Source organism: Nocardia otitidiscaviarum NBRC 14405 (genome assembly GCF_000308635.1).
GTDB lineage: Bacteria > Actinomycetota > Actinomycetes > Mycobacteriales > Mycobacteriaceae > Nocardia > Nocardia otitidiscaviarum.
The window spans coordinates 1-57,671 of record NZ_BAGD01000116.1 but is presented as its reverse complement, the minus strand read 5'-3'; the positions used below and the strand labels follow the sequence as shown (position 1 = coordinate 57,671).

The window sequence follows — 57,671 nt, the reverse complement described above, 5'->3', positions numbered from 1 at the left end:
GTGACCGCGCGGGTGGCCCTGGTCGGGCTGCTGGTCGCCGCGGTCCTGGGCGTCGCCATCGGGGTGCTGATGAGCCAGGCCCGGGCGATCGAGCGCGTGGTGTACCCGTACGCCGTTGTGCTCCAGGCCATTCCGGTGCTGGCCGTGGTGCCGCTCATCGGCCTGTGGTTCGGCTACGGCATGTCCGCCCGGACCATCGTCTGCGTACTCATCGCCGTGCACCCGATCATCGCCATGACCCTGTTCGGCATCCAGTCCGTGGACGCCAACCTGCGCGAACTGTTCACCCTCGGCCGGGCCACTCGGCTGCGCCGCCTGCTGTCGCTGGAACTGCCCGCCGCGCTGCCCTCCATCCTCACCAGCCTGCGCACCGCCGCCGGACTCGCGGTGACCGGCGCGATCATCGGCGACATGTTCTTCGCCAAGGGGCAGCCGGGCATCGGCACCCTGCTCGACACCTATCGGGCGCGGCTGCAATCGGAGGACCTGCTCGCCGCACTGCTGCTCGCCGCCCTCTTCGGCGTCGCCGTCTTCGCCCTCTGCACCGCCGCGCAACGTCTCACGGTCGGCCGCTGGCACGCCTCCGGTCGCTGAATTCCATCCTCACCTGTGGAGAACCCATGCACACCTGTCTTCGCCGTGCCCGCGTGGCCGCGCTGACCGCCCTCGCGGTTGTGACCCTCGCCGCCTGCTCCGGCACCGAAATCGACACTACCGCCGTCGAATTGCCCTCGGCCCCAGCCGAACAGCGGTTGGCCGGAACCTGCCCCGACACCGTCGTCGTCCAACTCCAGTGGGAACCCGAAACCGATTCCGGCCCCATCTTCGGCCTGCTCGGACCCGGCTACCGCGTGGACTCCGACAACAACAGGGTCACCGGCCCGCTGGTGGTGTACGGCAAGGACACCGGCGTGGACCTGGAGATCCGCGCGGGCGGCCCGGCCATCGGCTTCCAGACCGTGCCCTCCCAGATGTACGTCGACGACTCCATCACCCTGGGCCTGGCGCACTCCGAACACGCCATCGCCGCGGCCGGACAGCAGCCGCTGATCGGTGTCGCCACCCTGCTGCGCTACAGCCCGCAGCTGCTCATGTGGGATCCGGCGACGCACCCGGACTGGCGGGGCATCGCCGATATCGGCGCATCCGGTGCGCCCATCGTGGTTTCGCAGGGACAGCTGTACCCGGACTGGCTGGTGGCGCGCGGGCTGGTGCGGGCCGAGCAGATCGACGCCTCCTACGACAATTCGCCGTCGCGCTTCGTCGCCGATCCGTCCTTCGCCCAGCAGGGCTTCGCCAATTCCGAACCCTACGTCTACGAGCACGAGGTGCGGGCCTGGAACAAGCCGGTGGCCTACCAGCTGTTGCGCGACGTCGGCTACGAGGGCTACGCCCGCACCGTGAACGTGCGCGCCGACAAACTCGACGAACTGCGCCCCTGCCTGCGCCGCCTGGTTCCCATGATCCAAAGGGCCACAGCCGATTTCCGCGCCGATCCCAGCCACGTGAACGAGGTGGTCGTCGATGTGGTCGACAAGAGCGCCAATTTCGGTCCCTACAGCGCCGAACTCGCCGCCTTCGGTTCCCGGGCGCTCATCGACAACGGACTGATCGGCAATGACACCGACGGCGTCGTCGGCAGTTTCGATCCCGCGCGGGTGCAGCGGGTCATCGACGAATTCGCCCCCATCCTGCGCCGCGGCGGCGCGAACGTGCCCACCACCCTGACCGCCGCCGACCTGATCACCACCGAATTCCTGGACCGCGGCATCGCGGCCACCGACTGAGCTGATCGAAAGGGCAACCATGACAACCGGATACGACCTGTCCGAAGTCGACCGCGAGAAGCGCATGGGCGGACTGGGCGCGGAGACCGCCCGCGAGATCCGCGTCATCGACCTCACCGACTTCGAGAACCGTCGCGCCGAGATCACCGAACAGCTGTGGACCGCCGCCACCGAGATCGGCTTCTTCCAGCTCTCCGGGCACGGTATCCCGCAGTGGCAGCTGGACGACGCCTTCGCTCGCGCCGCGGCCTTCTTCGCGCTGCCGGAATCGGTGAAGGCGCGGTACCCGCTGGTCAAGGCCGACAATGCGGGCTGGGAGAGCCTGAGCCAGGTGCGGCCCTCCATCGGCGTGCCCGACCAGAAGGAGTCCTATCAGATCACTCGACCGCATATGGCGAGCTTGTGGCCGAGCGAGGCCGAACTGCCCGGATTCGTCTCCGCCATCCTGGATTTCGAGCATCGGTGCTGGAGCGTGGCCATGCGGGTGCTGTCCTGTTTCGCCGATCGACTCGGGCTGCCGCGCGACCACTTCACCGCAGCGCACGATCCGGAATCGGAGCAGTACCAGAGCACCCTGCGGCTGCTGCACTACTTCGCCGTCTCCGAGGAACTGCGCGATGTGCCCGGTCGCTGGCGGGCGGGCGCGCACACCGACTTCGACTGCCTGACCCTGCTGTTCCAGCGCGACGGGCAGGGCGGGCTCCAGGTCTGCCCCGGCAAGGAGATGGGCGAACAGGCATGGACCTCCATCACGCCCTCGTCCTCGCTGATCACCTGCAATATCGGCGATATGCTCACCCGCTGGAGCGATGATCTGTTGCCCTCCAACTTCCATCGGGTGCGCAGTCCGGGCCGCGACGAGTACCAGGGTGAGCGCTACAGCATCGCCTATTTCGCGCAGGCCGACCGCGACGCTGTCATCCAGGGTCCGCGCGGCGTCTACCCGCCCGTCACCGCCGCCGACTTCCTCGCCGAGCGGGTGCGGGCCAACTACCGGCCGCGGATGTAGTTTCGAGCCAGCGAGAAAGGACACCCATGGCCGACGACACCAGCGCCGCCCTGCTCGGCCCCTCGGTACACCGGCAACTGCGGCAGCTGGTGCTCTCCGGTGAACTGGAACCGGGCGCGCCGCTGAGCGTGCTCGCCCTGTCCGGTCGCCTCGGAGTCAGCCGCAGCCCGGTCCGCGAGGCCGTGCAGCAGCTCATCTACGAGGGTCTGGCCGTGAACGTCCCGCACGCGGGGGCGCGGGTGGCCGTGGTGGACGACGCTCGGATTCGCGATGTGCTGGCCGTGCGCGCGGTGCTCGACGGTCTCGCCGCCGCCGAGGCCGCCTCCCGCCTGACCGAAGCCGACCTGGTGAAACTCACCGGCATGCTCGACGCCCAGGCGGACAACCTGCGCGGTGACGCCGACCCGGCCCGCGACACCGCCCTGGACCTGGAATTCCACACCTTCATCCGGGACCGCGCCGGAAACCCCACCCTCGCCGAGGAACTCGCCCGCCTCGAATCCCAGGCCCACCTCTACCGCGGCGACCTGTGGAGCCACGACCGCAACCGCAGTACCGCCCTGCGCGAGCACCGCCGCATCCTCGAGGCCCTCGAATCCGGCGACACCGCGCAGGCCCGCACCGCCGCCGAGGCCCATGTGCGCGGCCTCATCACCCGCCTGCACCGCCGCTGACCAGCCGCCCCGGCAATGCCGCGCCGCCCACGCGGAGACGGTGCGTGATCAGTGTCCACGACCGGGGAGCCGGAGTCGCTGTGCTGCCGGAGGCGAGGCATGGATCAGGTGGCCGCGCTCGACGCGCAGCCGCTCAGTGCGCGTTGCGGTAGGCGGGGGCCTTGCTGGTGGCGGTGGGGGTGAGGGTGCGCAGCAGCGGCAGGGTGCGGCGCGGCACCACCGTGGACAGCACGATCACGCTGTGCGACCGCACCACCGAGGTGGTGCGGTCGATACTCAGCAGCACCGTTTGCAGACCGGCGTGGGAGTCCGCGCCGATACGGCACAGCACATCGCTGGAACCGGTGGTGGCGTACGCCTCCAGCACGCCGGGAATGGCGGCCAGATCGGCGGCCACCGCCTCCAGCGCACCCTGCGCGATCTCCAGGGTGACGAAGGCTTCCACATCGAAACCGGCTGCGCTGACATCGATCTGGGGGTCGTAGGAGGCGATGACCCCGGCCTCCTCCATCCGGGCGATGCGTGACTGCACGGTCGCGCGGGCCACTCGAGTACGGCGGGACAACTCGAGGATGCCCGCCTTCTGATGCTCGTGCATGGCGGTGAGGATGGCCAGGTCCAGCTCGTCCAGCTTGGCGGGAGTGCGTGCCATGGCGGATCTCCGTTCGCAGGGTGTTCTATTCAAATTGTCCAGCACCAACGGCAAGATGGTGACGCAATTCACCAGGGTGTCTACTGAAAATCGGCGATATTGCCCATCAGCGGCCGTCGGCCTTTCCTGGATTCATGAGCATCGAGGCAACCGCCGCACCTGTTCAACCGCCGAATCGGCCCACGGCCACCGACTCACCGCCCGAGGACGAATTGCGTCGCCTCGTCGGTCTGGTGGACCACGACGCGGCCGCCGACCCGTTCCCGGTGCTGGGCTGGGACGCGCTCGTGTGGGTGGTGGGCAACGCCACCCAGGCCGCGCACTATCTGGAATCCGCCTTCGGGCTGCGGTTGGAGGCGTACTCGGGTCCCGAGACCGGCAACCGCGACCACAAGGCGTACGTACTGCGCAGCGGTGGCGTCCGATTCGTCGTCAAGGGGGCGGTGGATCCGGCGAGTTCCCTGGTGGCACACCATGATCGGCACGGGGACGGAATCGTCGACATCGCGCTCGAGGTCCCGGACGTGGACCGCTGCATCGCCCACGCCCGCGCCCAGGGCGCGACCGTGCTGGTCGAACCGCACGACGAGACAGACGAATTCGGCACGGTGCGCGCCGCTGCCATCGCCACCTACGGCGAGACCCGGCACACCCTGATCGACCGTTCCCGCTACACCGGCCCCTATCTGCCCGGCTATATCGCGCGCACCTCCGGTTACGAACCGCGCCCCGGCGCGCCGCGCCGCCTCTTCCAGGCCATCGACCACGTGGTCGGCAACGTGGAGCTCGGACGCATGGACGAGTGGGTCGAGTTCTACCGCCGCGTCATGGGTTTCGAGAACATGGCCGAATTCGTGGGCGACGATATCGCCACCGACTACTCGGCGCTCATGTCCAAGGTCGTCGCCAACGGCAACCACCGCGTCAAGTTCCCCCTCAACGAACCCGCCGACGGCCCCAAGCGCTCCCAGATCGACGAATACCTGGAGTTCTACCAGGGCCCGGGCGTCCAGCACATCGCCCTGGCCACCAATGACATCCTCACCGCCGTGGACTGCCTGCGCCGCGAGGGCATCGAATTCCTCGCCACGCCCGACACCTACTACGAGGACCCGGAACTGCGCGCCCGCATCGGTCACGTCCGCGTCCCCGTGGAGGAACTCCAGCGTCGCGGCATCCTGGTCGACCGCGACGAGGACGGCTACCTGCTCCAGATCTTCTGCAAACCCGTCACCGACCGCCCCACCGTCTTCTTCGAACTCATCGAACGCCACGGCTCCCTCGGCTTCGGCAAGGGCAACTTCAAGGCCCTCTTCCAGGCCATCGAGCGCGAACAGGAGGCCCGCGGCAACCTCTGAACGGATGCGGCAACGCCGTGGCGAACCGCTCGGACGAGCCGAATCCCGCGATGTCGGTAGAGTTCGTGCCATGCGGATGACGTCGGCGATTGTCACGGGGATGACCTTCGCTCTGCTGCTGTCGGCGTGCGGGGGGAAGCAGGAATCCGATGCACCGACCGGGCTGCGCCCACCGCCCAGGGTGGCCACACTGGGCCCGTTCGTGGGCGAATGCGGCCATGTCACCGACGACGAGGTGCGCGATATCGGCGCCCTCGGCGCGGTGACCCGGGTGTTCAAGAACTCCGTCGGCTGCAACTGGCAGGGCGGCGGGGTCGGCGGCGCGAGCGTCACCTTCGCCTCCTATCGCGGCAGTCCCATCGACCGCGAGAAGGCGTGGGTGGCCAGCGTCGGTCGCGATCCGGAGACCATCGAGGTCGGCGGCAAGACCGGCTTCCAGGCCCTGGACCCCAGCAACCGGGTGTGCGACCTGGCGGTGCAGCTGGACGACGACTTCTTCGAATGGTCCATCTCCTACGGCCTGTTCGGCGGCGAGGGGCTCGGCAATCCGTGCGATCGCAGCCGCCGACTGGCCGAACTGACCGTGCAGCGACTCGGATGAGGGGCAACGGCATGACGGACGGCGGCACGGCGCTCCCGCGCGGGCGGCGCGGCATCCGGCTCACCGGTGCGGCGCTGGCCGCCCTGGCGCTCACCGCGACCCTCGCCGGCTGCGGCCGGACCATCGAGGGCACCGCCCTTCCGGCGGGCGGCACCACCGATGACGGCGGCGGGCGCATCAACACCAACTTCGACAAGCTGCTGCGCGAATGCGAGGTGGTCTCGCTGGAGGACATCGGCAAGACCGTCGGCGAGGGCACCTATGTGAACCCGTCCTTCAACGGCGCGGTCTGCATGTGGGATCTGGACGGCGGCTCCTCGGGCAGCGGCATGGTGACGCTCAGCTGGTACGAACTCGGGTCGCTGGCCAACGAGAAGAAGAACAACGATCGCCTCGGCTATGTGACCAACGACATCACCGTGCAGGGGCGTCGCTCGCTGGAGACCCGGCGGCCGAACGACCCCGATTCGTGCGGTGTCTTCGCCCCGGCCGCCGATGCCGGAATCGTGGGCTGGTGGGTGAACTACCGTGCGGGAGGGTCACATCCGGATCCCTGCGAGGCCGCGCGCAAGCTGGTGGAGCTCACCTTGAACCTGGCCCGCTAGTCGATCTACCTGCCCGCTTCCATACCACTCCGGGACCCCGTTTTTGCCCCCGGAAACGCCGACGGGTATCGTGGATCGCTGTGCCCGGAAGCATGCGGGCAGGTTCGTGCGCAGTACGTAGGCCAGCGAGAGCGGCTGACCGTTTCAGCGTGCCCTGAACAGGGCGTGTAAGCTGCGCACGACACGCCCGACCTCGTGACAACGAAATGTCGCGGGAACTGGGCGGAAAGCTCGAATGACACAGACATGAAGTTCCAGACACCTGGTTACTAATAAGGAAAGCCGGTCTATGCCAACCATCAACCAGCTGGTCCGCAAGGGTCGCCGCGACAAGGTCGCCAAGACCAAGACTGCGGCCCTCAAGGGGAGCCCGCAGCGTCGTGGCGTGTGCACCCGCGTGTACACCACGACCCCGAAGAAGCCGAACTCGGCGCTCCGCAAGGTCGCCCGTGTTCGCCTGACCAGCCAGGTCGAGGTCACGGCTTACATCCCCGGTGAGGGTCACAACCTGCAGGAGCACTCGATGGTGCTCGTTCGCGGCGGTCGTGTGAAGGACCTCCCGGGTGTGCGCTACAAGATCATCCGCGGTTCCCTCGACACCCAGGGTGTGAAGAACCGCAAGCAGGCCCGCAGCCGCTACGGCGCCAAGAAGGAGAAGAGCTGATATGCCGCGCAAGGGCCCCGCTCCCAAGCGTCCGCTGATCAACGACCCGGTCTACGGCTCCCCGCTGGTGACCCAGCTGGTCAACAAGATCCTCCTGGACGGCAAGAAGTCGACCGCCGAGCGCATCGTCTACGGTGCCCTCGAGCAGGCTCGCGAGAAGACCGGCACCGATCCGGTCGTGACCCTCAAGCGCGCGCTGGACAACGTCAAGCCGTCGCTCGAGGTCAAGCCCCGCCGCGTCGGTGGCGCCACCTACCAGGTGCCGGTCGAGGTCCGTCCGGGCCGCGCCAACACCCTGGCGCTGCGCTGGCTGGTCAACTTCTCGCGCGCCCGTCGCGAGAAGACCATGGTCGAGCGTCTGGCGAACGAGCTCCTCGACGCCAGCAACGGCCTGGGCGCTTCGGTGAAGCGTCGCGAGGACACCCACAAGATGGCCGAGTCCAACCGGGCCTTCGCGCACTACCGCTGGTGATTCGGTGCCCGGCGATGCCCGGGCGTCGAGTCACGGTCCGGCGCGGCACCTCATGGTCGCGCCGGACGTTGAGACAGAGATGACCCGGAGCAAAGCCAGGGTCGTACCCGAAGATCCCACTAGCTAAGAGCGGGGAAGATTTCCGTGGCACAGGACGTGCTCACCGACCTGAACAAGGTCCGCAACATCGGCATCATGGCCCACATCGATGCCGGTAAGACGACGACCACCGAACGCATCCTCTTCTACACCGGTATCACCTACAAGATCGGTGAGGTGCACGACGGCGCCGCCACCATGGACTGGATGGCGCAGGAGCAGGAACGCGGCATCACCATCACGTCGGCCGCGACGACCTGTTTCTGGAAAGACAACCAGATCAACATCATCGACACCCCGGGTCACGTCGACTTCACCGTCGAGGTGGAGCGCTCGCTGCGCGTGCTCGACGGTGCCGTCGCCGTCTTCGACGGCAAGGAGGGTGTCGAGCCCCAGTCCGAGCAGGTGTGGCGGCAGGCGGACAAGTACGACGTGCCGCGCATCTGCTTCGTGAACAAGATGGACAAGCTGGGCGCGGACTTCTACTTCACCGTCCAGACCATCAAGGACCGCCTGGGCGCCAAGCCGCTGGTCCTGCAGCTGCCGATCGGCGCCGAGGACACCTTCGAGGGCGTCGTCGACCTGGTCGAGATGAACGCCAAGGTCTGGAAGGGCGAGACCAAGCTCGGCGAGCAGTACGAGGTCGTCGAGATCCCGGCCGACCTGGCAGAGAAGGCCGAGCAGTACCGCCAGGAGCTGCTGGAGACGGTCGCCGAGTCCGATGAGGCGCTGCTGGAGAAGTTCTTCGGCGGCGAGGAGCTCAGCATCGAGGAGATCAAGGGCGCGATTCGCAAGATGACCGTCAACTCCGAGCTCTACCCGGTGCTGTGCGGTTCGGCGTTCAAGAACAAGGGCGTGCAGCCCATGCTCGACGCCGTGATCGACTACCTGCCGAACCCGCTGGACGACGGCGGCACCGACGGCCACGTCCCGGGCAAGGAAGAGGAGATCCTGCACCGCGACGCGAGCGTCACCGAGCCGTTCGCCGCGCTGGCGTTCAAGGTCGCCACCCACCCGTTCTTCGGCAAGCTGACCTACGTCCGGGTGTACTCGGGCAAGGTCGACTCCGGCGCCCAGGTCATCAACTCGACCAAGGGCAAGAAGGAGCGTCTGGGCAAGCTGTTCCAGATGCACTCCAACAAGGAGAACCCGGTCACCGAGGCCCAGGCCGGCCACATCTACGCGGTCATCGGCCTGAAGGACACCACGACCGGCGACACCCTGTGCGATCCGCAGAACCAGATCGTGCTGGAGTCCATGACCTTCCCGGATCCGGTCATCGAGGTGGCCATCGAGCCGAAGACCAAGGCCGACCAGGAGAAGCTGGGCACCGCCATCCAGAAGTTCGCGGAGGAGGACCCCACCTTCAACGTGAAGCTGGATCAGGAGACCGGCCAGACCGTCATCGGCGGCATGGGCGAGCTCCAGCTCGATATCTACGTCGACCGCATGAAGCGCGAATTCAAGGTCGAGGCGAATATCGGCAAGCCGCAGGTGGCCTACCGCGAGACCATCACCAAGCCGGTCGAGAAGCACGAGTACACCCACAAGAAGCAGACCGGTGGTTCGGGTCAGTTCGCCCGGGTCATCATCGGCCTGGAGCCCTTCACGGGTGAGGACGGCGCGACCTACGAGTTCGAGAACAAGGTCACCGGTGGCCGCGTTCCGCGCGAGTACATCCCGTCGGTCGACGCCGGTATCCAGGACGCCATGCAGTACGGTGTGCTCGCCGGCTTCCCGCTGGTCAACGTCAAGGCCCTGCTGCTGGACGGCGCTTACCACGAGGTCGACTCGTCGGAAATGGCATTCAAGATCGCGGGTGCGCAGGCCCTCAAGGAAGCGGCCCGCAAGGCCGGTCCGGTGATCCTCGAGCCCATGATGGCTGTCGAGGTCACCACGCCCGAGGACTACATGGGCGAAGTGATCGGCGACCTGAACTCCCGCCGTGGCCAGATCCAGGCCATGGAGGAACGCAGTGGTGCCCGTGTCGTCAAGGCGCTGGTTCCGCTCTCGGAGATGTTCGGCTACATCGGTGACCTGCGGTCGAAGACCCAGGGCCGGGCCAACTTCTCCATGGTGTTCGATTCGTACGCGGAGGTTCCGGCCAACGTGTCGAAGGAGATCATCGCCAAGGCGACCGGCGAGTAGTTCGCTGCTGGGGCGGATTCGCGAGTATCCGCCCCGAGTCGGTCGGCTGAACGACCCCCTGTAAGAAAAACAACGCACTGCTGCAAAGCAACGCACTACTAGTCCAGGAGGACAACAGTGGCGAAGGCGAAGTTCGAGCGGACGAAGCCCCACGTCAACATCGGCACCATCGGTCACGTCGACCACGGCAAGACCACGCTGACGGCGGCCATCACCAAGGTGCTGCACGACAAGTACCCGGACCTGAACCAGAGCTTCGCGTTCGACCAGATCGACAAGGCTCCGGAGGAGAAGGCTCGTGGTATCACGATCAACATCTCCCACGTCGAGTACCAGACCGAGAAGCGGCACTACGCCCACGTGGACGCCCCCGGTCACGCCGACTACATCAAGAACATGATCACCGGTGCCGCCCAGATGGACGGCGCGATCCTGGTCGTGGCGGCCACCGACGGCCCGATGCCGCAGACCCGTGAGCACGTGCTGCTCGCCCGTCAGGTCGGCGTGCCCTACATCCTGGTCGCGCTGAACAAGGCCGACATGGTCGACGACGAGGAAATCCTCGAGCTCGTCGAGATGGAGGTCCGCGAGCTGCTGGCCTCGCAGGAGTTCGACGAGGACGCCCCGGTCGTCCGCGTCTCGGGCCTGAAGGCGCTCGAGGGCGACGAGAAGTGGGCGCAGTCCGTCATGGACCTGATGAACGCTGTCGACGAGTCGATCCCGGACCCGGTCCGTGAGACCGACAAGCCGTTCCTCATGCCGATCGAGGACGTCTTCACCATCACCGGTCGTGGCACCGTGGTGACCGGTCGCGTCGAGCGCGGCATCATCAACGTGAACGAGGAAGTCGAGATCGTCGGCATCCGCGAGAAGTCGACCAAGACCACCATCACGGGCATCGAGATGTTCCGCAAGCTGCTCGACCAGGGCCAGGCGGGCGACAACGTCGGTCTGCTGGTCCGCGGTATCAAGCGCGAGGACGTGGAGCGCGGCCAGGTCGTCATCAAGCCGGGCACCACCACCCCGCACACCGAGTTCGAGGGCCAGGCGTACATCCTGTCGAAGGACGAGGGCGGCCGCCACACCCCGTTCTTCAACAACTACCGCCCGCAGTTCTACTTCCGCACCACCGACGTGACCGGCGTCGTGACCCTCCCCGAGGGCACCGAGATGGTCATGCCGGGCGACAACACCGAGATGAGCGTCAAGCTCATCCAGCCGATCGCCATGGAAGAGGGCCTGCGCTTCGCGATCCGTGAGGGTGGCCGCACCGTCGGTGCCGGTCGCGTCACCAAGATCATCAAGTGATTCGCTGAATCACCGGTAGACGGCGTCGCTCCGAAAGGGGCGGCGCCGTTTGCGTTTTCGGTCCTGTCGTCGGGCGTTCAGGGGCGGTCGTCCTCGTCCACCCAGTCGGAGACGACGGTGCCCGAGACCATGCCGTCGGAGCCGGGTAGCACGGTGGTGGGTCGGTCGTCCTCGTAGGCTTCCGCGATCTCGGCGGCCCGTTGCCGGTGTTTGTCCTCGACCTCCGGCTCCGGAATGATCGGCCGCTCGTCCTGTTGCGCGGATTCCTCCCGAATCCGCCGTTCCTCTTCGGTGCTCATGCCGCAGATCTGCCCGCTGCCGGGCCGGTCAAACGGTGTGCGGTACCGAGTAAGGGACTCGGGTGGCTAACTCGGCAGCGGAGCGTGGACCGCGCCGAGGATGCGACCGGAGTCGAAAGTCGCTGCGGCGGGCGGGAGTTCGCCGGGGCGGCCGCTGGTGAGGACGCGGACGGCGCCGGTGCCCGCGGTGGGGCGGCCGAGGGCGTCCATGCGGCGCAGGGTTTGGCCCGCGACGGCCTCGGCGCTGTCGAAGATGCGCACACCGCGGGGGAGGGCGGCGAGGATGGCGTCGAGGACGAGCGGGTAGTGGGTGCAGCCGAGCACGATGCCCTCGGTGCCGGCCGGGGTGCGTTCGGCGGCGCTCGCGATGGCGCGTTCGATGGCGGGCAGGTCGCCGCGGTCGATGGCGTCGGCAAGCCCGTGGCAGGCCACGCCCATTACCTCGGCGTTCCCGCCGAAGCGGGCGATGAGATCGGCCTGGTAGGCGCTGGCCGTGGTGGCGGCGGTCGCCCAGACCGCCACCTTCGAACAGACCGCGGCGGCGGGTTTGATGGCCGGGACGGTGCCGATCACCGGCACCTCGGGGCCGACTTCGGCGCGCACGTGTTCCAGCGCCGTCACGCTGGCCGTATTACAGGGCAGCACAATGACTTCCGCGCCCTCGCGCAAGGAGGTACGCGCGGTGTCGAGCACCCGGTCGATGACCCACTGTTCGGGTTTCGGACCCCACGGGGCACCGTCGGGATCCATCTGCAGCAGCAGATCCAGGTCGGGCCGCAGCTTCCGCAACCACGCACCCGTGGGCAGCATGCCCAGGCCCGAATCGATGAGCGCGACGATCACCCCTGCCACGGTAATGAATGCGGTGCGGGCGGTGCGAATCGCGTCCGGCGAACAGGACGAATCCGGTACTCAGCCCACGGGCTGGGTGTCGGCGAGCCGTGCGCGCATCTTCATGACCTTGCCGGTCATGCCCGCCCCGACCACGGCTACCAGGTCGCCGTTCCGGAAGTAGTGCGCGAGGAATTTGCGGCCCTGATCCTCGACGATCCGGACCTCGTCGGCCAGTGCGGGTAGACCGAGCACCTGAATTTTCAGGTCGTACTGATCGCTCCACACATACGGCACCTGTGGACCGGGCGGTTCGGCACCCAGCAGTGCGCAGGCCAGTGTCTTGGCCTGCTCTCCGGCATTGGTCCAGTGCTCGACGCGCCGGTTGCGCCCGCTCCGGTGCGGCCAGGCGGCCACGTCGCCCACGGCCCAGACCCCGTCCACGGCGGTCCGGCCGGTCTCGTCGCAGACGATGCCGCCACCCACGGCGGGTTCGGCGAGCGGGATACCGGACTCGGCGAGCCAGTCGGTCGCCGGAATCGAGCCGACGCCGATGACCACCAGATCGGCGTCGATGGCGGTCCCGTCGCTGAGCCGTACGCCGCGTACGGTCTCGCCGGCGACGTTCAGACCCTCGACTCCGATTCCGCAGCGCACGTCCACACCCTCGGCCCGATGCGTCCGCGCCACCAGCGCGCCGACCTCGGTGCCGAGTGCGGCGGCCAGTGGTGTGGGCTGCGGTTCCACCAGCGTGACCGGCACGCCGTGGGCGCGGAAGCTGGCGGCCAGTTCGCACCCGATGAACCCGCCGCCCACCACCACGGCCTGGCGCGCGTCGGCGAGGTGGGCGCGCAGTCGGACCGCGTCGGCGTGCGATCGCAGTACGTGCACCCCCGTCGCCCCGGGCAGTCCCGGAATCCGCCGGGGACGCAGGCCGGTGGCGATGACGAGCTGGTCGTAGCCGAGGGTCGAGCCGTCGGCCAGCCGCACCTGCCGCGCCGCGGTGTCCACTCCGGTCACGGCGGTGCCCAGGCGCAGGTCGATGCGCTGTTCGGCGTAGAACTCGGCGGGCCGCAGCGCGGTGTCGTCGGTCTGGCCGCGCACGAACTGTTTGGACAGTGGCGGCCGGTCGTAGGGTGCGCGATCCTCGTCGCCGACGAGGGTGAGTGCACCCGCGAAGCCCGCTCGGCGCAGTTCTTCGGCCGTCCGGAGCCCGGCCAGCCCCGCGCCAACGATTAGAACGTGTTCCACCGAGTGCGACATAGAGGCAACCCTAACCTTTTCGGGTCACGTCGGGGGATCGGTTGTGCCGTGCACCACAGTCATATCGCTCCCGAATCGTAGCCCCCTATTTATTGATCGGGCGGTCAATCAGGAATAGAACGAAAGAAGGATAAACCGAAGCCTTGAAGGAGGCACACCATGTTCACCGACAGCCGTGCACAGGACGCGGTAGCCGTCGTCCTCGGCGCCATCGCCGCTCTGTCGCCCATCTGGGTGGATACCAGCAACCGGGCGATGTGGACGTTGATCGTCCTCGGCGTCCTGATCGCCGCCACCGGCCTGGCGCAGCTCGCCAAGGTCGCCGGCGCCACCGCCGACTACGCCATGGCCGTGCTGGGCGCGCTGCTGTTCCTCTCCCCGTGGGTGATGAACTTCAGCTCCTACACCAACGCGTCGTGGACAGCGTGGATCGTGGGCGTATTGACCGTCGTGGTCGCCTTGGCGGCGCTTCCACAGGTCGCGGGACGCATGCATACGGCACACTGATATACATGCCTGAACCGCGAGCGGGGCGTCGCCGCAGCCGCAAGGTCGACGGCGACGCCCGTCAGCTCATCCTGGATGCCGCCGAAAAGCTGTTCGCGGCACAGGGCTTCGACGCGACCCCCACCGCCGCCATCGCCGCGGCCGCGGGTGTACCCAAGGGTCTCGTCTTCTACTACTTCCCCACGAAGGAAGCGATACTCACCGCCTTGATGACCGAACGGGTGCCCGCTCGGCCGATCGAGGACATCGCCGCGGTCATCGCCCCCGGCGATCCGGCCACCAGCCTGGTGAACCTGGATGCCGCGCTGAACCTGCGCGACCACCACTCCTCTGTGCTCCGCGTGATCATGTGGCGCGAGGCCGATACCCATCCGGACGTCCGTAAGCAGTTGCGCTCCATGCGCGATCAGCTGTTGGACGTGACCGCCCGGGTATTGCAGGCCAGCGCGCCCGGGCCGGTCAAACCCGGAACGCTGCGCGCCTGCGCGGCGGCCTGGGTGTCGGCCATGTTCGCCATCGCCAGTACCGACCGCCTGCACGCGCTGGACGGTATGACGCTGCCGACCGCCGAGGAAGTGCTCAATGTGGCACAGGTGGTGGCGGCGGGCATGACCCAGTTGGGCTGAACTGGCGATATCCATTCCATCCCCAAAATTGTTGTTCGCAAAACGGATTCGTATCAGCCCCGGAGCGCGGGGTTCACGACGGCCCGGTAAGAATGTCGGCCATGGATGCCGACTACACCTCCGACCTGGGGCACACGCTGACCTCCCGGTCCGAGAACTACCGCCTGACCAACCCCGATACCTCGGACTCACGGTATGCGGCGAATTCGACGCTGACCGGCGTGGACACCGGCGGACACGCCGCGCTCGGACGCCTGAGCCCGCCCGAGGCCCCCGCGCAGTGGAGCAACTCCGGCAGCCACCGCACCGCCGAACCCGAATCCGCCCAGCAGAATTCGCGCCCCGCCGACTTCCGCTCGGAGTTCGCGCCGATCAACGGCAGCGCCTCCGCATCCGCGCGCACGGATTTCGGCAACGGCACGCCCGACACCGCACAGTCGGCGCACAGCGGCAGCGCACCTGCCACCGGTGATTCGGCGTTCGGCGGTGGTTCGCCCGCCACCGGGCATTCGGCGTTCAGCGGTAGCACTCCGGGTTCCGAGGGCTCGGCGTTCACCGCGGGTACCGGCAGGGGCGCGGCATCCGGCAAGGTGCCGACGGCCGCCGCCCCGGGGGCCTGGGATACGTCCACCTCCGGTGGTTCCCACTCCGCGCCGCCGCCGGCCGACCGGCCCACTCGTGCGCGAGAACGTCAGGCAGCCGCGGCTTCCGGCGCGACCGTGGAGCCACAGCACGTCATGCGGCTACTGCTGGCCAGCCATGAACTCGACACCGCTGCGACCAAGGCCGAGTCCGGTGAGATCACCGTCGCCGAACTGGCTCGCGCCGCCCACCGCACCCGCGCGGCCGCCGTGGAACTCGTCTCCGCCTGGTACGGAGGGGCGGAGGAGATGCGAAATTTCGCTGAGGCGCTGTTACAGGCCGCGTCGGAGGGTACCGGCAGGCACTAGCGCAGGTCGACCCGCCGCCCACGGCACGTCGCCGGGACGACGGTGCACGCCGGTTCGGGAGGTCGCCACCACCGCGCTTCGGTCGCCGGGGGCCGCCGCTGTCGGGCGCAGCAGGTCGATGCGTCTTGCGCCGACCGGCAAGAGTGCCGACACCCGCAACGCCACCGATGCCGAAATCCCGGGGGCAGATACTGCGTGCATGCCGCCTGAGCACACGCGCCGCCTGGTCCATGTGCCCGCATGGCGCGACGAGGGCCGGATCCGATGGTCGTACCATCCGGATATGGGCGAGTTGACGGCGGAAGCGGTGCGGACAGCGCTGGCCGAGCTGGCCGATCCCGCGGATGCGGCGCACCTGCGGCGGTTCTTCAAGTGCGGGCCGGGGGAGTACGGGGAGGGTGACGTCTTCATCGGGGTGCGGGTGCCGCAGACCCGCAAGGTCGCGAAACAGTTCGGGGGACTGCCACTTTCGGAGGTCGACCGGCTGCTGGACAGCGAGGTGCACGAGCACCGACTGGCGGCCCTGGTGATCCTGAACGCGCGGATGGCGACAGCATCGCGGGTGCGCACGGGCAGTGCCGAGGAGCAGTGCGCGATCGTCGAACTGTATCTGGCCGCGATGCGGCGGGGGCGGATCAACAATTGGGATCTGGTCGACGTGTCGGCCGAGCACATCCTCGGCCCGTGGTTGTTGGAGCAGCCCCGCGATCCGCTGTACGAACTGGCGGCGTCGGATTCGCTGTGGGAGCGGCGGATCGCGCTGCTGACCACCTTCGCCTTCATCAAGGCGGGTGATGCGAGCACGACGCTGGCGCTGTGTGAGCGCGTGCTGTCCGACCGCCGCGACCTGATCCAGAAGGCCGCGGGGTGGATGCTGCGGGAGGTCGGCAAGCGGGTGGACCCGACCGCCCTCATCGACTTCCTGGAGGCGCACGCCGCCGACATGGGCCGCACCGCACTGAGTTACGCCACCGAACACCTCACCGCCGAACAGCGCGCGCACTACCGAGCACAGCGCTGACGGCCGCCCGCCTCGAACTCACCCCCCGGCCGCCGAACCTCCCGATGGTCGCGTGTGGCTGGGCGCGCTGTGCCCAGACCCCGCGCGGATGCCGCGACCGGGCCGTCGAGGGCACACCGCCCGCGAGCGGGCGGGTCGCACCCCGGGGCTGATCAGAACTGGATCTTGAGGTGGTCGGTGACCGGGCGGGCCTGGCAGCCGAGGATGTAGCCGTTGGCGATGTCCTCGGGATCGAGGATCTCCGCGTTCTCCATCTCCACGGTGCCCTCGAGCACGGTGCAGGCGCACGATCCGCATTCGCCCTCGAGGCAGGAGTAGGGCACGTCCAGGCCCTTGGCGAGCATGATGTCCACCAGGGTCTGGCTGCGCGGCCAGTTCATCTCGTGGGTCTCGCCGTCGAGTTCCACCTCCACGCTGGCGGCGTCGGCGGCCTCCTCCGCACTGATCTCGGCGCGGGCGACATCGGCGAACGGATCGCCCGACAGCGAGTTGAAGACCTCCGCGTGGGTGCGGTTGCGCGGCACTCCGAGTTGGGCGAGGGCGTCGTGCACCCGGTCCATGAACGGCTTGGGACCGCACATGAAGGCGCTGAACTCGGTGTAGGGCCGGGTCAGGGTGGCGAGCGCGTCGGCGGTGGGCAGACCCTGCAGCTGTTCCAGCCAGTGCACGACCACCAGCCGCTGCGGGTTCTTGTCGGCGAGTTCGCGCAGTTCGTCGGCGAAGATCACATTGTCGTGGTCGCGGTTGGCGTACACCAGCACGACGCGCGAATTACCCCGTGCCAGAGCCGATTTCAGGATCGACATGACCGGCGTGATGCCGGACCCGGCGGCGAAGAGCAGTAGATCCTCGTCGAGGTTCTTGGGCGTGAAAACGCCTGAGGGCGGCAGTACTTCGAGGGTGTCGCCCGCTTTCACGTTGTCGCACACCCAGTTCGAAGCGTATCCGTCCGCGGTGCGCTTGACGGTCACCTTGGGTGCGTCGTCGGTGTGCGGTGAACTCGCCAGCGAGTAGCAGCGCGCCACCGACCCGGTGAGGTCGCTGGGAATGCGCAGTGTCAGGAACTGCCCCGGCTGGTAGGTGAAACGTTCGCGCAGTTCGGCGGGAACGTCGAAGACCAGCGAGCAGGAATCGGCCGTCTCCTGGATGACCGCGGAGACCCGCAGCACGGCCGATCGCGAGCTGTGCGGTACGTCGACGGTGGTCATAGTGTCCTCTCGAACCCGGCGCTGTGTGGCCAAACTAGAACGTGTTCTAGTTTCATACTACGTGGCCGTCCCGCTGCCGGACAAGCTGGGCCTCGAGCCCGGCGATCAGTACGTCCATTCCGAAGTCGTAGGAGTACTTCCCACGCAGGTCCGATAAATGCTTGGTGGCCCGTTCCACCGCCTCCGGCAGCGCCCGGTCGTCGTGCAGCGCCGAGCGGTCGCGCGGATTCACCCGACCCCGGCCGAACAGGTAGGTGTGGATGGTCGCGTAGCCGGAGAGCACATTGCGATCGCTGAACCCGGCCTCGAACAGGATCTCCATCAGCGCCGCGATGAGATCGAGCTGCTTGCCCAGCATCTGTTCGATCAGCACGTCGCCGAGGCCGGGATGTTTGCGCAGCTTCTCGTCGATCTGGTCGATGAGATCGCGCAGCCGTCGCTGCCACGGCCCGGCGTCGGGCGGCGGCTTGCGCACGCCGGTGAGGGCGGCGGTGGCGACCAGGTCGAGTAGCTCGCGCTTGTCCGCCACGTAATAGTACGGAGCCATCGGGGACACCCCGAGTTCGCGGGACAGGCGGCGCATGGAGAGCTTCTCCACGCCGTCCTGCCGGACCACCCGAAGGGCGGCCTCGACGATCTCGGACTCCGACAGAGTGTTGCCGCCCCCACTCGACTGCATACGTCCGACTCCCATGCCACCTCGACCATTGCGGGTACGGCGACGGCCGTCCCTACTACCTGCGCTGCTGTTGTTCCACGCAGTCTAGAGCGCGCGCTCCGCCGGTGGTCCCGCCACGTTCCGGTCCGGGCACGGGTCTTCGGGAGCGGCGTGCCGATCCCGTTTGCCGCCTATGTGCTGACCTAGCATCTCTGGAATGCGCCATGATCGACTTCCCGATGGTTTCGGGGTGCGAATCGATCCCAGGGTGCGCACTTACTCCGGTGGACGTTTCCTGGTCGGTGGCTCGCCGACCGGGTTGCTGCGGCTCGCGCCGGAGGCTGCGGCCCGGATCGGCGACGGCTACCTCGAGGTGACCGATCCGCTCTCGGCCCGGGTGGCCAGACGCCTGCTCGATTCCGGGGTCGGTAATCCGCGTCCGCGATTGCTGCCCTCGCCGGAGGACGTCACCGTGATCGTGCCGCTGCACAACGACGCCGCCGGGTTGGAGCGGCTGCTCTCGGCGCTGCGCGGGCATTCGGTGATCGTGGTGGACGACGGCTCGGATCGCCCGGTCCGCATTCCGCCCGCACGCGGCACCCGCCGTCGGGTGACGGTGCTGCGCTCGGATCGCCGCCGCGGCGCCGCCGCCGCGCGCAATCTGGGATTGCGGGCCGCCACAACCGAATTCGTGGCGTTCCTGGAGTCGGACGTGGTGCCGCGCAGCGGCTGGCTGGAGGTCATGCTGGGTCACTTCAGCGATCCCAAGGTGGCCCTGGTCGCCCCGCGCCTGCTGGCCATGGACCCGGATTCCACGGTGCTGGCCCGCTACGAGCACATGCGCGCGTCGCTGGAGCGTGGCCGCCGCGAGTCCGCGGTGCGCTCGCGCGGCCCGGTGCCCTATGTCCCGGGCACCGCACTGCTGGTGCGCCGTGACGCCCTGACGCGTGCGGGCGGATTCGACGAGACCATGACCGCGGGCGCGGATATCGACCTGTGCTGGCGGCTGGAGCGCGCGGGCTGGCGGCTGCGCTACGAGCCCGCCGCGCGAGTGGCGCACGAGTGCCCGGTATCGTTGCGAAAGTGGTTCGCGCACAAGGTCTCCGAAGGTGCCGGTGTGGCTCCGCTGGGGCAGCGCCATCCCGGGATGGCGGCGCCGCTGGCGGTGCCGCTGTGGACCGCGGTGGCCGCCCTGCTGTTCGCCACCCTCACCCGTTCGGGCGTGTTCTGCGGTCTGCTCACCCTGTGCGCCACCCTGGCCCGGCTGCGCCGCGTCTTCGCCGAACTCGACAATCCCACCCGGGTCTCGGCCATCTATCTGGCGCGCGGTTTCTCCGCGGGGCTGTGGCGGCTGGCGTCGGCGCTGTGCCGCCACTACTGGCCCGTCACCGTGCTGAGCATGGTGCTGTCGCGTCGCATTCGCCGCATCGCGTTCACCATGGCGATGGCCGACGGCCTGGCGGACTGGTTCACCCATCGCGAACCGGGCGGCCTGGACCCGGTGCGCTACCTGGCCTGCAAACGTCTGGACGACGTCGCCCACGGCACCGGCCTGTGGTGGGGAGCGGCCCGCGCGCGGTCCGCGGTGACCCTGCGCCCGACGCTGCCGCCGCACTGAACCGGCGTCCTTCCCGCAACCTCGCGCCGGGGCGTCGGCCACGAAGAACAAACCCGAATTAAAGATAAATAGACACATCTCACATTTTGTGAGGGTGCTGTCACGGTGTGACCTGCCGGACAAAGAACCTGCTTCCGGGTTGTATCCACTCCTTCGTCGGTACAGTTTGTGCCCGAAGGGAAAGGCAAATGGTCAGCAACATCGCAGGTGGGAGCCCCTCCCAGCACGGCGCCGAATCGGGCTCACAGCTGGGTGCGCTCGAAGCCTATGCCGCACAGGCCCACGGCTATCTGAGCGTCGGCCCCGAACAACTGGGTCAGTTGGCGGGTCTGCTGCGGCCGATGGTCCTGGAATCCTGGCTGCGCAGCCTGCGCGGCGGCGTCGATCCCATGGACGATGGTGACGGGCGCGGCCTGAGAGGCGCTGACCTGCAACGGTATCGGGACAATCACGCGATCGCCGCGGTGATGCCGCTGGTGGACAAACTGCTGCTGCGCGACGCCACCGGCACCGGGCTCATCGTGGTGGTGGCCGACCAGTTCGGCCGGGTGCTGTCGGTGCACGGCACGCCCGATCGGGTGAGCGCCGCGGCCGAGGCCGGATTGCGGGAGGGCAACGACCTGTCCGAGCGCCGGGTCGGCACCAACGCGGTGGGCCTGGTGGTGCGCACCGGCCGCGCGGCCTGGATCCACGGGCCCGAACACTTCCTGCACCGCATGCATCAGATCACCGGAGCCGCCGCGCCCGTTCACGATCCGGACGGCCGCCTGGTCGGCGTGCTCATGATCGCGGGCGGGGTGCGGGTGGCGCGCCCGGAGATCCTCGCGCTGGTGAAGGCCGCCGCCACCGCCGCGGAAATGGATCTGCTGCTGGCGGCGGTGCGCTCCGGCCGGGATCAGCAGGTGCGCCATCCCGCCGATGCACTGCACCCGCCCGCGCCGGAACGCCTCGGTCTGGAGGTGCTCGGGCTCGGGCAGCCGCAGCTGACCGTGGCGGGGGAGCGAGTTCCGTTGTCGCAGCGGCATGCCGAGATCCTGCTGCTGCTCGCCGAACACACCGAGGGGCTGAGCGCGGACCATCTCGCGCTGTTGCTGGACGACGCCGATCTGGACAACGCCACCATCCGCGCCGCGGTGTCGCGACTGCGTTCGGTGGTGGGTTCCAAGGTCTTCGGTTCGCGTCCCTATCGATTGCTGGTGCCTATCGCCACGGATGTGGAGGCGCTGCGCGCCGCGCTGGATTCCGGTGATGTGGAGGCCGCCGTTCGGCTCTATTCGGGGCCGGTTCTGCCGCGTTCGACCGCCCCGGGAGTCATAGACATTCGCGATGAGTTGCGCGTGCGGTTGCGCACCGCTGTGCTGCGTTCCGGGGATACGACCGTGCTCAGCAGATGGACCGCGGGCGCGGAGGGGCGTGACGACGCGGCGGCCTGGGTCGCCTATCGCGCTACCGTTGACCGGGACTCTCCCTTGTATTCGCAGATAGAAGCCAAGATTCGCGTTCTCGATCGGCGTATGGGCGCCGATGCAACGCAGATGCAACGTTTCGGCTCCTAGTCTCCACATCCGAAAGCGCGGTCAGTCACATCTGACGACCGCAGTGTGGCGACACCCACATTCGCGGTGGCCGCCGCGTTCTCCCGTGAGCCAACTAGACGCTCGTCCAACTTTTTTTCCGGAAAAAGTTCCGTTTTATTCTGTAAACGCCTAGTCTTCGCCATACATGGACCGCATCCATGTGACGCAGGTGACAGTGCGGCCACTTTTGGACAGTGTCCACCAGTGGTCGCGTGAGTTGGAGGAAGAGCTAGAGCAGTAGATCCAGATGCGGGAAGCGCCCGGGCTCCACATGGTTTCGGCCCGCCTCGCACCCGCGTTCCGGCCGCCGATCCGAGGGCAGAGGATCTCTTTCGGTGCGGCTGGGAAGTCCGCAGCAGATCACGCGTGTGGCACCCCGTGGGCGGGGTGGCGCGCATTCGTCGAATTCCCGTGGTGGTTCCGCGGCACGGGCATCGCGCAGACGGTGCTCGGGCCTGATTTGTGCTGCCTGAAAAGCGTTTCGCCGCTTGTTGATTCGTCATATCGAGGAGGCTCTGGTGCAGGGTACGGAGTTGGATGGTGTCGGAGTGGCCCGGCGGGTCGAGCCGGTGGTGACGGATCCCGTGCCGTTCCCGCTGGCTCCGGCGCAGCTGGGCGTCTGGTACGCGCAGCTCCTCGATCCGGAGGTGCCGATCAATGTGGCGCAGTACGTGGACGTCGCCGGCGAGCTGGACCCCGCGCTGCTGAACCAGGTGCTGGTCGGCGCGGCTCGCGAATTCGGTTCCGCCCTGGTGCGTTTCGTGGAGATCGACGGGCAACCCCAGCAGGTTGTGGACCCTTCGCTGTCGGTGGAACACCAGATCGTCGACCTGCGCGCCGCCGCCGATCCGATCGCCGCCGCCCACGAATGGATGCGCGCCGATGCCACCGCGCCGGTCGATCTGCTCACCGATCGCCTGTTCGCCGGAGCCGTCCTGCGCGTCGCCGATCGGCGCTGGTTCTGGTACATGCGAGCGCACCACATCGTGCTCGACGGTTTCGGCGCGCTCACCAACACCATGCGGGTGGCCGAGCGCTACACCGCGCGCGTGCGCGGCACCGAACCCGGCCCGGTCCGGTCCGGAACGCTGGAGTCGCTGGTGGCGGGCGAACTGTCGTATCGCGACAGCGACCGCTTCGCAACCGACCGCGCCTACTGGAGCGAGCGGATCCGCGGGCTGGAGCCCACCACCCTGTCGCGGCGCGTGGCCGCGCCCGCCGCCGGAAATCGTCGGTACGGCCGAGCACTGCCGCCGCGGTTGACAGAGGCCATGAATTCCCTTGCGGCCACGCATGATTCATCGGCGGCGGTGGTGCTGCTGGCGGCCTTCGCCGCCTACCTGGCACGCCTGACCGACCGCCCGGAGGCCGTGCTGTCCATGCCGGTGACGGCCCGCACCACGGCGGTCATGCGGCGTTCGGCGGGCATGCTGTCCAATATCGTGCCGCTGCGGCTGCCACTCGACGCCGACGCCACCTGGGCGCAGCTGCTGCGCACCACCCGGCTGGAGGTGTCGGGCGCACTGCGGCACCAGCGCTATCGGCTCGAGGATATGCACCGCGACACCGATCGCGACGGCGGACCCGGCGGGCGGACGCTGTACGGGCCGCTGGCCAACATCATGCTGTTCCCCGCCGACCTCACCCTTGGCGACGCCCCCGGCCGGTATCACGTGCTCACCAGCGGTCCGGTGGAGGACCTGAGCATGCAGGTCTACTACGGCGACAGCGACCGGGTGCACCTGGAGTTCGAGGCCAATCCGAACCTCTACACCCACGACGAGATCGCCAGACACCACGGCCGTTTCGTCGCCTTCCTGGAGCGGCTGCTCGGGGCCGATCCGGGGACGCCGCTCGGTGCCGTGCCGGTGACCACCGAGCTGGAACGCACGGTGAGCCTGCGCACCTGGAACGACACCGGCCGCCCGGTGGGACGCGACGCCACGCTGGTCTCCCTGTTCGCCGCGCAGGTGCGGCGGACGCCCGACGCCGTGGCACTGCGCTGCCCGGGCGCACCGGGGTGCGAGCTCAGCTACGGCGAACTCGACGCACGTGTGAATCGGCTGGCCCGGCATCTGATCTCGCTCGGCGTCGGACCGGAGTCGCTCGTGGGTCTGCACCTGCGGCGCTCACCCGAACTGGTGATCGCCATGTACGCGATCCAGGCGGCGGGCGGTGCGTACGTACCGCTGGACCCGGATCATCCGGCCGAACGCCTCGGCCACATTCTCGATACCGCGCGGCCGGTGTGCGTGCTCACCCGGACCGCGGACCGGCCCACGGCCCTGGACGCCCCCGTGATCAGCGTGGACACCCTCGAGCTCGACGGCTACCAGAGCGCGCCGCTGATCGATGCCGAGCGCCTCGCGCCGCTGCGGCCCGCGAACACCGCCTACGTCATCTTCACCTCGGGTTCCACCGGCCGCCCCAAGGGTGTGGCGGTCAGCCACCGCTCGATCGTCAACCGGCTGCTCTGGATGCAGACCGGCTATGTGGCGCTGACCGATTCCGACCGCGTCCTCCAGAAGACGCCGTTCACCTTCGACGTCTCGGTACCGGAATTCTTCTGGCCGCTGCAGGTGGGCGCGCGGTTGGTGCTGGCGCGCCCGGACGGCCACACCGATCCCGACTACATCGCGGACCTGATTCGCCGCGAGGGCATCACCTCGGCGCATTTCGTGCCGTCCATGCTGACGGCCTTCGTGACCGCGCTGGAGACGCCGGACGCACACGCGGCGTCCGGGGGACGCAACGCAGTTCGAACGTTGCGCCACGTATGGTGCTCGGGCGAGGCGCTGCCGGTGAGTCCGGCACTGCGCGTCGCCGCTTTGACCGGGGCTCGCGTACACAACCTGTACGGCCCCACCGAAGCCGCCGTAGAGGTCACCTGCCACGAGGTGACCGGCGGGGACGCCGAATTCGCGCCGATCGGCGCGCCGGTGTTCAACACCCGGTTGTACGTGCTCGATTCACGTCTGCGACCGGTTCCCGTAGGGATCCCGGGTGAGCTGTATCTGTCGGGGGTTCAGCTCGCCCGGGGCTACGTGGCGCGCCCTGGCCTGACGGCCGAGCGCTTCGTGGCCGATCCGTTCGCGGCCCCCGGCGAACTCATGTACCGCACCGGCGATCTGGTGTGCTGGAACACCCGCGGCGAGGTGGAGTACCTGGGCCGCACCGACTTCCAGGTGAAGCTGCGTGGGCTGCGCATCGAACTCGGCGAGATCGAGACGGTGTTGGCCGCGGTGGAGCGGGTGGCGCACGCCGTGGTGCTGGTGCGCGACGACCAACTCGTCGCGTATGTGGTGCCGTCGGCTTCGGGCGCGGTGAGCGAGGAGCGGCTGCGGGCCGCCGCGGCGCGCGCCCTGCCCGCCTATATGGTGCCGACCAGTTACCTGCTGCTGGACGACCTGCCGCTCAACAGTTCCGGCAAATTGGATCGCAAGGCGCTGCCCGCGCCGCGCCGCACCGCCGCGGCCTACACCGCCCCCGCTTCCCCGGTCGAGGCGACGGTGGCGCGGGTGCTGGGCGAGGTGCTCGGCCACGAGCGGGTCGGGCGCGACGACGACTTCTTCGCGCTCGGCGGCAACAGCCTGGTGGCCACGCGGGTGTCGGCGCGGCTGGCCGCCGAGCTCGGCTGCCGGATCGGCCTGCGAGAGCTGTTCAGCGCCACCACCGTCGCGGCGCTGGCCGCCGTGATCGAGCAGCATTTCGTGGATGCCGACGCGGAGGTCGGTGCAGCGGTCCCGGTGCCGCGTGAGCGTCCGGAGGTACTGCCGCTGTCCCCGGCGCAGCAGCGCATCTGGTTCCTGAACCGGCTCGACAGCACCGGCGCCGACTACAACATGCCGTTCGTGGTGCGGCTGCGCGGCGACGCGGATATCGCGGCGCTGCGGGCGGCGGTCGCGGATGTGGTGGCCCGGCACGAGGTGCTGCGCACGATCTTCCCACGCACCGATGCCGGCGCATGCCAGCGCGTGCTGCCGGCCGACGCGGTATCGCCGTTCGTGGACCCCCGCTGGCCGAACGGCATGGACTGCGGACTCTTCGGCGGCAGTGCGCCGCTCGCGGATTACGCACGGCCGACCCCCGCCGCCACCGCTCTTCCCGTGCCGGGCACGGCCGAAGTCTCGGGTGCAGCCGATTCAGTCACGGCGGCGGCCGACTCCGCGGCGGGCGTGGTCGACCCGGTGGCGGGTGCGCAGGCTGCCGTCGGCGGTGCGATGGGGGCGGACGTCGAGCCGATCAGCGCTGCGGAGCTGGATGCCGAATTGCGTCGCTTCGCGGCCGAGGGCTTCGATCTGGAGCATGAGATCCCCTTCCGTGCACGGCTTTTCCTGATCGCCGAGCGGGATCTGGCACTGGCGGTGGTGTTGCACCACATCGCCGCCGACGGACTGTCGCTGCCCGTCCTGGCGCGCGATGTGGCCACCGCCTACGCGGCGCGGCGTGCGGGGCACGCGCCGGGCTGGGCTCCGCTGCCGTTGCAGTACGCGGATTACACGCTGTGGCAGCGGGAACGGCTCGGTGATCCCGCCGACGAACACTCGCTCGCGGCACGGCAGCTGCGCTTCTGGACCGAGGCCCTGGCGGGCGCGCCGGAGCAGTTGGACCTGCCGTCGGATCGGCCGCGTCCCGCGGTGGCGAGCGGAGCCGGAGCCACCTACCTGCTGGAAGTACCTACCGGTCTGCATGTGCGCCTGGCGGAAACCGCTCAGGAACACGGTGTTTCGACCTTCATGCTGGTGCACGCCGCGCTCGCGGTGCTGCTGGCCCGGCTGTCCGGAGGCGACGACATCGTCATCGGCACCCCGGTGGGCGGTCGCGGAGAGCGCGAACTGGACGAACTGATCGGCATGTTCGTCCAGACGCTGCCGCTGCGCACACCGGTCGACGGACGAATCCCGTTCTCCGCGCTGCTGGACCGGGTACGCGAAGTCGATCTTGCCGCCTTCGCGCACGCCGATGTGCCGTTCGAGCAGCTGGTCGAGGTGCTGAACCCGGCACGCTCGCGAGCCCGGCATCCGTTGTTCCAGGTGATGCTGTCCTGGACGGGCGCCGGGGGTATCGGTGTCGAACTGCCCGGATTGCTTGCCACGGCGGGTACCCTGGACACCGGAGTGACCAAATTCGATCTTTCGATCGCGGTCACCGAAAGCTTCGCCGGTGCCGGTCCCGGGGAAGGTCCGGCACCGGCGGGGATCCAGGCGGAGTTCACCTTCGCCACGGATCTATTCGATTCCACCACCATCGCCGAGTACGCGCGCTATCTGCTGCGCCTGCTCGACACCATCACCCGCACCCCCGGCACCCCGGTGGCCGACCTGCCCCTCCTGGACGCGAACGAAGCCCGCGAAGTTCTCGAGCTGGGCACGGCCACAACGGAATCCGCCCGTGCCGCGGGTGGTGCGGGCGCTCAGGTGGCCGCGACCGCCGTGACCGCTGAGCTCGCCGAAACGGTGATCGCGGCATTCGAACGCCAGGTTCGGGCCACCCCCGCCGCCGTCGCGCTCATCGACGGCCCCTGGGTGCTCACGTACGCGGAGATGTCGGCGCAGGTCAATCGGCTTGCCCGGCTGCTCGTTTCGCTCGGCGTCGGACCCGACGCCCCGGTGGTGCTGGGGATGCGGCGCTCGGCCGAATTCGTGCTGGCGGCCTACGCGGTGCTCACCGCGGGCGGCGCGTACGTGCCGGTCGATCCGGACCAGCCCGCGGCCCGGGTGCGCCGGGTGGTCGAGACCGCGCGACCGGTCTGTGTGCTGACCACCTCGGACGACGGCTGGGAAGCCGAGACCGATGTGGCGGTGGTGGTCGTCGACACCGCCGGACTGTCCGCCTTCGCCGCCGACCCGGTGACCGATCTGGACCGCCGGGGGCCGCTGCGGGCGGCGAACCTGGCCTACGTCATCTTCACCTCCGGCTCCACCGGAGTCCCCAAAGGCGTTGCCGTCCAGCATGCTTCGGTCGCGAACCAAATCTCCTGGATCGCCGCCGAGTACGACGTCGCCCGCACCGACGTGGTGCTGTTCAAGACCCCCGCCACCTTCGACGTCTCGGTGTGGGAACTGTTCGCCCCGTTGGTGCGCGGCGCGACCCTGGTGGTCGCCGCCCACGACGGGCATCGAGACCCCGCCTACCTCGCGGAGACCATCGCGCTCTACGGGGTCACCATGACCTCGTTCGTGCCCGCCATGCTGGCGGTCTTCGCGCAGTCCGTCGCACCGGCCGAAATCGCCTCGCTGCGAACGGTGCTGGTGGCCGGTGAGGCATTCGGCGGCGAGATCGCCGCCGCCTTCGCCCGGGTGAGCAATGCCGCCCTGCACAACCTGTACGGCCCGACCGAGTTCACGGTGCACGCCACCCACGCCCCCGCCGACTCGGCCGCGTCCGGCCCGGTGCCCATCGGCCGCGCGGTATCCGGCGCGCACGCCTACGTCCTCGACGCCCGCCTGCGACCGGTGCCGCCCACGGTGCCCGGCGAACTGTACCTGTCCGGCGTACAGCTGGCGCGCGGCTACCACGGCCGCGCCGATCTCACCGCCGACCGCTTCGTCCCGGACCCGTTCGGCCCCGGCGGCTCTCGCATGTACCGCACCGGCGACCTGGTGCGCTGGAACCGCGCGGGCGCACTCGAATACCTGGGCCGCCGCGACTTCCAGGTGAAGCTGCGCGGCCAGCGCATCGAACTCGGCGAGATCGAGTCCGCCCTGCTGGCCGCCCACGACGTGCGCGCGGCGGCGGTGACGGTGCACCACCACTCCGCCGGCGAGCTGCTGGCGGCCTACGTGGTCACCGATCTCCCCGAATCCGAACTGGCCGAGGTGCTGAGCGAGCGCCTGCGCGGGATCCTGCCCTCCTACATGGTGCCGACCGCCTACACGCGGTTGACCGAGATGCCGCTCACCGCCTCCGGCAAGCTGAACCGCACGGCGCTGCCGGAACCTCAGGTGCGCACCACGGCCTACCGCGCCCCGGTGACTCCCGCGCAGCGTGCGGTCGCGGAGATCTTCGCCGAGGTACTGGGCGCGCGCCGGGTCGGCCTCGACGACGACTTCTTCGCACTCGGTGGTAACTCCCTGGTCGCAACCCGTATTTCGGCGCGGCTGGCCGCGGCGATGGGCGCGGAGGTGCCGGTCCGCCTGCTGTTCGAGCATCCGACGGTCGCTCGTCTGGCCGACAACATCGCCCCCGGTATCGAGCGTCCGCGGCCACCGCTGGTGGCGGGGGTGCGGCCGGAGACGGTGCCCCTCTCCTACGCGCAGCAGCGCATGTGGTTCGCGAACCGCTTCGACGCCGCGTCCGTCGCCGACAATCTTGTCGCCGCACTGCGACTGGAGGGTGAACTCGACCGGGACGCGCTGGCGGCCGCGGTCACCGACGTGGTCGCGCGGCACGAAACGCTGCGCACCGTCTATCCGGCGGTGAACGGCATCGGGCGGCAGCGGGTGCTGCCGGTCGACGCGGCGGCCGTGGCTCTCGTGACGGCGGATATCGCCCCTGCCGAACTCGACGAACGTATTCGTGCCCTGGCCGCCGAACCGTTCGCGGTGGCCGAACGGGTGCCGCTGCGCCTGACGCTGCTGCGTACCGGGGAGCACGATCACGTGCTGGTGGTCGCGGTGCACCACATCGCGGCCGACGGCTGGTCCATCGCCCCGCTGACCCGCGATCTGTTGGCCGCGTATGTCGCTCGCCGGGCCGCCGACGCACCGGAGTGGCCGCCGCTGCCGGTGCAGTACGCGGATTACACGCTGTGGCAGCGTGATCTGCTCGGCACGGCCGACGACCCGGAATCCCTCCTGGCCGAACAACTCCACTTCTGGCGCGCCGAACTCGACGGACTGCCCGAGGTGCTGGCCCTGCCGACGGACCGGCCGCGTCCGGCCACGCCGTCGGGTCGAGGAGCCGCGCATCGCTTCGCCGTCTCCGCCGACCTGCGCGACCGGCTGCGACGGCTCGCCGAGAGTCAGCACGCCTCACTGTTCATGGTCGTGCACGCGGCCTTCGCCGCACTGCTGGCGACCCTGTCGGGCCAGCGCGACATCCCCATCGGCACGCCGGTCGCGGGCCGTGGTGAACGGGCCCTGGATGATCTGGTCGGCATGTTCGTCAACACCCTGGTGCTGCGCACCGAGGTGCACCCGGAGCGCTCCTTCACGGAGCTGCTGGCCGCGGTGCGGGACGCCGATCTGCGGGCCTTCGCCCACGCCGAGGTGCCGTTCGAGCGGCTGGTGGAGGAGTTGGCCCCCGCCCGGGTGACGAACCGGCATCCGCTGTTCCAGGTGGCCCTGACCTTCCAGAACCACAGCCTGCCCGCCGGGGCGGTGGCCGACCTGCGCGTGGCGGCCCTGCCGGTGACCACCGGAACGGCCAGGTTCGATCTCCAGCTCACCGTGGCCGAACCGGATACCGGCGACCTGGATGTCGAGATCACCTACGCCACCGATCTCTTCGACGTGGTGACCATCGACATGCTCGCCGGACGTTTCGAGCTGATGCTGGAGACGGTCGCCGCCTACCCCGCGCTGCCGGTCGCCGATATCCGCCTGCTCGGCGAGGGGGAGCGGCACTGCCTGCTGTACCGGTGGTCGACCACGGCACCGGGAGTGGACGCGACGGCCACGCTGGCCGGTCGTTTCGCCGCCGCCGCGGCGATCGATCCGGCGGCCGTGGCGGTGCGAGTGGATGGTTCCGCCCTCAGCTACGCCGAGTTGGATGCGCGGTCGAATCGGTTGGCGCGTCGGTTGATCGCCGCCGGTGTCGGGCCGGAGGCGTTGGTGGCGGTGGCGTTGCCGCGGACCGCGGATCTGGTGGTGGCGTTGTTGGCGGTGGTGAAGGCGGGTGGTGGTTATCTGCCGATCGATCCGAATTATCCGGCTGATCGCATCGAGTACGTGGTCGATGACGCGCGGCCGGTGTGTGCGCTGACCAGCGCCGGTGCGAATCTGCCCGCGGGCTGGTTCGGCGGACCCGTGATCGATGTGGACACCGCGGAACTCGACGGCTACTCGGCGGCCCCGGTGACCGACCGGGATCGCCGCGCGCGGCTGGATCCCGCCCATCCGGCCTACGTCATCTATACCTCCGGCTCCACCGGCCGCCCCAAGGGGGTGCTCGTTCCGCACCGAAACGTGGTGCGGCTGTTCGACAATACCGAGGGCGATTACGGTTTCGGGCCGTCGGACGTGTGGGTCATGTTCCACTCGTACGCTTTCGATTTCTCGGTGTGGGAGCTGTGGGGCGCTCTGCTCTACGGCGGCAGCATCGTGCTGGTCGACTATTTCACCTCTCGGTCGCCGCGTCAGTTCCGGGAACTGCTGGCAACCGAGCGGGTGACGGTGCTCAATCAGACGCCGACCGCGTTCTATCAGCTGATCGCCGCCGACGCCGAAGCCGCCGCCGCTGCCGACGGGGAGGGCGCTGGCGATCTGGCCCTGCGCTATGTGATCTTCGGTGGCGAGGCGCTGGAACCGCAGCGGCTGCGGGACTGGTTCGCTCGTCATCCGGAGTCTCCGGTGCTGGTGAACATGTACGGCATCACCGAGACCACGGTGCACGCGTCCTACCGGCCCATCACTCCGGAGATCGGTGCCACCAGCGTGATCGGCGGTGCGCTGCCCGGCCTGGCGCTGCGCGTACTGGATGCGCGCCTGCGTCCGGTGCCGGTGGGAGTACCGGGCGAGATCTATGTCTCCGGTGGCCAATTGGCTCGCGCCTACCTCGGCCGCCCCGCGCTCACGGCGGCCCGCTTCGTGGCCGACCCTTACGGTGCGCCCGGTGCGCTGGCCTACCGGTCCGGCGATCTGGCCCGCTGGACCCCGGCGGGGGAACTGGAGTACCTCGGCCGGGCCGACCAGCAGGTGAACCTGCGCGGCTTCCGCATCGAACTCGGCGAGATCGAGGCGGCGCTGCTGGCCGAGCCCGGTGTCCGGGAGGCGGCCGTGGTGGTGCGACGTGACGAGGGTGTGGACGGGGCCCGCATCGTCGGCTACGTGGTGGCCGACGCCGCGGTCGACCCCGCGCTGCTGCGGGAGGCGGCGGCGCGGCGGCTACCCGAGTACATGGTCCCCGCCGCCGTGGTCGCGGTGGAGCATATTCCGTTGACGGTCAACGGCAAACTCGATCGCGCCGCCCTGCCCGCACCGGTGTTCGAGACCACCGGTTACCGGCGTCCCACCGGTGTCGCGGAGGAGATCGTCGCGGGGGTGTTCGCCGAACTACTCGGCCTGGAGCGGGTCGGCGCGGCCGACGACTTCTTCGCCCTGGGCGGCAGCTCCCTGCTGGCCGCGCAGGCGGTGGCGCGCATCGGTGCCGCGCTGGACGCCGAGCTCGCGGTCCGCGCGGTGTTCGAATATCCCGGTGTGGCCGCCCTGGCCGCCCATGCCGAGGCGCATGCCGGTGCCGGTACCCGCATTCCGCTGGAAGCCCGGCCGCGCCCCGACCGGCTGCCGCTGTCGTACGCGCAGCAGCGCATGTGGTTCCGCAACCGCTTCGACGCGGATTCGGCCGCCGACAACATCCCGCTGGTCATCCGGCTCACCGGCGCACTCGACACCGAATCGCTGGCGACCGCGCTCGGCGATGTGATCGAGCGGCACGAAGCACTGCGCACCATCTACCCGGACGGTCCGGACGGGCCGCACCAGCAGGTGCTTCCCGCGGCACCGCGAGCGCTGGCGACGCTCACCGTGACGGCGGACGACATCGTCGGGCGCATAACGGAATTCGTGTCGGCCGGGTTCGATCTGACCCGCGAGACCCCGGTGCGCGCCGTGCTCCTGCGACTCGACACCGTCCCGGAGACGCACGTACTCGCCCTGGTGCTGCACCACATCAGCGCCGACGGCTTCTCGCTCGGCCCGTTGGCCGCAGACCTCATGACCGCCTATGCCGCGCGCCGCTCGGGCACGGCCCCGGCCTGGCGTCCGCTACCGGTCCAGTACGCGGATTACACACTGTGGCAGGCGGAATCGCTCGGTTCCGCTGCCGATCCGGAGTCGGCGCTGGCGCGGCAGCTCGCGTACTGGCGCACTCGCCTGGCGGGGCTGCCGGAACATCTGGACTTGCCGACCGACCGCCCGCGCCCGGCCGTTTCCACCGAACGCGGCGGCACCCATCGCTCGCGAATCGACTCGCATCTGCACAGCGGTCTGGCCGAGCTGGCGCGCAAGCACGATGCGACGCTGTTCAGCACCCTGCACGCGGCGCTGGCGGTCCTGCTGGCGCGGCTGTCCGGCACCGCCGACATCGCCATCGGCACACCGGTGGCGGGACGGGGTGAACGCGCACTCGACGGGCTGGTCGGTATGTTCGTCAATACGCTGGTCCTGCGCACCGAGGTCGACCCGCGCCTGAGTTTCGACACGCTGCTCGGGCAGGTGCGCGAAACGGATATCTCGGCCCTCTCGCACGCCGACGTGCCGTTCGAGCGGCTGGTCGAGGAGCTGGCTCCGGCGCGGGCACGTAACCGGCATCCGCTGTTCCAGGTGGCCCTGACCTTCCAGAATTTCACGCTGCCCGACCTCGAATTGCCCGGATTGACCGTGCGTGCCGAGGACGCCGATACCGGCACCGCGAAATTCGACCTCCAGTTCACCGTCACCGAGCACATCGACGCCGACGGCCGCGCCGGCGGCATGGTGGTCGAGATCACCTACGCACGCGATCTCTTCGACGCCGACAGCATCGCGGTGCTGGCTCGCCGCTTCGAACAGGTGCTGGCCGCGGTGGCCGCCGATCGCACCGTGGTGGTCGGCGACATCCAGTTGCTCAGCGCCGAGGAACAGCGGCGTGCCCTGCACGAATGGTCGCGCACCGGGGCCGATATCGCGGCCGGTCACACCATCGCCGACCGTTTCGCGCGGGCCGCGATGATCGACCCCGCCGCTGTGGCGGTGCGGGCCGGAGCGGAGCGACTCACCTTCGCCGAGTTGGATGCGCGGTCGAATCGGTTGGCGCGGAGGTTGATCGCCGCCGGTGTCGGGCCCGAGGCGTTGGTGGCGGTGGCGTTGCCGCGGACCGCGGATCTGGTGGTGGCGTTGTTGGCGGTGGTGAAGGCGGGTGGTGGTTATCTGCCGATCGATCCGAATTATCCGGCTGATCGCATCGAGTACGTGGTCGATGACGCGCGGCCGGTGTGTGCGCTGACCAGCGCCGGTGCGAACCTGCTCGCGGGCTGGTTCGGCGGACCAGTGATCGATGTGGACACCGTCGATCTCGACGGCTACCCCGATGTCCCGGTGTCCGACGCCGACCGGCGCGCCCCGCTCGACCCCGCCAACGCCGCCTATGTCATCTATACCTCCGGCTCCACCGGCCGCCCCAAGGGTGTGGTGATCCCGCACGCGAATGTGATTCGCCTGCTGGACAATACGCACCGTCACTACGGTTTCGGGCCGTCGGACGTGTGGGTCATGTTCCACTCGTACGCTTTCGATTTCTCGGTGTGGGAGCTGTGGGGCGCTCTGCTCTACGGCGGCAGCATCGTGCTGGTCGACTATTTCACCTCGCGGTCGCCGCGTCAGTTCCGGGAACTGCTGGCAACCGAGCGGGTGACGGTGCTCAATCAGACGCCGACCGCGTTCTATCAGCTGATCGCCGCCGACGCCGAAGCCGCGGATGATCTGGCGCTGCGCTATGTGATCTTCGGTGGCGAGGCGCTGGAACCGCAGCGGCTGCGGGACTGGTTCGCTCGTCATCCGGAGTCTCCGGTGCTGGTGAACATGTACGGCATCACCGAGACCACGGTGCACACCTCGTACCGGCCCATTCCGGCCGACACCGGCAGCGCCAGCGTGATCGGCAGCGCGCTGCCGGGACTGGCCATGCGCCTGCTGGATTCGCGCCTGCTGCCGGTGCCGGTGGGCGTACCGGGCGAGATCTACGTCTCCGGCGGGCAACTCGCGCGCGGCTATCTGAATCGGTTCGGCCTCACCGCCGCTCGTTTCATTGCCGATCCCTACGGTGCGCCGGGCGCGCTGGCCTACCGATCCGGTGATCTGGCCCGGTGGACCGCCACCGGCGATATCGAATACCTCGGCCGGGCCGACCAGCAGGTGAATCTGCGCGGCTTCCGGGTGGAACTCGGCGAGATCGAGGCGGCGCTGCTGGCCGAACCCGGTGTCCGGGAGGCGGCCGTGGTGGTGCGACGCGGCGAGGGGGACGACGAGGCCCGCATCGTCGGTTACGTCGTGCCCGCGGACGCGGACGAGCTCGAGGTGGCCGCGCTGCGCCAAGCCGTCGCCCGACGGCTGCCCGAGCACATGATTCCCTCCGCCCTGGTCGTGCTCGAGCGCATTCCGTTGACCGTCAACGGCAAACTGGACAAGGCGGTGCTGCCCGCGCCGGTCTTCGAGTCCCGCACCTACCGCAGGCCCGCCACCTTCGCCGAGGAGATCGTCGCGGGTGTGTTCGCGGACCTGCTGGACGTGGACCAGGTGGGCGCGGACGACGACTTCTTCGCCCTGGGCGGCAGCTCGCTGCTGGCCGCCAAGGCGGTGGCCCGCATCGGCGGCGTTCTCGACGCGACAGTCGGCGTTCGGATGCTGTTCGAATTCCCCCGGGTGGCCGACCTGGCCGCCCGCATCGGCACCGATGCCGAATCCGCCCCACGGCCGGTGCTGAGGGCGGGGGTGCGGCCGGAGCGGTTGCCGCTGTCGCCCGCGCAGCAGCGCATGTGGTTCCTCAACCGCTTCGACCGCACCTCCACGGCCTACAACATCCCACTGGCGCTGCGGCTTTCGGGTGCACTCGATGTCGAGGCGTTGGCGGCCGCCCTCGGTGACGTGATCGACAGGCACGAGTCGCTGCGGACCGTCTATCCGGAGACGGCCGCCGGGGCGGCGCAGGTGATCCTGCCCACCGATCGGGCCGTGCCGAGCGTCGCTCCCGAACCGGTCACAGAATCCGAACTGCCCCAGCGTATTCGGGAACTCGCGGACACTACCTTCGACGTCACCGTCGATATCCCGGTCCGGGTCCGGCTGTTCCGTATCGATGCCACCGAGTACGTATTCGCCGGTGTGCTGCACCATATCTCGGCCGACGGCTCCTCGCTGGTGCCGTTCGTTCGGGATCTCGTGGTGGCCTACGCGGCCCGCCTGAACGGATGTGCTCCGGCCTGGACGCCGCTCGCCGTCCAGTACGCCGACTACGCCCTGTGGCAGCACGCGCTGCTCGGTTCCGAACACGACACCGGCTCGCTGGCCGCCCGGCAGCTGGACTACTGGCGGGAGACGCTCGCCGGGCTGCCCGACCAGCTGGACCTGCCCGCCGACCATCCCCGTCCGGCCCGGCAGAGTCTGCGCGGCAAGCGGATTCACTTCACCGTGGACGCCGATCTGCACGCCCGGCTCATCGCGGTGGGTCGGGAACGGGGCGCGACCCTGTTCATGGTGGTGCACGCCGCCTTCGCGGCGCTGCTGGCCCGGCTCTCGGGCAGCCCCGACATCGCCGTCGGCACCCCCGTCGCCGGGCGCGGCGACAGCGCGCTCGACGACGTGATCGGCATGTTCGTCAACACCCTGGTGCTGCGCACCGACGTCGATGCCGCCGCGCCCTTCACGGAGCTGCTGACCCGGGTGCGCACCACCGATATCGCCGCCTTCTCCCACGCCGACGTGCCGTTCGAGCGTCTGGTGGAGGTGCTCAATCCGGAACGCTCCACCGCACGGCATCCGCTGTTCCAGGTCGGCCTGTCCTTCCAGAACCACGAGCGGGCCGCCCTGCGACTGCCCGGCCTGACCGTCTCCGAGATCGAATTCGACAACGACATAGCGCAATTCGATCTGCACCTGTTCGCCGTCGACGAATACGACGAGGCCGGATCGCCCGCCGGTATGGCGATGACCCTCGGCTATGCCACCGACCTGTTCACCGCGGACACCGCCCGGCGAGTGGTGGACGCTTTCGCCAGGACGTTGGCCGCGATCGCGGCCGCGCCGGATACCGCCGTCGGCGACATCGACCTGCTGGGACCCGAACTGCGACAGCGGATGCTGCGGGACTGGAACGACACCGCGCACCCGGTGCCCGCGACCACGCTCGCCGCCCTGGTCGATGCTCAGGTCGCGCGTACTCCGCATGCGATAGCGCTGCTGGACGCCGACGGGAACCCGCTCGACTACGCCGTGTTCGACGCCCGCGTGAATCGGCTGGCCCGCCACCTCATCGCCCGCGGTGTCGCTCCCGAGCGCACCGTGGCGCTGGCCATGCGGCGTGGCATCGATCTGGTCGTCGCCATGTACGCGGTCGTCAAAGCCGGTGGCGCGTACGTGCCGATCGACCCCGACCACCCGGGCGAACGCATCGCCCACATCATCGACACCGCCGCACCGGTCTGCGTGCTCACCACCGCCGCCGACGGGCTGCCTTTCGACACCGCCGTCCCGGTGCACGAGGTCGACGCGCTCGACCTCACCGCGCTGTCGCCCGCGCCGATCCGCGACGACGAGCGGGTCCGTCCGCTGCGTGCGCACAACCCGGCGTACGTCATCTTCACCTCCGGCTCCACCGGCAAGCCCAAGGGTGTCACGGTGACGCACGCGGCCATCGTCAACCAATTGCACTGGCTGCAAAGCACTTTCGACCTCGGTCTTGGCGATCGGGCGCTGCTCAAAACGCCCGCCACCTTCGACCTGTCGGTGTGGGAGTTGTGGTCGCCGCTGGTCACCGGCGGCAGTCTGGTGGTGACCGCGCCCGGCGACGAACGCGATCCGGATCGGCTGCGAGCCTTGATCGAGCGGCACGGCGTCACAGTGCTGCATCCGGTGCCGTCGCTGCTCGCCATGCTGTTGGCGGGTGGACCGCTGCCCGCTCCGGTGCGTGCCGTGCTCACCATCGGTGAGACCCTGTCAGTGGCCACCGCTGCCGAGTTCCTGGAGAAGTCCGGCGGCGCACGGCTGTTCAACCTCTACGGCCCGACCGAGGCGGCGGTCTCGATCACCGCGCACGAGGTGCGCGAGCCGACCGCGCACACCGTGCCGATCGGTGGCCCGGCCTGGAACAGCCGCGGGTACGTGCTCGACGACCGCCTGCGGCCCGTGCCGGTGGGCGTGCCCGGAGAGCTGTACCTGGCGGGTGATCAGCTGGCCCGCGGCTATCACGGCTGGCCCGCCCGTACCGCCGACCGCTTCGTCGCCGACCCGTTCTCCGGCGGCCGCATGTACCGCACCGGCGATATCGTGCGCTGGCGCGCCGACGGCGCACTGGAGTACCTGGACCGCGCGGACTTCCAGGTCAAGATCGGCGGCCACCGCATCGAACTCGGTGAGGTGGAGACGGTACTGCGCGGCTGCGACGGGGTGAGCGCCGCCGTGGCGGTCGCCCGGCCGGTCGCGGCCGGGAATCGGCTCATCGCCTATGCGGCGGTGCCGCAGGCGAATCCGGAGCAGCACGACGACACGGCCGCGGCGCTGCGGGCCGCCCTCGCCCGTGCGCTGCCCAGCTATATGGTCCCGGCCGCCGTGGTCGTACTGGACAGCCTGCCGCTCAATGACAATGGCAAGGTCGACCGAGCCGCGCTGCCCGATCCGGTACTGCCCGACACGGCGCACCGCGACCCGGCGACCGTCACCGAGAAACTGGTGGCCGCCGCGTTCGCGGAGGTTATCGACACCGATGCGCTCATCGGTGTGGACACCGATTTCTTCGCCCTGGGTGGCAATTCGCTCATGGCGACCCGACTGGCCGCACGCCTCGGCGAGGATCTGGGCGTGCGGGTGCCGGTGGCCGCGGTATTCGACGCGCCGACGGTCGGCGGCCTCGCCGAGCGGCTGACCACCGCCGAGTCGGATGCGGCCCGCCCGCTCCCGACACGGCGGGCCGGCACCGGCCCCGCGCCGCTATCGCTCGCCCAGCAGCGCATGTGGGTGCTCAACCGATTGCAGCCCGACGCCGCGGCCTACAACGTTCCCGTCGCCATCCGGCTGACCGGCACGCTGGACGGGCGGGCGCTGGCCGCCGCCGTGCGGGATGTACTGGGCCGCCACGAGATTCTGCGCACCCGCTACCCGGAGATCGACGGTGAGCCGGTGCAGGAGGTGCTCGCCGTCAGCGCGGTGGAGTTCGATCTCACGCCGGTTCCGCTGGCGCACGACGAACTCGACGCGCGGATGGGCGAGTTCGTCTCCGCCGGTTTCGATGTCACCGCCGCCGCTCCGGTGCGGGCTCGTCTGTGGCGGACCGCGCCGACCGAACACGTGCTCGTCGTGGTCCTGCACCACATCAGCGCCGACGGCTACTCGGTCGCGCCCATGACCCGTGATCTGGTGCTCGCCTACACCGCGCGACTGAGCGGTGCCGCTCCGGCCTGGGCACCGCTGGCGATCCAGTACGGCGACTTCAGCGCCTGGCAGCGGGAGCTGCTCGGTTCCGACACCGATCCCGGCAGCCTGCTGTCCCGGCAGCTGGCGTTCTGGACCGCCGAACTGGCCGGTGTGCCGGAACAGCTGCCGCTGCCCACCGATCGTCCCCGCCCGGCACGGCGCGAGATGCGCGGCGACGCGCTCGAGGTCGACGCCGGGACGGACCTCACCGCTCGACTGGCGCTGGTGGCGCGCGAGCACGGCGTGACCCTGTTCGGCGTGGTGCACACCGCCTTCGCGGTGTTGCTGTCGAAGCTGTCCGGTGTGCGCGACATCGCCATCGGCGCACCCGTCGCGGGCCGTGGTGAGCGGGCGCTCGACGACCTCATCGGCATGTTCGTCAACACGGTCGTGCTGCGCACCGAGGTCGACGCCGCGCTGCCGGTGCGTGAACTGCTGCGGCAGGTGCGCGACCGCGATCTCGCGGCGTTCGCCCACGCCGATGTGCCGTTCGAGCGCGTGGTGGAGGCCATGGGCCGCACCCGATCCAGCTCGTACTCGCCGCTGTTCCAGGTGATGCTGACCTTCCAGAACGTGCCCACCGGAAAGGTCGCCCTGCCCGGTGTGCAGGTGCAGGTGCTGGAACCCGAACTCGGCGAAACCAAGTTCGACCTGCATCTCACCGGAATGGAGCGCTACGACGAGCGCGGTCGGGTGACCGGATTGCGACTGCGGTTCGCCTACGCCACCGATATCTTCGACGCCGCCACCGTCCGGTTGCTCGCCGACCGCCTGCTGCTCGTGCTGCGGGCCATCGCCGACGATCCCGCCACCCCGGTGCGTGCGGTCGATATCCGCACCGCGGCGGAGCGGGAGCGACGCGGGGCGAAAACCACTGCCGCCGTCGTCGATCCGGACGCCGGCGGGCGGAGCGCGGAGCATCCGGCGGAACTTCCGGCGCTCGTCGCGGCCGCCGCCACCCTCGCACCCGATGCCATCGCGCTCGCCCACGGTGAGCACCGCATCACCTACCACGCCCTGGACACCAAGATCGCCGCCGTGGCCCGCGCCATGGGCGCGGCGGCGAAGCCGGAGGCAGTGGTGCAGGTCGCCCTCGCCGGACTGGCACCCGGCATCGTGGCCGCCCTCGGCGCGGGCGGCCTCACCCAGGCCCTGTACACCCTCGCGGGGGATGCGCGCGGTCTGGTCCTTCGCTCGGCAAGTACGGAAGGAAACGTCTGATGCAACACGCGGAGTCGGTAGCCCTGAGCCGGTTCGGCAGTCACGCGGCGCTGCGCAGCGCCTACGGCACAGCGGACCTGCCGAATCTCATCGAAACGGTGGCCGCGCTCGAACCCGAGCGCGTCGCCCTGCGGCAGGGCGACACCACTGTCACCTACGCGGCCCTGGCCGCCGAGGTCGGGGTGCTGGCCGAGGCCATGGGCGGGGCGCTCGAACCCGACGCCCTGGTCCAGGTCGTGGTCTCCGGTCAGCTGCCCGGCCTGATGGAGGGTGCGGAAGGCGCGCTGGCCACCGTGCTGGACGAGCTGCTCGCCGATGCCGTCGACGCGGCTGCGGGGGTGCTGGTCCCGAACCTCGCCCCGGTCGAAACCCTGGTGACCCTGTTCGAGGAGCAGGTGGAGCGTACTCCCGACGCGGTGGCGCTGCGCTGCGGCGACCAGAGTCTCACCTACGCCGAATTCGCCACCCGCGTGCACGCGCTCGCCCGGCGGCTGCTGGACTACGGCGTCGGGCCCGATGTGCTGGTGGGGCTGTCGGCCAGGCGCTCCGTCGAATTGCTGATCGGTATGTACGCCATCCTCGAGGCGGGCGGCGCGTACGTGCCGATCGATCCGGATCACCCCGCCGACCGCATCGCCTACGTGCTGGACGTCGCGGCCCCCGCGCTGGTGCTCACCACCACCGACGATCGGCCGGATCTCGACGCGGACGTGCCGGTGCTGTGCATCGACGAGTTCGAGCGCACCGCCGGGGACATCGCCCCCGATGCCACCACGCTCAGTGCGGATCCCTACCTATCGCAGCCGGTAGGGAGCAACACCGCCTATGTCATCTTCACCTCCGGCTCCACCGGCCGCCCCAAGGGCGTGGCGGTGTCGCACCGCGCCATTGTCGCCAATCTCCGCTGGCGGCAACGGCTCTACCGGCTCGACGACAGCGATGTGGTGCTTCAGAAGACGCCCTTCACCTTCGACGTGTCGGTGTGGGAGTTCTTCTGGCCGTTGCAGACCGGTGCGACGCTGGTGATCGCGGCGCCCGACGGTCACCGCGACCCGGCCTACCTGCTGCGTGCCATCGACGAATACGGCATCACCATCGCGCATTTCGTCCCGTCCATGCTGGCGGTCTTCGTCGCCGAGGCCGCGCTCGCACTCGACCGCGGTGAGCCGGGGGTGGCCGATTCGCTGCGCGCCGTCTTCGCCTCCGGTGAGGCGCTGCCCGCCGCGACCGCCGCCGCCTTCCGCGACGTGAGCGGTGCCTGTCTGCACAATCTGTACGGCCCCACCGAGGCAGCCGTGGACGTCACCGCCCACGAGGTCACCGCCGCCGACGTCGATACGGTGCCCATCGGCGCCGCCGCCGATGACACCGAATTGCTGGTGCTGGACGACGATCTGCGCCCGGTGCCGTCCGGGGTGGTCGGTGAACTGTATCTGGCGGGCGTGCAGCTGGCCCGCGGCTATGTGGCGCGGCCCGGTCTGACCGCGGAGCGGTTCGTCGCCAATCCCGAAGGCGCGCCTGGTGATCGGATGTATCGCACCGGCGACCTGGTGCGCTGGACACCCACCGTGGACGGCGGTCCCGACGAACTGGAATACCTGGGCCGCAGCGATTTCCAGGTGAAGCTGCGCGGCCTGCGCGTCGAGCTCGGCGAGGTCGAGGCCGCCCTGCTGCGTCACGCCGCGGTGGCGCAGGCGGCCGTGGTGCTGCACCGGCACGCCGGTGGTGACCATCTGGTGGGCTATGTGGTCGGCGAACGCGATCTGGACACTGCGGCGGTGCTCGCGTCGACCCGCGAACTGCTGCCGGAGTACATGGTGCCGTCACTGCTGACGGTGCTCGACCACATGCCGGTGAACGCCAACGGCAAGCTGGATCGCCGTGCCCTGCCGGAACCGGTGTTCACCGACAGCACCGCCGAGTACCGCGAGCCGGAAACGGCCGCCGAGCTCACCGTGGCCGCCATCTTCGCCGATCTGCTCGGGGTCGAGCAGATCGGGGCGGACGACGATTTCTTCGCCCTGGGCGGCAACTCGCTGATCGCCACCCGGGCCATCGCCCGCACCGCCGAGGCGCTGGGCATCGCCATCGACGTGCGTGACTTCTTCGACCGCCCCACGGTGGCGGCGTTGGCCGCGCTGGCCGACACCGCCGCCACGGCGGCGTCCCTGCCCGCCCTGGTGGCGCGACCGCGTCCGGATCTGGTGCCGCTGTCACCCGCACAGCAGCGCATGTGGTTCCTCAACCGCCTGGCGCACACCGAATCCGAGTCCGCCACTGACGGCTTCGATACGGCGGCGGTCGACAACATCGTGGTTGCGCTGCGGCTGCGCGGCGAACTCGATACGTCGGCACTGCGCGCCGCCGTCGCCGATCTGGTCACACGGCACGAGATCCTGCGCACCTACTACCCGCAGACCGCCGCCGGACCGGTCCAGGTCGTTCGCGACGATATGGCCGTCGAACTCACCCCGCGCGATATCGTCGCGGAGCGGCTGAACGATGCGGTGCGGGCGGCGGCCGGACGGGGATTCGACGTCTCCGGTGAGGTGCCGCTGCGGGTCGAACTGCTCCGGATCGGTCCCGCCGACCATGCCCTGGTGCTGGTCGTGCACCACATCGCCGCCGACGGCGTCTCCCTGGTTCCGCTCGTGCGTGATCTGGTGCTGGCCTACGGCGCCCGCCGTGACGGTGACGGTCCCGGGTGGGAGCCGTTGCCGGTCCAGTACGCCGACTACGCGCTGTGGCAACGCGAGTTGCTCGGCGACGAGAACGATCCCGACTCGACCGTTGCCCGCCAGCTCGAGTTCTGGACAAGCGAACTCGACGATTTGCCCGCCCAGCTGGATCTCCCCGCCGACCGCCCGCGCCCGGCCGTATCGAGCTATCGTGGCGCCTCGCTCGAGTTCACCATCGACGCCGACCTGCGCGCGGCCGTCGACCGGCTGGCCGCCGTCGGCGGCGCGACCCCGTTCATGGTTCTGCACGCCGGACTGGCCGCGCTGCTGGCACGACTATCGGGGACCACCGATATCGCCATCGGCACCCCGGTCGCCGGGCGGGGAGACCGGGCGCTGGACGATCTGGTCGGCATGTTCGTCAACACCCTGGTGCTGCGCACCCGGGTGGTGGCCGGGTCGTCGTTCACCGAACTGGTAGCGCACGCGCGCGAGCGGGACCTGCGCGCCTTCGCCCACCGCGACGTGTCGTTCGAGCGTCTGGTCGAAGTGCTCAATCCGGCCCGCGCCCGCAACCGGCACCCACTGTTCCAGGTCGCGCTGTTCATGCAGAACCTCGGCACGACCACACCCGTGCTGCCGGGCCTGGACACCACGCCGGTCGAATTCCGCTCCGATTTCGCCAAATTCGACCTGAACCTCACCGTCTCCGAGTGCGACGCCGGGTACCGTGCCGAATTCACCTACGCCACAGATCTTTTCGATCAGGCGACGGTACGAGAGTTCGCGGCCAAGTTTCTGCGCCTGTTGCGCACCGCCACGGCGCAGCCGGATCGTCCGATCGGTGATATCGAACTCCTGGGCGCGGGCGAACTCGACTATGTCACCTCGAGCTGGAATGCCACCGGGCACAAGGTCGCCGAGCGGTTCCTGCACGAGGGCTTCGAGGCCCAGCTACGCCGCACGCCCGACGCCGTCGCCGTGATCTCCGGCGACACCGAACTCACCTACACCGAACTGTCCGAGCGGGCCAACCGTCTGGCCCGGCTGCTCATCGACGCGGGCGTCGGACCGGAATCGCTGGTCGTCCTCGCCATGGCGCGCTCGGTCGAACTCGTCACCGCCATGTACGCGGTGCTGCGCGCGGGCGGCGCGTACGCGCCCGTCGATCCGAGCCACCCGGCCGACCGCATCGCCCACATCCTCACCACCGCCCGTCCACGGGTGGTGCTGACCACCACCACCGACGACTTCACACTTCCCGAGGGTCTCGAGGCTCCGCTGTACCGCGTCGACGACCTCGACCCCCGGGCGCACTCGGCCGCACGGATCACCGACGCCGAACGCCGCGCCCCCCTGCACCCGGACCATCCGGCCTACGTTCTGTTCACCTCCGGCTCCACCGGCGCCCCCAAGGGCGTGGCCGTGAGCCACCGCGCCATCACCAACCAGATGGCGTGGATGCACGCCGAATACCGCGTTCGCGCCGCCGACCGCTACCTCCAGAAGACCGCCAGCACCTTCGACGTCTCGCTGTGGGGTTACTTCCTGCCGCTGCGCGCGGGCGCGACCATGGTGCTCGCCGCTCCCGACGGCCACCGCGACGCCCGCTACCTCGCCGAAACCATCGCCCGGCACGGCATTACGCTCACCGACTTCGTCCCGTCCATGCTGGCGGTCTTCGCCACCCACGCGCGTCCGGGCGAACTCGATTCGCTGCGCGATGTTTTCGTCGCCGGGGAGGCGTTCCCGCCGGAGACCGTCGCCGCCTTCCGCGCGGTGAGCGACGCCGGACTGCACAACCTGTACGGCCCCACCGAGGCCGCCGTCACCGTCACCGCTCGCGAGGTGGACGAGCCCGGCGACCAGCCGGTACCCATGGGTGAGCCGGAATGGAACACCCAGGTGTACGTGCTGGACACCCGACTGCGCCCCGCGCCGATCGGCGTACCCGGCGAACTGTATCTCGCCGGTGCGCAATTGGCGCGCGGCTATCACGGGCGGGTCGATCTGACCGCGGATCGCTTCGTGGCCAACCCCTTCGGCACCGGCGAACGCATGTACCGCACCGGGGATCTGGTGAAGTGGTCCGCCGAGGGAGAACTGATCTACCTGGGCCGCATCGACTTCCAGATCAAGTTCCGCGGCCAGCGCATCGAACTCGCCGATATCGAGACCGCGTTCGCCGCCGCACCCGAGGTCGCCCAGGCCGCGGTCCGGCTGGTCACCGCCGAGGCCGGTGACTACCTGGCGGGCTATGTCGTCCGCGCGCCCGGGGCCGACCTCGATGTCGACCGGCTGCGCGCGGGCCTCACCCGGCGGCTGCCCGCGTACATGGTGCCCACCGCCATCGTCGAACTCGATGCCCTGCCACTGGGCGCGAGCGGCAAGCTGGACCGCCGGGCGCTGCCGATCCCGGTGTTGGCGGCCAGGCGTTTCCGCGCACCGGTCGACGCCGTCCAGCGCCTTGTGGCGGGGGTCTTCGCGGAGGTGCTCGGGATCGAACGCGTCGGGCTGGACGACGATTTCTTCGCCCTGGGCGGCAGTTCGCTCACCGCCACCCGGGTGACCGCCCGAATCGGCGCCGAATTGGATGCGCGGATACCGGTCCGCATCCTTTTCGAGGCCCCGGCGGTGGGCGAATTCGCCACCGCTGTCGGTGCGCTCACCGATACCGTGCCGCGGCCGGCTCTCACGCGCCGCGCCCGTCCCGACCGGGTGCCGCTCTCGCTGGCCCAACAGCGGCTGTGGTTCCTCAACCGACTGGAGAGCGAACAGGGCGGGTCCGGTCTGTACAACCTGCCCGTGGTGTTGCGCTCGAGCGGCCACCTGGACACTTCGGCGCTGGAGCGGGCCGCCCTGGATGTGCTGGCCCGGCACGAATCGTTGCGCACCTGCTACCCGGATACCGAATCCGGTCCGTACCAGCGCGTACTGACCGTCGAAGAGGTCGGGTTCAGCCTGAGTCCGGTACCGGTGGCCGCCGCCGACGTGCCCGAGGCCGTGGCCGAGATCGTGCGCGCTCCGTTCGATGTCACCCGCGATCTGCCGGCGCGCCTCGCACTGCTGCTGGTCGACCGGGACGCGAACAGCGAGGACACCACGGACACCGCATCGACCGCCGACGAGTACATCCTCGTCGTGGTGCTGCACCATATCGCCGGTGACGCGCTGTCGATGCCGCCCCTGGTCCGAGATCTCGTGCGCGCCTATACCGCTCGCCGCGCGAACCAGGCTCCCGACTGGGAGCCGCTCGCCATCCAGTACGCCGACTACACGCTCTGGCAGCGTGAACTGCTCGGCTCCGACGCCACCCCGGGCGATCTCGCCCATCGGCAACTGGGCTTCTGGCGCGACACTCTCGCCGAACTGCCCGCCCTCCTGCCGCTGCCGACCGACCGACCGCGACCCGCGCGACCACGAAACACCGGGGGAGCGGTCGAGTTCGAGGCGGGGGGCGACGTGCTGTCCGGGCTCCGAGACATCGCCCGCTCGCACGGCGCGACCCTGTTCATGGTGGTGCACGCCGCCTTCGCGGCCACGCTGTCCCGGCTCGCGGACACCGGTGACATCGCCGTCGGCGCACCGGTCGGCGGGCGCGGTGACCGTGAACTCGACGACATGGTCGGCATGTTCGTCAATACCCTGGTGCTGCGTACCCGGGTGGATGCCACGATGCCGTTCGCGGACTTCCTGACCCGAGTGCGCGATGCCGATCTGGCCGCCTTCGCCCATGCCGACCTGCCGTTCGAGCGCCTGGTGGACGACCTCGTCACCGATCGTTCCACCGGCGCGCATCCGCTGTTCCAGGTCATGCTCAGCGTCACCGACGACGACGCGGCAGCGCGACTGTCCCTACCCGGACTGACCATCACGCCCATCGAGATCGCGGACACCACCGCGAAATTCGATCTGCACCTGGTGGCGGGCGAACGCTCCGGCGGTTTCGGCGGCAGCCTGCGCTACGCCGACGAACTCTTCGACGCCGAGACCGCGGCGTCCTTCGCCACCCGCTTCGTCCGGGTACTGCGGGCCGTGATCGCCGACCCGCGAATCCGGATCGGCGATATCGACCTGCTCGGCACCGCCGAACGGGCCCTGGTGTTGGAGCAGTGGAACGACACCGAGCACCCGCTGCCCGACGGCGCGACCCTGCTGTCGCCGTTCGAGGCGCGCGCCGCCCGCAGCCCCTTCGCCACCGCGGTCGTCCACCGGGGCATCAGCCGCACCTACGGCGATTTCGCCGCCCAGGTCCACCGCCTGGCGCGCCACCTGGTCGCCCAGGGCGTCGGACCCGAGACCCTGGTCGCCCTGGACCTGCGGCGCTCCGTCGACCTGGTCATCGGCATGTACGCGGTACTGGCCGCTGGTGGCGGCTATGTACCGCTCGACCCCGACCATCCCGCCGAGCGCCGCGCCCATATCGCCGATACCGCGGCACCGGTCTGCGTGCTCGCGGTCGACGACGGACCGGATTTCCCCGGCGTGCCCCGCATCCGCATCGACGAACTCGACACCACCGGCTACGACGACGCGCCGCTGACCGACGCGGACCGGCTGGCCCCGCTGCGCCCGCACCATCTGGCCTACGTCATCTTCACCTCGGGTTCGACCGGCCGCCCCAAGGGGGTGGCCGTCCCGCACGCCGCCGCGCTCAACCAGATCCGCTGGCTCGCTGCCGAATACCGGCTCGGCATTCACGATGTCGTCCTGCTCAAGACCCCCGCCACCTTCGACGTCTCGGTGTGGGAACTGTTCGCTCCCTTGGCGACCGGAGCCCGACTGGTCGTGGCCGAGCCCGACGGCCATCGCGATCCCCGCTACCTGGCCGAGGTGATCGCGGCCGAGCGGGTCACCATCACCTCCTTCGTCCCTTCCATGCTCCGGGCTTTCGCCGAGGAGGCCCCGCCGCGCGCGGCCGACTCCGTGCGCGCCCTGCTGGTCGCGGGTGAGGAGTTGACCGCCGATACCGTGGCCGCCTTCCGCCGCCTCGGTACGACCCCATTGCACAACCTGTACGGCCCCACCGAATTCACCGTGCACGCCACCGTCGCGCCGGTCCCCGCCGAGATGGACGGCCCGGTCCCGATCGGCGGTCCGGTCTGGAATACCCGTGTCTACGTGCTGGATTCCCGCCTGCGTCCGGTCGCCCCCGGGCTGGTGGGCGAACTCTATCTCGCGGGAACCCAGCTCGCCCGCGGCTACCTCCGGCGCTGCGAGCTGACCGCGGATCGCTTCGTGGCCAACCCCTTCGGCGTCGGCGAGCGCATGTACCGCACCGGCGACCTGGTGCGCTGGAACCCCGACGGGCAGCTGATCTATCTGGGCCGCAGCGACTTCCAGGTCAAACTGCGCGGCCTGCGCATCGAACTCGGCGAGATCGAAGCCGTCCTCACCGCCCAGGCTTCGGTGGCCCGAGCGGTGGTCACACTACGCACCGACCCCCCGACCGGCGATCGACTGGTCGCCTACCTCGTTCCCGCGCTCGAGCAGCCCGCGCCGGACGCCGCCGCGCTGCATGCGGCGTTGTCGCTGTCGCTGCCCCCCTACATGGTTCCGTCGGCCTTCGTCGTCCTCGACGAACTCCCACTGAACGCCAACGGCAAACTGGACCGCACCGCCCTGCCCGCACCTGCCCCCGAGGAACGCGAATTCCGCGCCCCCACCGGCTATTCGGAATGCCTCGTCGCCACCGTCTTCGCCGACGTCCTCGAACTCACCACCCCGGTCGGCGCGGATGACGACTTCTTCGCCCTGGGCGGCAACTCACTGGTCGCCACCCGCCTGGCCGCCCGGCTCGCCAAGCGCACCGGCGTGCCCGTCCCGCTGCGCACCATCTTCGACAACGCCACCGTTCACGCCCTGGCGGCCCGGATCGACGCCGCCGAGCCGACCGGCGCCGAACCGGTGGCGCTCCCACCGGTCACCGCCCGGCACCGCGGCGACACCATTCCGCTGTCGATCGCCCAGCAGCGCATGTGGTTCCTCAATCGGTTCGACCCCCGCGGCGGCGGTTACAACATCCCCTTCGCCCTTCGCCTCACCGGCCAGCTCAACGTTGCCGCGCTGCGTAGCGCCATCGCCGACCTCATCGCCCGCCACGAGACCCTGCGCACGCTGTACCCGGAATACGACGGCCAGGCCACCCAGCTGATCCTGCCGCCGGACACGCGACTGGTGGATCCGGCGGCGGAGCCGGTCACCACCGCGGAGCTGCCGGGCCTGGTGGAGGCATTGGCGCGCACCACCTTCGACGTCACGGTGGAGGTGCCGCTACGCGTTCGCCTGCTGCGGCTCATCGATGCCGACGAGCCCACCCACCTGCTGCTGTTCGTCATCCACCACATCGCCGCCGACGGCTGGTCCTTCGCGCCGCTCACCCGCGATCTCGCCCACGCCTATGTCGCGCGGTGCGCCGATACCGCGCCCAACAGCGCCCCCCTGCCCGTGCAGTACGCGGACTTCGCGCACTGGCAGCGCGATGTGCTCGGCAGCGCCGAGGACGCCGGTTCGGTACTCGCTCGGCAGCTGGAGTACTGGCGCAACCGGCTTCGCGGCGTACCCGAGGCGTTGACGCTGCCCGCGGACCGCCCCCGTCCGGCCGTCGCGACGAATCGCGGCGGCGAGGTGAGCAGCCACCTGGACGCCGACCTGCACGCGGCCACCGTCGATTTTGCCAACGCCGCCCGCGCCACCCCGTTCATGGTGCTGCACACGGCACTGGCCGTCCTGCTGGCCCGGCTCTCGGGCACCCGCGACATCGTCATCGGCACACCCGTCGCCGGTCGCGGCGACGAGGCGCTGGACGACCTGGTCGGCATGTTCGTCAACACCCTGGTGCTGCGCACCGATGTCCGACCCGACGCCACCCTCGCCGAACTGCTGGCGCAGGTGCGCGACACCGACCTGGCCGCCTTCGAACACGCCGCGGTACCGTTCGAGCAGCTGGTCGAGGTGCTGAATCCGGTTCGCTCCCAAGCGCATGCGCCGATCTACCAGGTCGGGTTCACGCTCCAGAATCACAGCCAGCCCGAGTTCCGCCTGGCTCGCCTGGCCATCGCCGCCATCGACGCGGGAGTGCGCCCCATCCAGTTCGACCTGGACTGGACCCTCACCGACCGTTACGACACCGCGGGCGCGCCCGCGGGTATCGACGTGCACCTGCACTACGCCCTCGACCTGTTCGACGAGGTGACGGCGCGCGACTTCCTGGCCGCCTTCGAACGGGTACTGCGCGCCATGATCGCCGATCCGCGGTGTGCGGCGGGCGATGTGGAGTTGCTGTCGGTGGCCGAGCGGGGGCTGCTGCTGTCCGACCGCAATGCCACCGTCCGGCAACTGCCCCGCGAAACCCTCGCCGATCTGCTCGACCGGCGGGCCGAACTCGATCCGGACGCCGTCGCCCTCCGTTTCGAGGGCGACTCGCTGACCTACGCCGAGCTGGCCGCGCGGGCGAATCGGCTGGCGCGCCGACTGATCGCGGCAGGTATCGGCCCGGACGACATCGTGGGCGTCACCGCGCACCGCTGTTTCGACATGGTGATCGCGCTCTATGCCGTCGTACATGCGGGCGCGGCCTATCTGCCGGTCGATCCGGAGCATCCGGCCGATCGCATCGCACACGTCCTCGCGACCTCGAACACCACGCTGGTGCTGACCGTCGGCGGCGTCGACCTGCCCGCGGTCGACGGCGTGCGATACCTCGATACCACCGCGACGGAGCTGTCCGCGCTGGCGGCCGGACCGGTCACCGACGCCGAGCGCCGTGCCCCGCTGCGCCCCGACAATCTCGCCTACGTGCTGTTCACCTCCGGCTCCACCGGTCTGCCCAAGGGGGTGGCGACCAGCCACGCCGCCATCATGAATCAGCTGCGCTGGCTGGAGAACCGCTACGGGGTCACTCGCGACGACCGCATCATGCAGCGTGCGCCGCTCACCTTCGACGTGTCGGTGTGGGAATGTTTCCTGCCCGCACTCGTCGGCGCGCCGCTGCTGATTCCGCGGCCGGGCGGTCACCGGGACCTCGACCATCTGGCCGGGCTCATGCGTGAGTTCGGCGTCACCATCGCCGAACACGTGCCTTCGGTGCTGGCGGCGCTCATCGCCGAGGGACACGGCGACGCGCTGCGGTCCTTCCGCCACCTGCACACCGGCGGCGAGGCGCTGCCCGCCGAACTGCTGACCCTGCTGCGCGAGCACGTCGGCGGCGCGGTGCACAACGCCTACGGGCCCACCGAGGCGGCCATCTCCGCCGTTTACCACGAATTCGGCGTGAGCGACGCCGACCACGAGGTCCCGATCGGCCGACCCAACTGGAACACCCGCGCCTATGTGCTGGACGCCCGGCTGCGCCCGGTGCCGACCGGCGTCACCGGTGAGCTGTACCTGGCCGGTGCGCAGCTGGCCCGCGGCTATCAGGGGCGCGGCGCGCTCACCGCGGAGCGCTTCACCGCCGACCCGTTCGGCGTGCCCGGAAGTCGCATGTACCGCACCGGCGACCTGGTGCGCTGGAATCGGGACGGCGATCTGGTGTATTTGGGCCGCAACGACTTCCAGGTGAAGCTGCGCGGCCAGCGGATCGAACTCGGTGAGATCGAGGCGGCACTGCTGGCGGTGCCGGGTGTCGCCCATGCCGCCGTACTGCTGGCGCAGGATACGGCGGGCACCGAATGTCTGGTCGGATATCTCGCCGGAGAGGACATCTCCGAGACCGCCGTGCTGGAGCAGGTGCGCGACCGACTGCCCGGATACATGGTGCCCGCCCATCTGGTGGTGCTGGACGATATGCCGCGCACCAGCGTCGGCAAACTCGATCGCAAGGCGCTGCCCGCCGTCGAGTTCACCGCCGCCACTACCGCTTTCCGAGCACCTCGGGAAGGCGCGGAGTCAGTGCTCGCGGCCCTGGTGGCGGATCTGCTGGGCAGCGGACCTGTCGGCGCGGACGACGACTTCTTCGGTCGCGGCGGCAATTCACTGCTCGCGATGCGCCTGGTGGCCCGCGCCAACGCGGCGCTCGGCTGCGATCTGAGCGTGCGCGAGGTCTTCGACGCACCCACCGTGGCCGAACTGGCCGCGCGGGCCGTCCGCACCGACCGGCAGACCGCGGCACTGGCGCCGCGGCCGCGCCCGGAGCGAATCCCGCTGTCCCTGGCGCAGACTCGGATGTGGCTGCTCAACCGCCTGGAACCGGGATCGCCGCTCTACAACATCCCCGCCGCGCTCCGGCTCACCGGAACCCTGGATATCGACGCCCTGCGCGCCGCCGTCAGCGATGTCATGGCACGGCACGAGGCGCTGCGCACGCTGTTCCCGGCGGACGCCGACGGCCCGCGGCAGGACATCGTCCCCGTGACCGACGTACCCGCGCCCGACCTCGAGCCGGTAGACGCAGCGGATCTGTCCGGCGCGGTGGCGGCCGTGGCCGGACGCGGATTCGACCTGCGCACCGAACTGCCGGTGCGCGTCGCCCTGCTGCGGGCCGCCCCGGACGAGCACGTACTGGTCGTGGTGACCCATCACATCGCCGCCGATGGCGTGTCCACCGGACCGCTGGCCCGCGACCTCATGGTGGCCTACGCCGCTCGCGCCGAGGGCACCCGGCCGTCGTGGCGGCCACTGCCGGTGCAGTACGCCGATTTCACGCTGTGGCAGCGGGAAGCGCTCGGCGACGCCGACGATCCTGCCTCGGCGCTGGCCGCCCAGATCGCCCACTGGCGCGCCGAACTCGCCGGCCTCGCCCCCGTGCTGGAACTGCCGACCGACCGCCCGCGTCCGCCGGTGTGGACCGGCCGGGGTGCGGCGCTGCTGTTCGAGCTGTCCGCCGACACCACCGCCGCGATCGCGGAACTCGCACGCCGCCATGGAGTGTCGACCTTCATGGTGGTGCACGCCGCCTACGCGGTGCTGCTGGCGCGCCTGGCCGGAACCGACGACGTCGCTATCGGCACCCCGATCGCTGGACGCTCCGAACAGGCCCTGGACGACCTGGTCGGCATGTTCGTCAACACCCTGGTGCTGCGGACCCCGGTACGCTCGGACGCCACCTTCGCCCAGCTGCTCAGCACCGTCCGCGATGCCGACGTGCGGGCTTTCGCCCACGCCGACCTGCCGTTCGAGCGGTTGGTGGACGAACTGAACCCGGTGCGTTCCCAAGCGCATTCGCCGATCGTGCAGGCGCTGCTCACCTTCGAGCATCGCGACGACACCGTCCTGCGGCTGCCCGGCCTGGAGGTCTCCGGCTTCCCGATCGAGAACACCGCCGCCCAGTTCGACCTGTCGCTGGCCTGCACCGAGATCGCCGCCGAGGACGGCCGCACGGCGCTGTCGGTGGCCCTGCGCTATGCCACCGACCTGTTCGACGCCGGTACCGCGTCCGCCTTCGCGGACCGGTTCCAGCGGGTGCTGCGGACCGCCGTCGCCGATGCCGCCGTGCGGGTCGGCGATATCGACCTGCTCGCCTCCGCGGAACGCGAACTGCTGCTGTCCGAGCGCAATGCCACCGCGGTCGGGCTCACGGCCGGACGATCCGAGCACGCCGCGCTGTCCCTGGCCTCGCTCTTCGAGGGCCAGGTCGCGCGAACACCGGACGCGAGCGCGGTGACCTACGGCAATACCAGCCTGACATACTCCGAATTCGCTTCCCGGGCACGAAGGCTCGCCCGATTCCTGATCGCAGAGGGCGTCGGCCCGGATACCTTCGTGGCCCTGGGCATGCGCCGCTCCATCGACCTGGTCGTCGGCATGTACGCCGTCGTCATGGCCGGTGGCGCATACGTGCCGCTGGACCCGGACCACCCCGCCGACCGCATCGAGTACATCCTCGGTACCGCCGATCCGGTCACCGTGCTCACCTCGGGTGACGACCTGGATGTCGATACCGCGCAGGTGCGCATAGACAGGCTCGACCTGTCGACCTACACCGACACCCCGGTCACCGACGCCGATCGCCGCTGTGCGCTGCGGTCCGGCCACACCGCGTACGTGATCTTCACCTCGGGGTCGACCGGTCGCCCCAAGGGTGTCGCGGTCTCGCACGCCGCCATCGTGAACCGCCTGGTGTGGATGCAGTACGAGTACCGCATCGGCACCGGCGACGTGGTGCTGCAGAAGACCCCGGCCACCTTCGACGTTTCGGTGTGGGAGTTCTTCTGGCCCTTGCAGATCGGCGCCCGTCTGGTGCTCGCCGCACCCGACGGTCACCGTGATCCCGCCTACCTGACCGAACTCGTCGCCCGCGAAGGCATCACGGTCGCCCACTTCGTGCCGTCCATGCTGGCCGTCTTCGTGGCCGCACTCGACGCCACCGACGGGCACACCCGAATCCGGTTCCACCAGGTATTCGCCTCCGGGGAGGCGTTGCCGTCCAAGTCCGCGCAGCGGCTGCGGGAGCTGACCGGGGCCCGGCTGCACAACCTGTACGGGCCGACCGAGGCCGCCGTGGACGTCACCTATCACGAGGTCACCGACGCCGACGTCGATACGGTTCCGATCGGCGTTCCCGTCTTCAACACTCGGGTCTACGTGTTGGACGCACGCCTGCACCCCGTCCCGGCGGGCGTCGCCGGCGAGCTGTACCTGGCCGGGGACCAGCTCGCCACGGCCTACGTGGCGCGGCCCGATCTGACCTCGGATCGGTTCGTGGCCAACCCCTTCGGCGACGGCGAGCGCATGTACCGCACCGGTGACCTGGTGAGGTGGAACGCCGATGGTGAGTTGGAATATCTGGGACGCACCGACTTCCAGGTCAAGCTGCGCGGACTGCGCATCGAGCCGGGCGAGATCGAAGCCGCCCTCGCCGAGCTGGATTCCGTCACCCAGGCGGTGGTGGTGGTGCGTCACGACCAGCGCACCGGAGATCAGCTGGTCGCCTACCTCACGGCCGCCGGTGACATCGACCCGCAGCGGGTGAAAGCCGAATTGGCGCAGCGCCTTCCGGCGTACATGCTGCCGAACGCCGTCGTGGTGCTCGACGAGATGCCGCTCAATGCCTCCGGCAAGCTGGACCGCGGGGCGCTGCCCGCACCGTCCTACACCCCCGAGGTCTACCGCGCCCCCGCCACCGCGGCGGAGCAAACGGTGGCCGCCGTCTTCGCCGAGGTGCTGGGTCGCGATCGGATCGGCCTGGACGACGACTTCTTCGAACTCGGCGGCAACTCGCTCATCGCCACCCGGGTGGTGGCCCGGCTCTCGGCCGCGCTCTCGGCCGATATCGAGATGCGGGCCGTCTTCGAGGCCCCCACCGTGGCGGCACTGGCCGCGCACGCCGCCATCCGGACCGGCACCGCCCATGATCGTGCGCCGCTGACCCCGGCCCCGCGGCCGGAACGGATTCCGCTGTCCCCGGCCCAGCAGCGCATCTGGCTGCTGAACCGCCTCGAGGCGAGCGCCGCCGTGTACAACATCCCGCTGGTGGTGCGCCTGTCGGGAACCCTCGACGTCACCGCGCTCGGGTCGGCCGTCGCCGATGTGGCGGCCCGGCACGAAGTGCTGCGCACCAGCTACCCCGACACTCCGGACGGTCCGGTGCAGCGGATACGGCCGCCGGACGCGGTGGCCGCCGAACTCGTCCCGGTCGCCTCGGCCCCCGCGCGGCTGACCGACGACATCGCCGCCGTCGTGGCCCCCGGCTTCGACGTCACCACCGACCCGCCCTTCCGAGTGGCGCTGCTGCGGCTGGCCGCCGACGACCACGTCATGGTGTTCGTCGTCCATCACATCGCGGCCGACGGTTGGTCACTGGCTCCGCTGGCCCGCGATCTGGTCACTGCCTACACGGCCCGGACCCACGGCGCGGCTCCGGACTGGACGCCGCTGCCGGTGCAGTACGCCGACTACGCCCTCTGGCAGCGTGCCCTGCTCGGCGCGGACGACGACCCCGAATCGCTGGCGGGTCGGCAACTCTCGTACTGGCGACGGCAGCTGGCCGAACTGCCGGAGGAACTGCGGCTGCCGACGGACCGCCCGCGCGGTACCAGGCCGACCTTCCGCGGCGGTCGCTTCGCCTTCACCGTGGACGCCGAAACCCACGCTGCGCTGGCGGAACTGGCGCGCGAACACAATGCCACCCTCTTCATGGTGGTGCACGCCGCGCTGGCCGTGCTGCTGGCCCGCCTGTCCGCGAGCACCGATATCGCTATCGGCACCCCGGTCGCGGGCCGTGGCGAGGCGGCGCTGGACGACCTGGTCGGCATGTTCGTCAATACCCTCGTGCTGCGGACCGAGGTGCGCGGCGACGATACGTTTCATGCGCTGGTGGAATCGGTCCGTGACACCGATATGGCGGCGTTCGCCCACGCCGACCTGCCCTTCGAACGGCTGGTGGAGGCCGTGCGCCCGGCCCGCGCCAGCGGCCGCCATCCGCTGTTCCAGGTGGCGCTGACCTTCCAGAACTTCGCCGCGACCACCGCCGAGCTGCCCGGCGTCACCATGACCACGCTGGATGCCGCGGGCGACGACACCGCCCGATTCGATCTGTCGGTGGCCCTGCGCGACCAGATGACGGCGGCGGGCGCACCCGCCGGCATCGACGGCGAGATCACCTTCGCCCGCGACCTTTTCGACGACGAGACGGTCGAGGTCCTGGCCGAGCGGTTCCTCCGGTTGTTGACGGCCGCCGCCGCGCGGCCGGAGACCGCGGTGGGTGATCTGCCGCTGCTGTCGGCGGCCGAGCGCGCCGGATTCACCGCCGTGCCCGCCGCGAGTCGCACGGCACTGCTGCCGGAAATCGCGAGCCGCGGCAGTATTCACGGCTACGAGCGGATCGCCGTGCGCGCCGAGGGCGGCGAGATCACCTATCAGCAGTTGCACGAGGTGAGCAATCGCCTGGCCCGACTGCTCATCTCCCGGGGCGTGGGCCCGGAGCGGCGGGTAGCGGTGGCCTTCCCGCGCTCGGCCGACGGGGTGGTCGCCGCGCTGGCCGTGGCCAAGGCAGGCGGCGCGTTCGTCCCCGTCGACCCCGCCCACGCCGCCGACCGCGTGCGCTACGTCCTCGCCGACGCCGCGCCGGTGCTCGGCGTCACGCTCGCCGAATTCGCGGCGGACCTGCCCGCCGACCTGCCGTGGCTGCTTCTCGACGATCCGGCCGTGGTAGCCGAGTGCGCCCGCTACCGCGCCACCGACCCGACCGATGCCGACCGGCTGTCCCCGCTGCTGGTGGACCACCCGGCCTACCTGATCTACACCTCCGGTTCCACCGGAAAGCCCAAGGGCGTCACCGTCACCCACGCGGGTCTGCGGCCCTTGGTCGACCATGCCGTGGTGCGATACGGGCTCACCGCCGAGGACCGGATGCTCCAGATCCGCATCCCCGTCGCCGACCCGTTCGTGCTCGAATGGCTGTGCGCCTTCGCGACCGGCGCGACGCTGGTGATCGCGCCGCCGTCGGTGTACGGCGGCCCCGAACTCGCCGAACTCGTGCGAGACGAGGGGGTGACCCATGCCCTGATCCCGCCCGGCGTGCTGGCCACCATGGACCCCGTCGGACTCGACCGGCTGCGCGTCCTGCACGTCGGCGGCGA

General features: G+C 69.8%; 25 protein-coding genes (1 of these 25 running past the window's edge). 19 read left to right on the top strand and 6 right to left on the bottom strand.

Translation table 11 applies throughout. The features are described 5' to 3' along the window. The 4 genes in view from ON31_RS26270 to ON31_RS26255 are tightly spaced (at most 26 nt apart) and all read left to right on the top strand, a layout consistent with a single transcriptional unit that may run on beyond the window. On the top strand, window positions 1–594 hold the 3' portion of the coding sequence (locus tag ON31_RS26270; protein ID WP_081592744.1) for an ABC transporter permease. It extends 228 nt beyond the left edge of the window; the window shows 594 of its 822 coding nt (coding positions 229–822); its start codon lies beyond the left edge, outside the window; its stop codon occupies window positions 592–594. A gap of 26 nt (window positions 595–620) precedes the next feature. Continuing rightward, window positions 621–1,787, top strand: a complete 1,167-nt coding sequence (locus ON31_RS26265) for a periplasmic binding family protein (protein WP_039817458.1) — start codon at window positions 621–623, stop codon at window positions 1,785–1,787. A 19-nt stretch (window positions 1,788–1,806) separates the two neighbouring features. Next, window positions 1,807–2,796 carry an isopenicillin N synthase family dioxygenase gene (locus ON31_RS26260; RefSeq protein WP_039817456.1) on the top strand — a complete coding sequence of 330 codons (990 nt, stop codon included), beginning with the start codon at window positions 1,807–1,809 and terminating at the stop codon, window positions 2,794–2,796. A gap of 26 nt (window positions 2,797–2,822) precedes the next feature. Next, the gene (locus ON31_RS26255; RefSeq protein ID WP_039817455.1) at window positions 2,823–3,470 is read left to right on the top strand and encodes a GntR family transcriptional regulator; all 648 of its coding nucleotides are present in this window, start codon (window positions 2,823–2,825) and stop codon (window positions 3,468–3,470) included. A 133-nt stretch (window positions 3,471–3,603) separates the two neighbouring features. Here the strand turns inward: ON31_RS26255 and ON31_RS26250 are convergent, their stop codons facing one another. Then, window positions 3,604–4,122, bottom strand: coding sequence for an Lrp/AsnC family transcriptional regulator (locus ON31_RS26250; RefSeq protein ID WP_029933051.1), 519 nt, complete (start codon window positions 4,120–4,122; stop codon window positions 3,604–3,606). Window positions 4,123–4,256: 134 nt separating this feature from the next. On the opposite strand from ON31_RS26250, the gene hppD reads away from it, so the two are divergent. The 7 genes from hppD to tuf all read left to right on the top strand — a co-directional run bounded on the left by hppD (window position 4,257) and on the right by tuf (window position 11,377). Beyond that, window positions 4,257–5,480, top strand: a complete 1,224-nt coding sequence (gene hppD / locus ON31_RS26245) for a 4-hydroxyphenylpyruvate dioxygenase (RefSeq protein WP_039817454.1) — start codon at window positions 4,257–4,259, stop codon at window positions 5,478–5,480. 70 nt (window positions 5,481–5,550) lie between these two features. Next, on the top strand, window positions 5,551–6,081 hold the full coding sequence (locus ON31_RS26240; protein ID WP_039817453.1) for a DUF3558 domain-containing protein: 531 nt from the start codon (window positions 5,551–5,553) through the stop codon (window positions 6,079–6,081). 11 nt (window positions 6,082–6,092) lie between these two features. Beyond that, the gene (locus tag ON31_RS26235) at window positions 6,093–6,686 is read left to right on the top strand and encodes a DUF3558 domain-containing protein (protein ID WP_228809019.1); all 594 of its coding nucleotides are present in this window, start codon (window positions 6,093–6,095) and stop codon (window positions 6,684–6,686) included. A 289-nt stretch (window positions 6,687–6,975) separates the two neighbouring features. After that, window positions 6,976–7,350, top strand: a complete 375-nt coding sequence (rpsL, locus tag ON31_RS26230) for a 30S ribosomal protein S12 (protein ID WP_011211612.1) — start codon at window positions 6,976–6,978, stop codon at window positions 7,348–7,350. A 1-nt stretch (window position 7,351) separates the two neighbouring features. Next, complete coding sequence (gene rpsG, locus ON31_RS26225) at window positions 7,352–7,822, top strand: 30S ribosomal protein S7 (protein ID WP_014353063.1); 471 nt, start codon at window positions 7,352–7,354, stop codon at window positions 7,820–7,822. A 144-nt stretch (window positions 7,823–7,966) separates the two neighbouring features. Further along, on the top strand, window positions 7,967–10,069 hold the full coding sequence (gene fusA, locus ON31_RS26220) for an elongation factor G (RefSeq protein WP_039817451.1): 2,103 nt from the start codon (window positions 7,967–7,969) through the stop codon (window positions 10,067–10,069). Between the two features lie 117 nt (window positions 10,070–10,186). Further along, entirely contained in the window at window positions 10,187–11,377 is a 1,191-nt protein-coding gene (gene tuf / locus ON31_RS26215; protein WP_029933056.1) for an elongation factor Tu, read from the top strand. Between the two features lie 77 nt (window positions 11,378–11,454). On the opposite strand, the gene ON31_RS26210 is transcribed toward tuf, so the two are convergent. The 3 genes from ON31_RS26210 to ON31_RS26200 all read right to left on the bottom strand — a co-directional run bounded on the left by ON31_RS26210 (window position 11,455) and on the right by ON31_RS26200 (window position 13,770). After that, window positions 11,455–11,676, bottom strand: a complete 222-nt coding sequence (locus tag ON31_RS26210; protein ID WP_039817449.1) for a hypothetical protein — start codon at window positions 11,674–11,676, stop codon at window positions 11,455–11,457. Window positions 11,677–11,742: 66 nt separating this feature from the next. Further along, window positions 11,743–12,519, bottom strand: coding sequence for a glutamate racemase (locus tag ON31_RS26205; RefSeq protein WP_039817448.1), 777 nt, complete (start codon window positions 12,517–12,519; stop codon window positions 11,743–11,745). A 69-nt stretch (window positions 12,520–12,588) separates the two neighbouring features. Then, window positions 12,589–13,770: an NAD(P)/FAD-dependent oxidoreductase gene (locus ON31_RS26200; RefSeq protein ID WP_172544774.1), complete on the bottom strand. Its 1,182-nt coding sequence runs from the start codon at window positions 13,768–13,770 to the stop codon at window positions 12,589–12,591. A 159-nt stretch (window positions 13,771–13,929) separates the two neighbouring features. Here ON31_RS26200 and ON31_RS26195 point away from each other — a divergent pair, with 159 nt between their 5' ends. The 4 genes from ON31_RS26195 (at window position 13,930) to ON31_RS26180 (ending at window position 16,874) form a co-directional block, all read left to right on the top strand. Next, window positions 13,930–14,277 (top strand): SPW repeat protein, encoded by a 348-nt coding sequence (locus ON31_RS26195; RefSeq protein ID WP_029933060.1) that lies wholly within the window; start codon window positions 13,930–13,932, stop codon window positions 14,275–14,277. A gap of 5 nt (window positions 14,278–14,282) precedes the next feature. Further along, window positions 14,283–14,903, top strand: a complete 621-nt coding sequence (locus tag ON31_RS26190; RefSeq protein ID WP_029933061.1) for a TetR/AcrR family transcriptional regulator — start codon at window positions 14,283–14,285, stop codon at window positions 14,901–14,903. 101 nt (window positions 14,904–15,004) lie between these two features. Beyond that, on the top strand, window positions 15,005–15,853 hold the full coding sequence (locus ON31_RS26185) for a hypothetical protein (RefSeq protein WP_039817446.1): 849 nt from the start codon (window positions 15,005–15,007) through the stop codon (window positions 15,851–15,853). A gap of 283 nt (window positions 15,854–16,136) precedes the next feature. Beyond that, on the top strand, window positions 16,137–16,874 hold the full coding sequence (locus ON31_RS26180; RefSeq protein ID WP_039817445.1) for a DNA alkylation repair protein: 738 nt from the start codon (window positions 16,137–16,139) through the stop codon (window positions 16,872–16,874). Between the two features lie 152 nt (window positions 16,875–17,026). Here the strand turns inward: ON31_RS26180 and ON31_RS26175 are convergent, their stop codons facing one another. After that, window positions 17,027–18,082, bottom strand: a complete 1,056-nt coding sequence (locus ON31_RS26175) for a ferredoxin--NADP reductase (RefSeq protein WP_039817444.1) — start codon at window positions 18,080–18,082, stop codon at window positions 17,027–17,029. Window positions 18,083–18,134: 52 nt separating this feature from the next. Further along, on the bottom strand, window positions 18,135–18,761 hold the full coding sequence (gene mftR2, locus ON31_RS26170; RefSeq protein ID WP_051037764.1) for a mycofactocin system transcriptional regulator MftR2: 627 nt from the start codon (window positions 18,759–18,761) through the stop codon (window positions 18,135–18,137). 196 nt (window positions 18,762–18,957) lie between these two features. On the opposite strand from mftR2, the gene mftF reads away from it, so the two are divergent. The 4 genes from mftF to ON31_RS26150 all read left to right on the top strand — a co-directional run. Next, window positions 18,958–20,358, top strand: coding sequence for a mycofactocin biosynthesis glycosyltransferase MftF (gene mftF, locus ON31_RS26165; protein ID WP_039817443.1), 1,401 nt, complete (start codon window positions 18,958–18,960; stop codon window positions 20,356–20,358). A 188-nt stretch (window positions 20,359–20,546) separates the two neighbouring features. Continuing rightward, window positions 20,547–21,914, top strand: a complete 1,368-nt coding sequence (locus ON31_RS26160; protein ID WP_039817442.1) for a GAF domain-containing protein — start codon at window positions 20,547–20,549, stop codon at window positions 21,912–21,914. Between the two features lie 539 nt (window positions 21,915–22,453). Continuing rightward, window positions 22,454–40,477 (top strand): non-ribosomal peptide synthase/polyketide synthase, encoded by an 18,024-nt coding sequence (locus tag ON31_RS26155; protein WP_255222262.1) that lies wholly within the window; start codon window positions 22,454–22,456, stop codon window positions 40,475–40,477. Then, the coding region (locus ON31_RS26150; protein ID WP_051037762.1) for a non-ribosomal peptide synthase/polyketide synthase at window positions 40,477–57,671 on the top strand (17,195 nt) is incomplete at its 3' end. The genes ON31_RS26155 and ON31_RS26150, both read left to right, overlap by 1 nt.

Coding starts and splice junctions, on each gene's coding strand:
- ON31_RS26265 (WP_039817458.1), top strand. CDS start 621: ATGCACACCTGTCTTCGCCGTGCCCGCGTGGCCGCGCTGACCGCCCTC.
- ON31_RS26260 (WP_039817456.1), top strand. CDS start 1,807: ATGACAACCGGATACGACCTGTCCGAAGTCGACCGCGAGAAGCGCATG.
- ON31_RS26255 (WP_039817455.1), top strand. CDS start 2,823: ATGGCCGACGACACCAGCGCCGCCCTGCTCGGCCCCTCGGTACACCGG.
- ON31_RS26250 (WP_029933051.1), bottom strand. CDS start 4,122: ATGGCACGCACTCCCGCCAAGCTGGACGAGCTGGACCTGGCCATCCTC.
- hppD (WP_039817454.1), top strand. CDS start 4,257: ATGAGCATCGAGGCAACCGCCGCACCTGTTCAACCGCCGAATCGGCCC.
- ON31_RS26240 (WP_039817453.1), top strand. CDS start 5,551: ATGCGGATGACGTCGGCGATTGTCACGGGGATGACCTTCGCTCTGCTG.
- ON31_RS26235 (WP_228809019.1), top strand. CDS start 6,093: ATGACGGACGGCGGCACGGCGCTCCCGCGCGGGCGGCGCGGCATCCGG.
- rpsL (WP_011211612.1), top strand. CDS start 6,976: ATGCCAACCATCAACCAGCTGGTCCGCAAGGGTCGCCGCGACAAGGTC.
- rpsG (WP_014353063.1), top strand. CDS start 7,352: ATGCCGCGCAAGGGCCCCGCTCCCAAGCGTCCGCTGATCAACGACCCG.
- ON31_RS26210 (WP_039817449.1), bottom strand. CDS start 11,676: ATGAGCACCGAAGAGGAACGGCGGATTCGGGAGGAATCCGCGCAACAG.
- ON31_RS26200 (WP_172544774.1), bottom strand. CDS start 13,770: ATGTCGCACTCGGTGGAACACGTTCTAATCGTTGGCGCGGGGCTGGCC.
- ON31_RS26195 (WP_029933060.1), top strand. CDS start 13,930: ATGTTCACCGACAGCCGTGCACAGGACGCGGTAGCCGTCGTCCTCGGC.
- ON31_RS26190 (WP_029933061.1), top strand. CDS start 14,283: ATGCCTGAACCGCGAGCGGGGCGTCGCCGCAGCCGCAAGGTCGACGGC.
- ON31_RS26185 (WP_039817446.1), top strand. CDS start 15,005: ATGGATGCCGACTACACCTCCGACCTGGGGCACACGCTGACCTCCCGG.
- ON31_RS26180 (WP_039817445.1), top strand. CDS start 16,137: ATGGGCGAGTTGACGGCGGAAGCGGTGCGGACAGCGCTGGCCGAGCTG.
- ON31_RS26175 (WP_039817444.1), bottom strand. CDS start 18,082: ATGACCACCGTCGACGTACCGCACAGCTCGCGATCGGCCGTGCTGCGG.
- mftR2 (WP_051037764.1), bottom strand. CDS start 18,761: ATGCAGTCGAGTGGGGGCGGCAACACTCTGTCGGAGTCCGAGATCGTC.
- mftF (WP_039817443.1), top strand. CDS start 18,958: ATGCGCCATGATCGACTTCCCGATGGTTTCGGGGTGCGAATCGATCCC.
- ON31_RS26160 (WP_039817442.1), top strand. CDS start 20,547: ATGGTCAGCAACATCGCAGGTGGGAGCCCCTCCCAGCACGGCGCCGAA.